General features: G+C 45.8%; 46 protein-coding genes and 1 pseudogene. 11 read left to right on the forward strand and 36 right to left on the reverse strand.

The genetic code is table 11. The features are described 5' to 3' along the window. Positions 1–601: 601 nt before the first annotated feature. The 7 genes from RXX31_RS22650 to dusA form a co-directional block, all read right to left on the reverse strand. A complete protein-coding gene (locus tag RXX31_RS22650; protein ID WP_020334598.1) occupies positions 602–1381 on the reverse strand; it encodes a phosphoadenylyl-sulfate reductase in 780 nt (259 codons plus the stop codon). Continuing rightward, positions 1374–3110: an assimilatory sulfite reductase (NADPH) hemoprotein subunit gene (gene cysI, locus RXX31_RS22655; protein ID WP_317591920.1), complete on the reverse strand. Its 1737-nt coding sequence runs from the start codon at positions 3108–3110 to the stop codon at positions 1374–1376. The genes RXX31_RS22650 and cysI overlap by 8 nt, the downstream gene beginning before the upstream one ends. Continuing rightward, complete coding sequence (locus RXX31_RS22660; protein WP_317591921.1) at positions 3110–4984, reverse strand: assimilatory sulfite reductase (NADPH) flavoprotein subunit; 1875 nt, start codon at positions 4982–4984, stop codon at positions 3110–3112. The genes cysI and RXX31_RS22660 overlap by 1 nt, the downstream gene beginning before the upstream one ends. Before the next feature lie 117 nt (positions 4985–5101). Beyond that, complete coding sequence (locus RXX31_RS22665; RefSeq protein ID WP_014233130.1) at positions 5102–5332, reverse strand: hypothetical protein; 231 nt, start codon at positions 5330–5332, stop codon at positions 5102–5104. Positions 5333–5483: 151 nt separating this feature from the next. Continuing rightward, a complete protein-coding gene (locus tag RXX31_RS22670; protein ID WP_317591922.1) occupies positions 5484–6143 on the reverse strand; it encodes a TIGR04219 family outer membrane beta-barrel protein in 660 nt (219 codons plus the stop codon). A 100-nt stretch (positions 6144–6243) separates the two neighbouring features. Then, positions 6244–6459, reverse strand: coding sequence for an envelope stress response protein PspG (gene pspG / locus RXX31_RS22675; protein ID WP_014233132.1), 216 nt, complete (start codon positions 6457–6459; stop codon positions 6244–6246). A 166-nt stretch (positions 6460–6625) separates the two neighbouring features. Further along, a complete protein-coding gene (gene dusA / locus RXX31_RS22680) occupies positions 6626–7606 on the reverse strand; it encodes a tRNA dihydrouridine(20/20a) synthase DusA (RefSeq protein ID WP_317591923.1) in 981 nt (326 codons plus the stop codon). A gap of 345 nt (positions 7607–7951) precedes the next feature. On the opposite strand from dusA, the gene zur reads away from it, so the two are divergent. Next, the gene (gene zur, locus RXX31_RS22685; RefSeq protein WP_317591924.1) at positions 7952–8410 is read left to right on the forward strand and encodes a zinc uptake transcriptional repressor Zur; all 459 of its coding nucleotides are present in this window, start codon (positions 7952–7954) and stop codon (positions 8408–8410) included. Positions 8411–8425: 15 nt separating this feature from the next. Next, positions 8426–8887, forward strand: coding sequence for a chemotaxis protein CheX (locus RXX31_RS22690; protein WP_317591925.1), 462 nt, complete (start codon positions 8426–8428; stop codon positions 8885–8887). Positions 8888–8978: 91 nt separating this feature from the next. On the opposite strand, the gene pgi is transcribed toward RXX31_RS22690, so the two are convergent. Continuing rightward, complete coding sequence (gene pgi / locus RXX31_RS22695) at positions 8979–10631, reverse strand: glucose-6-phosphate isomerase (protein ID WP_317591926.1); 1653 nt, start codon at positions 10629–10631, stop codon at positions 8979–8981. Positions 10632–10936: 305 nt separating this feature from the next. On the opposite strand from pgi, the gene RXX31_RS22700 reads away from it, so the two are divergent. Then, positions 10937–11356, forward strand: a complete 420-nt coding sequence (locus RXX31_RS22700; RefSeq protein ID WP_317591927.1) for a secondary thiamine-phosphate synthase enzyme YjbQ — start codon at positions 10937–10939, stop codon at positions 11354–11356. Positions 11357–11412: 56 nt separating this feature from the next. Here the strand turns inward: RXX31_RS22700 and alr are convergent, their stop codons facing one another. Next, on the reverse strand, positions 11413–12489 hold the full coding sequence (gene alr, locus RXX31_RS22705; RefSeq protein WP_317591955.1) for an alanine racemase: 1077 nt from the start codon (positions 12487–12489) through the stop codon (positions 11413–11415). A gap of 13 nt (positions 12490–12502) precedes the next feature. Next, complete coding sequence (locus RXX31_RS22710; protein ID WP_317591928.1) at positions 12503–13903, reverse strand: replicative DNA helicase; 1401 nt, start codon at positions 13901–13903, stop codon at positions 12503–12505. A 320-nt stretch (positions 13904–14223) separates the two neighbouring features. Between RXX31_RS22710 and RXX31_RS22715 the strand changes: the two genes are divergently transcribed. Further along, positions 14224–14988 carry a DUF481 domain-containing protein gene (locus RXX31_RS22715; protein ID WP_317591929.1) on the forward strand — a complete coding sequence of 255 codons (765 nt, stop codon included), beginning with the start codon at positions 14224–14226 and terminating at the stop codon, positions 14986–14988. Between the two features lie 87 nt (positions 14989–15075). Here RXX31_RS22715 and rplI read toward each other — a convergent pair whose 3' ends face one another. The 14 genes from rplI to pilM form a co-directional block, all read right to left on the reverse strand. Next, positions 15076–15528, reverse strand: a complete 453-nt coding sequence (gene rplI, locus RXX31_RS22720) for a 50S ribosomal protein L9 (RefSeq protein ID WP_317591930.1) — start codon at positions 15526–15528, stop codon at positions 15076–15078. A gap of 33 nt (positions 15529–15561) precedes the next feature. Beyond that, positions 15562–15789 carry a 30S ribosomal protein S18 gene (gene rpsR / locus RXX31_RS22725; RefSeq protein WP_000090472.1) on the reverse strand — a complete coding sequence of 76 codons (228 nt, stop codon included), beginning with the start codon at positions 15787–15789 and terminating at the stop codon, positions 15562–15564. Between the two features lie 16 nt (positions 15790–15805). Then, on the reverse strand, positions 15806–16108 hold the full coding sequence (gene priB / locus RXX31_RS22730) for a primosomal replication protein N (protein ID WP_014233141.1): 303 nt from the start codon (positions 16106–16108) through the stop codon (positions 15806–15808). A gap of 8 nt (positions 16109–16116) precedes the next feature. Further along, complete coding sequence (gene rpsF, locus RXX31_RS22735) at positions 16117–16506, reverse strand: 30S ribosomal protein S6 (protein WP_041154705.1); 390 nt, start codon at positions 16504–16506, stop codon at positions 16117–16119. 231 nt (positions 16507–16737) lie between these two features. After that, on the reverse strand, positions 16738–17409 hold the full coding sequence (rpe, locus tag RXX31_RS22740) for a ribulose-phosphate 3-epimerase (RefSeq protein ID WP_317591931.1): 672 nt from the start codon (positions 17407–17409) through the stop codon (positions 16738–16740). A 93-nt stretch (positions 17410–17502) separates the two neighbouring features. Next, the gene (locus RXX31_RS22745) at positions 17503–18342 is read right to left on the reverse strand and encodes a Dam family site-specific DNA-(adenine-N6)-methyltransferase (protein ID WP_317591932.1); all 840 of its coding nucleotides are present in this window, start codon (positions 18340–18342) and stop codon (positions 17503–17505) included. A gap of 69 nt (positions 18343–18411) precedes the next feature. Next, positions 18412–19911: an SPOR domain-containing protein gene (locus RXX31_RS22750; protein WP_317591933.1), complete on the reverse strand. Its 1500-nt coding sequence runs from the start codon at positions 19909–19911 to the stop codon at positions 18412–18414. A gap of 52 nt (positions 19912–19963) precedes the next feature. Further along, on the reverse strand, positions 19964–21064 hold the full coding sequence (aroB, locus tag RXX31_RS22755; RefSeq protein WP_317591934.1) for a 3-dehydroquinate synthase: 1101 nt from the start codon (positions 21062–21064) through the stop codon (positions 19964–19966). 32 nt (positions 21065–21096) lie between these two features. Continuing rightward, on the reverse strand, positions 21097–21615 hold the full coding sequence (gene aroK, locus RXX31_RS22760; RefSeq protein ID WP_014233147.1) for a shikimate kinase AroK: 519 nt from the start codon (positions 21613–21615) through the stop codon (positions 21097–21099). A 188-nt stretch (positions 21616–21803) separates the two neighbouring features. Then, positions 21804–23543, reverse strand: a complete 1740-nt coding sequence (locus tag RXX31_RS22765) for a type IV pilus secretin PilQ family protein (RefSeq protein ID WP_317591935.1) — start codon at positions 23541–23543, stop codon at positions 21804–21806. Between the two features lie 31 nt (positions 23544–23574). After that, positions 23575–24090 carry a pilus assembly protein PilP gene (locus RXX31_RS22770; RefSeq protein WP_317591936.1) on the reverse strand — a complete coding sequence of 172 codons (516 nt, stop codon included), beginning with the start codon at positions 24088–24090 and terminating at the stop codon, positions 23575–23577. Then, positions 24080–24673: a type 4a pilus biogenesis protein PilO gene (locus RXX31_RS22775; RefSeq protein ID WP_317591937.1), complete on the reverse strand. Its 594-nt coding sequence runs from the start codon at positions 24671–24673 to the stop codon at positions 24080–24082. Before RXX31_RS22775 ends, RXX31_RS22770 begins: the two co-directional genes overlap by 11 nt. Further along, positions 24666–25241, reverse strand: a complete 576-nt coding sequence (locus RXX31_RS22780; RefSeq protein ID WP_317591938.1) for a PilN domain-containing protein — start codon at positions 25239–25241, stop codon at positions 24666–24668. Before RXX31_RS22780 ends, RXX31_RS22775 begins: the two co-directional genes overlap by 8 nt. Continuing rightward, positions 25225–26241 (reverse strand): type IV pilus assembly protein PilM, encoded by a 1017-nt coding sequence (gene pilM, locus RXX31_RS22785; protein WP_317591939.1) that lies wholly within the window; start codon positions 26239–26241, stop codon positions 25225–25227. Before pilM ends, RXX31_RS22780 begins: the two co-directional genes overlap by 17 nt. 143 nt (positions 26242–26384) lie before the next feature. Between pilM and RXX31_RS22790 the strand changes: the two genes are divergently transcribed. Further along, the gene (locus RXX31_RS22790) at positions 26385–28940 is read left to right on the forward strand and encodes a PBP1A family penicillin-binding protein (protein WP_317591940.1); all 2556 of its coding nucleotides are present in this window, start codon (positions 26385–26387) and stop codon (positions 28938–28940) included. A gap of 70 nt (positions 28941–29010) precedes the next feature. Here the strand turns inward: RXX31_RS22790 and oxyR are convergent, their stop codons facing one another. Beyond that, positions 29011–29919: a DNA-binding transcriptional regulator OxyR gene (gene oxyR / locus RXX31_RS22795; protein WP_317591941.1), complete on the reverse strand. Its 909-nt coding sequence runs from the start codon at positions 29917–29919 to the stop codon at positions 29011–29013. A gap of 158 nt (positions 29920–30077) precedes the next feature. Here oxyR and RXX31_RS22800 point away from each other — a divergent pair, with 158 nt between their 5' ends. Together RXX31_RS22800 and RXX31_RS22805 are read left to right on the forward strand one after the other, a co-directional pair. Continuing rightward, positions 30078–30806, forward strand: coding sequence for a redoxin family protein (locus tag RXX31_RS22800; RefSeq protein ID WP_317591942.1), 729 nt, complete (start codon positions 30078–30080; stop codon positions 30804–30806). 346 nt (positions 30807–31152) lie between these two features. Beyond that, positions 31153–31419: a DUF3624 domain-containing protein gene (locus tag RXX31_RS22805; protein WP_317591943.1), complete on the forward strand. Its 267-nt coding sequence runs from the start codon at positions 31153–31155 to the stop codon at positions 31417–31419. A gap of 184 nt (positions 31420–31603) precedes the next feature. On the opposite strand, the gene argH is transcribed toward RXX31_RS22805, so the two are convergent. The 4 genes from argH to argC all read right to left on the reverse strand — a co-directional run bounded on the left by argH (position 31604) and on the right by argC (position 36846). After that, a complete protein-coding gene (gene argH / locus RXX31_RS22810) occupies positions 31604–33478 on the reverse strand; it encodes an argininosuccinate lyase (RefSeq protein ID WP_317591944.1) in 1875 nt (624 codons plus the stop codon). A gap of 246 nt (positions 33479–33724) precedes the next feature. Beyond that, positions 33725–34939, reverse strand: a complete 1215-nt coding sequence (locus RXX31_RS22815) for an argininosuccinate synthase (protein WP_317591945.1) — start codon at positions 34937–34939, stop codon at positions 33725–33727. Between the two features lie 89 nt (positions 34940–35028). After that, positions 35029–35820: an acetylglutamate kinase gene (gene argB / locus RXX31_RS22820; protein ID WP_317591946.1), complete on the reverse strand. Its 792-nt coding sequence runs from the start codon at positions 35818–35820 to the stop codon at positions 35029–35031. Positions 35821–35841: 21 nt separating this feature from the next. After that, entirely contained in the window at positions 35842–36846 is a 1005-nt protein-coding gene (argC, locus tag RXX31_RS22825) for an N-acetyl-gamma-glutamyl-phosphate reductase (RefSeq protein ID WP_264904111.1), read from the reverse strand. 144 nt (positions 36847–36990) lie between these two features. On the opposite strand from argC, the gene argE reads away from it, so the two are divergent. The 3 genes from argE (at position 36991) to RXX31_RS22840 (ending at position 42019) form a co-directional block, all read left to right on the forward strand. Further along, positions 36991–38127, forward strand: coding sequence for an acetylornithine deacetylase (argE, locus tag RXX31_RS22830; protein ID WP_317591947.1), 1137 nt, complete (start codon positions 36991–36993; stop codon positions 38125–38127). A gap of 277 nt (positions 38128–38404) precedes the next feature. Next, positions 38405–41038: a phosphoenolpyruvate carboxylase gene (gene ppc / locus RXX31_RS22835; protein ID WP_317591948.1), complete on the forward strand. Its 2634-nt coding sequence runs from the start codon at positions 38405–38407 to the stop codon at positions 41036–41038. A gap of 441 nt (positions 41039–41479) precedes the next feature. After that, on the forward strand, positions 41480–42019 hold the full coding sequence (locus RXX31_RS22840) for a PadR family transcriptional regulator (protein ID WP_182011520.1): 540 nt from the start codon (positions 41480–41482) through the stop codon (positions 42017–42019). A 74-nt stretch (positions 42020–42093) separates the two neighbouring features. Here the strand turns inward: RXX31_RS22840 and metF are convergent, their stop codons facing one another. From metF to RXX31_RS22855, 3 genes are all read right to left on the reverse strand, one after another. Beyond that, positions 42094–42990, reverse strand: coding sequence for a methylenetetrahydrofolate reductase (metF, locus tag RXX31_RS22845; RefSeq protein ID WP_317591949.1), 897 nt, complete (start codon positions 42988–42990; stop codon positions 42094–42096). Positions 42991–43256: 266 nt separating this feature from the next. After that, the gene (locus RXX31_RS22850; protein ID WP_317591950.1) at positions 43257–45665 is read right to left on the reverse strand and encodes a bifunctional aspartate kinase/homoserine dehydrogenase II; all 2409 of its coding nucleotides are present in this window, start codon (positions 45663–45665) and stop codon (positions 43257–43259) included. 9 nt (positions 45666–45674) lie between these two features. Next, positions 45675–46838: an O-succinylhomoserine (thiol)-lyase gene (locus RXX31_RS22855; protein ID WP_317591951.1), complete on the reverse strand. Its 1164-nt coding sequence runs from the start codon at positions 46836–46838 to the stop codon at positions 45675–45677. A 224-nt stretch (positions 46839–47062) separates the two neighbouring features. Between RXX31_RS22855 and metJ the strand changes: the two genes are divergently transcribed. Then, positions 47063–47383: a met regulon transcriptional regulator MetJ gene (gene metJ, locus RXX31_RS22860; RefSeq protein ID WP_014233166.1), complete on the forward strand. Its 321-nt coding sequence runs from the start codon at positions 47063–47065 to the stop codon at positions 47381–47383. Between the two features lie 113 nt (positions 47384–47496). On the opposite strand, the gene RXX31_RS22865 is transcribed toward metJ, so the two are convergent. The 4 genes and pseudogenes from RXX31_RS22865 to RXX31_RS22880 form a co-directional block, all read right to left on the reverse strand. Then, entirely contained in the window at positions 47497–48768 is a 1272-nt protein-coding gene (locus tag RXX31_RS22865) for a malic enzyme-like NAD(P)-binding protein (protein WP_317591952.1), read from the reverse strand. Between the two features lie 210 nt (positions 48769–48978). After that, positions 48979–49455: a bacterioferritin gene (gene bfr, locus RXX31_RS22870; protein ID WP_317591953.1), complete on the reverse strand. Its 477-nt coding sequence runs from the start codon at positions 49453–49455 to the stop codon at positions 48979–48981. Positions 49456–49550: 95 nt separating this feature from the next. Next, positions 49551–49736, reverse strand: a complete 186-nt coding sequence (locus RXX31_RS22875) for a bacterioferritin-associated ferredoxin (protein WP_317591954.1) — start codon at positions 49734–49736, stop codon at positions 49551–49553. A gap of 334 nt (positions 49737–50070) precedes the next feature. Continuing rightward, positions 50071–50144 (reverse strand): annotated as a pseudogene (locus RXX31_RS22880) (elongation factor Tu); the annotation flags it as partial.

The following is a 50144-nucleotide window of genomic DNA, read 5'->3' on the forward strand; positions in this document are numbered from 1 at the left end:
AAGTAATGTTTGAATTGACTGTGCTGAATCCGAAGATTCAATGGTCACTTCGTATCATTGAAACCTAATTTGAAACCCCTCTTTATTTAGAGGAAATTTCTAATTGGATTATCATCAACGAGTGCCCACACAGATTGATAGGTTCTTATTTTTAAAGAGCTACTCTTCTTTGCGATTTACATCACTTCGGAAGAGGCGGCCATTCTAGCGAGATAATCTTCAGTGTCAAACACTTTTTTGCTTTTTATTTTACTTTTTCAAAGTAAAGGCAATTAACTATTTCGCTTTTCTTTTTGACCTTGCCAACTTGACTTGAAACCCTTGTGAGCCCTTGCCCTGTCGACGAGGTGGCATTATAGAGATCGCGCTCACGTTGGCAAGCGTTATTTTGCAAAATTTGCAAAAATAATGGTTAAACGATGACTTTTCACTCAAAGCCTTATTTATCCAACTTTACCCCTAACAATCAAACAGGTTATCCACAGAGTTATCCTTAAATGGCTGTTTTTGAGTCCTGCTTTTTACTTATAGAAGTAAAAAAGAGAGCTGCTTTACAGCAGCTCTCTTTTTATAGGAGATGGAGACCGAGCTCTATCTCTTCTTATATACCCGAACCATCTTGTTCAGAGTCATCATCTTCGTGAAGTCCACATTCACGCTTCAAACCAAAGAATCGAGTTTCTTCCTCTGACATTCCAGGTTCCCACTTCTGCGTTGTATGCGTATCACCTACAGAGAGATAACCTTCATCCCAAAGTGGATGGTATTTCAGTCCGTGTTGCTCTAAGTAATAGTGGACATCTTTATTCGTCCAATCGATTACTGGCAAAAACTTAAATACGCCATTCTGAATTGATAGTATCGGCAAACCTGCTCGAGATTTGCTTTGCTCTCTACGAAGGCCAGAAAACCAAGTTCCGACTTTAAGCTCTTTCAATGCACGACGCATTGGTTCAACTTTATTGAGTTTGTTGTACTTCTCGATCCCTTCAACACCCTGCTCCCAAAGTTTTCCATAACGAGCTTCTTGCCAATGAGCACTTTCTACTGCTCGGTAAACTTTTAGGTTGAGGTTCAGTTGCTCGGTTAACTCATCAATAAAGCGATAGGTTTCAGCAAACAAATACCCGGTATCCGTTAAGATAATTGGGATGTCTGGTTTTTCTTGAGTCACAAGATGAAGCATTACTGCGGCTTGGATACCAAAACTAGACGAAACGGCAAACTCTCCGTCTAGGTTTTCCAAAGCCCATTTTACTCGCTCTTGTGCCGAAAGCTGTTCAAGTTCGACATTGATTTGGGCAAGACGGAGGATTTGCTCCGTCTTAGTTAATGTCAGCAACTCTGCCAGCTCCGGTTTGGAAGCTACAGAATCAAGCATGCAAGTCCCTCTTAGATACTTTGACTTCTTGAATGATGCCAGCGCGGATTGCAAAATCACCAAATCCTTCGCCAGTTTCGCGCTCTGTGGCCCAACGACCTACGAGCTGATCAATCTCTTCTAGTATCTGTTTGTCAGTGATGTTTTCTTTATACATCTTCGGAATACGTGTGCCCGCTCGGTTACCGCCCAGGTGAAGGTTGTAACGACCCGGTGCCTTACCGACTAAACCAATTTCAGCCAGCATTGCACGGCCACAACCGTTAGGACAACCGGTGACACGCAGGATGATGTTGTCTTCTTCAGGTAAACCGTGTTTTTCCAGGATACCTTCTACATCAGTCACAAACTGAGGAAGAAAACGTTCTGCTTCTGCCATTGCAAGCGGACAAGTCGGGAATGCCACACACGCCATTGAGTTTTTACGCTGTTCACTGACGCTATCGTCAACTAGGCCATGCTCACGAGCGATCTTCTCGATTAGCTCTTTTTGATCCGCCGGTACGCCCGCAACAATCAGGTTTTGGTTCGCGGTCATGCGGAAATCACCTTTGTGAATTTTCGCGATTTCAGCGACACCCGTTTTTAGTGGCTTACCTGGGTAATCCAATAAACGACCATTCTCGATAAATAGCGCTAAGTGGTGCTTACCATCAATGCCTTCTACCCAACCGATTCGATCACCGCGTTCGGTAAATTCGTATGGGCGGCTTTCTTCAAACTGAACGCCCGCACGTTTTTCCACTTCCGCTTTAAAGACGTCAATACCAACACGATCTAGTGTGTACTTAGTTTTCGCGTTCTTACGGTTTGAACGGTTACCCCAGTCACGCTGAGTTGTTACGACTGCAGCGGCAACATCAAGTGTCTTTTCTAGAGGGACAAAACCAAAGTCGTCGGCACGGCGAGCGTAGGTTGACGTATCGCCATGCGTCATCGCCAGACCACCACCAACAAGTACGTTGAAACCAACCAGCTTGCCGTTATCTGCAATCGCAACGAAGTTCAGGTCGTTTGCGTGTACATCCACATCATTTTGCGGTGGGATCACAACGGTCGTTTTGAACTTACGTGGTAAGTAATTTTTACCCAGAATCGGCTCGTCTTCTTCTGTTGATTCGACTTTCTCACCATCTAACCAGATTTCAGCATACGCACGCGTTTTTGGTAGAAGATGCTCACTGATCTTCTTCGCCCACTCGTATGCTTCTTGGTGTAGCTCAGACTCTACTGGGTTAGTAGTACACAGTACGTTACGGTTAACGTCACCTGCCGTTGCGATTGAGTCGATACCAATGCTGTTCAACGTTTGGTGCATCAACTTGATATTTGGCTTCAGTACACCGTGGAACTGGAACGTTTGACGCGTAGTCAGACGAATACTTCCATATAGAGAGTGCTCTGTTGCAAACTTATCAATCGCTAACCACTGCGTTGGGGTAATGATACCGCCAGGCATACGAGCACGAAGCATCACGTTATGAAGAGGTTCAAGCTTCTGCTTAGTACGCTCGTTACGGATATCGCGATCGTCTTGCTGATACATGCCGTGGAAACGAATTAACTGAAAGTTATCTGCGGTAAAGCCGCCAGTAATACGATCCTGTAGGTCTTGCTCAATGGTGCCACGTAATAAGTTGCTTTCTCTTTTCAGACGCTCGTTATCAGATAGTGGTCCTAGCTCTTCGCCTAATACAACCTGCTTATTATTCTCAGTCGAAAAAGTCATTAGTACACATCCCTCTGATAACGTTTCGCTTTACGTAAGTCATTAATAAATTGTTCTGCTTCATCGCGAGCCAGTTTACCTTCTTGCTCAGCAACAATGACAAGTGCGTCGTGAACATCTTTTGCCATGCGGGTAGCATCACCACATACATAGATGTAAGCGCCTTCTTGAATCCACTGCCAAACTTGCTCAGCGTTTTCTAGAATACGGTGTTGTACATAAACCTTTTCTACTTGGTCACGGCTAAATGCCACATCCAAACGGCTTAGTGCACCTGACTTAAGGTATTTTTGCCATTCAACTTGGTACAAGAAGTCTTGCGTGAACGTACGGTCACCAAAGAACAACCAGTTTTTGCCTTCTGCATCGCGGTTTTCGCGCTCTTGAATAAAGCTACGGAATGGAGCAATACCAGTACCCGGGCCTACCATGATGATTGGTGTATTGTCGTCTTCTGGCAGTTTGAAGTTGTTGTTGTGTTCAATAAACACTTTTACTTCACCACCTTCTTCCAAACGTTGAGCCAAGAAGCTAGAAGCACCGCCGTAACGTTTCTCTTCGTTGTGATCGTACTCGACCAAACCAACCGTCAAGTGTACTTCTTCATCTACTTCAGCTTGGCTTGAAGCGATCGAGTAAAGACGAGGCGTTAGACGACGTAGTAAACCAACCAGTTCATCAGCCGTTAGCTTAGTCTTCTTCTCTGCCAGCACATCAACAATTTGCGTATTTGCCGAGTACTCACGTAGCTTGTCTTTATCATCAACCAGCTTTTGAAGCTTCTTGCTACCAGATAGCTCAGCAAACTTGGTGACAAGTTGAGGGTTAGACGTCGTGATTTCGAACTTGCTGACCAAAGCACTATGAATTGACAGGCTCTCGCCATCGACTTCTACCGTTTCAACGCCAGACAGACCGACTTTGCCAAGAATTGCATTGGCAAGTTCTGAGCTGTTTTCATACCACACACCTAACGCATCACCTGGTTGGTAAGTAAGACCAGAATCTTCCAGATCGATTTCGATGTGGCGAACGTCTTTACCTGAATCTCGGCCAGTGATCTTTTGGCTAGTCAAAAGTGTCGCTGTGTAAGGGTTCTGCTTGTTGTATTGCGAATGAGCAGCTGCAGCCTGTCCTACAGGAAGTTGCACAACTTCAGCTTCGTTACCCGATGAAAGTGTTTCTTTCACTTTCTCCAATGCATTCTTACGCCACTCGGCAGCAGGCGCTTCGTAGTCAACATCACAGTCGATACGATCGATAAAAGGCTTGGCACCCAATTTTGATAGGTACGTATCGAAGTCTTTACCTGTTTGACAGAAGAACTCATAGCTAGAGTCACCAAGAGCGATGACACCATACTGAAGATTAGGCAGTTTAGGTGCTTTCTTGGATTGTAAGAACTCATGCAGTTCAATAGAGTTATCTGGCGCTTCACCTTCACCGTTGGTAGACGCCACGAAGATGACGTGCGTTTCTTTGGCTAGGTTTTTGCCTTTGTAGTCGCTAGCATCAAACAATTCAACTGCAATTCCTTCTGCTTTTGCTTCCTGCTCTAAAGCTTCAGCAACACCTTTAGCGTTACCGGTTTGAGAAGCAAAAATAATACTCAGTTTACCTGCTGGTTTTGCTGATACTGCGGCGGCAGCTTGCGAAATTGGTGTCGCAGCTGCACTTGGTTGATTTTGAGCCAAACCCCAGAAGTAACCACTAACCCACGCAAGTTGCTGTGAAGACAACCCGGAGACAGTGCTTTGGAGTGAACTAAATTGTTGGTCATTCAGCGGGCTAGCGATTGGAGGAACTCCCCCTTGCCCGTTATTATCATCAGACACATTATTATTGTGTGAATACTCATTCTTTTGAAAAGACATTATCACGACATCCCTATTCATTGCGTGACGATAGAGTACCCACTCTCCTTAATAACAAGAAAGAATAGAAGTGAATGTTTTATAACTTTTTGGAAGTAGGAACGGCTTAGTTTTTGCTCAGCGGTCTTCAATACGGACTTGTTGAAACCCTACCGCCATTGCCGATTTTGACGCCGCATCCAAATCTTCATAAAGACATTCTTCACCATGATTGTCTGTCAGAAACACGAATCCACCTCGCGCATGCCTGAACTCGACGACCCAACCACCCTCTTGGATCGACGGTTCAATAATGGCTTCCACAAGCTGGTTTTCACGAAATAGATGTCTTAATTCATTTATTGTCATCGCTATCCCTGCTCCAACGTTTCACATTGATCCTAGATAAGCATGGTCTAACTGGAGAAAATAGGCAGAAAAATTCGATTACATATAACGAAGAGGTATAAAAAAACGCCGCTTATAAGGCGACGCTTTAAAGAGAGTGGTGTTAATCGGCTTAGAAGGTGTATTCAGCGCTCAAGAAAAACCCATCGGCGAAAATAAACTCTTTACCTAAGCTAGAAACAAACTGTTCCGATTCTAAGTCTATCACTCGGTAGCCACCGCGAAATGCCCATTGGCTCTCCTGTAACGGTAGCTTGTATTGGATACCCGCCATAAGGTCTGTACTTTTAATGCCTTTACTGTCACCAAAATTCATTTCGCCAATCACATCAAAGCGGGTGTCTGGTACGGTGATTTCCGCGTAGCCATACCAAGCCCAAATGAGATCATCAAAATCTTCACTACGAGGAGAGGTGCCAGCATCAATGTACTTTGTATCACTTAAGTTACTCACCGTAACCCCAGCGTCAAAGTGTAATAAATCATGCTCTAAAACCTGGTAATACAGGGTCAGATCCAACTTATCAAAGCCCATGTAATCAGCATCAATACTGGTGTATCGCAAGCGAGCGTTTGGAACGTATTTTACGTCATGTTCAATCGCAGCATAGAGTGCGCCAGTTGTACTACTATCTCTTCGGACTTCGTTAACTTTTGTATCTGCTGCCCAGATATCCATACCGACTGTCGTCGTAACCGAGGACTCTGCGAGAACAGGAAACGTGGCTGCCAACGATAGCGTCGTTAAAGCGATGGTCGCTTTTTTTATCATGTAGTAAGTACTCCGAGATAGCTGATATTCAACAATAAGAACATGACAGAAAATATACCATAATCCCATGCACCTCTATCAACTAAATCGCCATAGCCTTCTATTTATAACGAGGTTGTGCCACAACGTTTTTAAAAAACCAAATACCGAGTGCGATGACAATTAGCCAGGGCAATAGTTTTAATACTGCACCAATCATACCCAGTAAGAACATCACAACCAAAGCAATACCTGTTGCCGCGAATACTGTCACCATCGTGATGCCCGTTACTAATAGGGTCGCCGCAAAGACTAAAAGAAAGATCAGCTCCAACATAATGATTTCTCCATACATTTTTCAAGTAATAGAGCAGTTAACATGCCAACTTATAAGAAAACAAACCAAGCCACTGATATTTAATACAAAAATAAAGCCAGAGGTATTTCTACACTCTGGCTTACTCATTCTTTAATTGGTAAATTTAACCAACCGCTGGTGAATTTTACACATTTAGCTCTTTTGGGATCTTCGCAAGTGCATCTTGCAGCACTTCTAAACCCGAACCTGGTTTGTGCGCATTTTCACTGATGTGACGACGCCACTGACGTGCACCTGGCATACTCTGGAATAAACCCAGCATATGACGAGTGATATGACCAAGGTACGCACCTTTTGCGAGTTGCGCCTCGATATAAGGATACATCTCTTCCACAATTTCGCTGCGCTTTTTCACTGGCGCACTTGAGCCAAATAGCTCTTGATCGACCGATGCCAATATATAAGGACTTTGATACGCTTCGCGACCGATCATCACACCATCAAGATGTTGGAGATGCATTTTCGCTTCTTCTAGCGATTTTACCCCACCATTCACGGCGATAGTTAGATGAGAGAAATCTTTCTTCAATTGGTATGCGCGTGGGTAATCTAGCGGTGGGATCTCGCGGTTTTCTTTCGGGCTAAGGCCACTAAGCCAGGCTTTGCGTGCGTGAATGGTAAACTGCTCACAGCCCCCCTTCTCAGCCACGGTAGAAACAAAATCAGTCAGAAATTCGTAAGAATCTTGATCGTCAATACCAATACGCGTTTTTACCGTTACAGGTACATCAACAACGTCTTTCATTGCGGCGACACAGTCTGCCACCAACTGAGGTTCTGCCATTAAACACGCACCAAAACGGCCATTTTGCACACGATCAGATGGGCAACCCACGTTGAGGTTGATCTCATCATAACCACGCTCCTCGGCAAGCTTGGCACACTTCGCCAAATCTTCCGGGTTTGAACCACCCAATTGAAGGGCTAACGGATGCTCTTCTTCGTTATAAGCAAGGAAATCCCCTTTTCCATGAATGATCGCGCCTGTCGTCACCATTTCAGTGTACAGCAGGGTTTCTTTGGTCATTAAGCGATGGAAGTAGCGACAATGACGATCGGTCCAGTCGAGCATTGGTGCTACGGAGAGCCTGCAAGAATGAGTCATGATATAAATACCCGTTTTTATGTTGCCAAGGTCGAGCGCAGCAGTACGCTCAAAAAATAAGTCGGGTATTGTATACCCAGTCACCTCATGGCGCTAGTTTCAGCGAAAAGTTCTTGGCTATAAACCACCGCACACCGGATAGGATGTGTTGCCCAGTGAGCAAAGAAAAAGTAGTCGATGAATACAATTTCTACACAGCGGTGTCATTCTGCGTTGACGATTACCTCACTATGCGATGAGCGATTTGCTTTAATTCATGATTTTCGCAGTGATAGTAGGTAAAATGAAGCATCTCTGTACGAACTTCGTATAGAAACCATTTATAATAGAGCACTTCCAATAGTTATGGTGAAAGGTTTGACCCCAACAATCATTGAACAAGTTGAAAATATCTGCGCCGAGCGCGGAGTAAGATTGACTCCCCAGCGACGACGTGTGTTTGAGCTCATCTGTTCGAATCGCAGTGCATCAAGTGCGTATGAGTTATTGGAGCAACTAAAAGAGAGTGAACCACAGGCTAAACCTCCTACGGTCTACCGAGCTCTGGAGTTTCTTCTCGAGCAAGGCTTTATCCATCGAGTGGAATCGACCAATAGTTTTATAACTTGTTGTTCTTTCGATAAGCAACAGCACTTTTTTCAATTACTAATCTGTGATAAATGTGGGGCTGTTGTTGAACTTGAAGACGAGGACTTGATGGCCTTGTTAGCTAAGAATGCTGAAAAACATGGATTCAAGCTAACCAATCAGGTCATTGAAACACACGGTGAATGCCAGGCCTGTGCCTCCGAAACGAAAGAATAAGTATAGAAGACCAATATGCGCGCAGAATTTGTAAACCCGTTTTTAGCTTCCTTAATGAATGTGCTAAAGACTATGGCTTCTCTGGATCTGAAGCCTCAAAAACCTCGAATCAAAAAAGATGAAATTGCACGAGGGGATGTTTCAGGTTTGATTGGCATGGTTGGTCCACAAACTCGTGGCTCAATGTCGATTACCTTCGATGAAGCGTTAGCACTGGAAATCATGCAAAACATGCTTGGAGAGCGCCCTAACGGACTCAATGAAGAAGTGACCGATATGGTGGGTGAAATCACTAATATGGTGACTGGCGGAGCAAAACGAATTCTGGCTGAGAGTGGGTTTGATTTTGATATGGCAACGCCGGTTGTGGTTTCTGGCCGAGGCCATACTATTCGTCACAAATGTGAAGGCTCGATTATCATCATGCCTTTCTCCTCTCAATGGGGAAATGCCTTTATCGAGATCTGCTTCGAATAACCATCCCGCGGATTGAGGTCTAGTCATCGGCTAGGCTCAAAAGCGACAAAAAAGGTCAGCAATCGCTGACCTTTTCTAATCTAATCGTTCATTACGCTTTGAAAGCTTTGAATGCGTTGATCAGACCATTTGTAGAGCTATCGTGTGTGCTGATTTCAGACTCATCAGCCAGTTCTGGCAGGATTTGGTTTGCTAGCTGTTTACCTAGCTCAACACCCCATTGGTCAAAGCTGAAGATGTTCCAAATAACGCCTTGTACGAAGATCTTATGCTCGTACATTGCGATCAGGTTACCTAGCGTGCGAGGTGTGATTTGCTTAACTAAGATAGAGTTAGTTGGACGGTTACCTTCAAACACTTTAAACGGTGCGATTTCTGCTACTTCTTCTGCATTTTTACCAGATAGTACCAGCTCTTCTTTTACCGTCTCTTCACTCTTACCAAACGCAAGTGCTTCAGTTTGTGCGAAGAAGTTCGACATCAGTTTCTGATGGTGATCGCTTGCTGGGTTGTGGCTGATTGCAGGTGCAATGAAGTCACATGGGATCAGCTTAGTACCTTGGTGGATTAGTTGGTAGAACGCGTGCTGACCGTTAGTACCAGGTTCACCCCAAATGATTGGGCCAGTCTGGTAAGTCACTGCGTTACCGTCACGGTCAACGTACTTACCGTTTGATTCCATGTTACCTTGCTGGAAGTACGCAGCAAAACGGTGCATGTACTGATCGTAAGGCAGGATTGCTTCAGACTCTGCGCCGTGGAAGTTGTTGTACCAAATGCCGATAAGCGCAAGGATCACTGGGATGTTGCTTTCCAGTTCTGTTGAGACAAAGTGCTTGTCCATCTCGTGCGCGCCATCAAGTAGCTCAACGAAGTTGTCGAAGCCAACGGCTAGTGCAATTGAAAGACCGATTGCAGACCATAGTGAGTAACGACCGCCAACCCAGTCCCAGAATTCAAACATGTTGTCTGTGTCGATTCCGAACTCAGAAACTGCAGTCGCGTTAGTAGAAAGTGCCGCGAAGTGCTTAGCAACGTGTGCTTGATCGCCAGCCGTTTCCAGGAACCAATCACGAGCAGAATGCGCGTTCGTCATGGTCTCTTGAGTCGTAAATGTTTTAGAAGCGATTAAGAATAGTGTTGTTTCTGGATCCACTTTCTTCAGTGTCTCTACGATGTGCGTACCATCAACGTTAGACACGAAATGCAGGTTTAGATGGTTTTTGTATGGTGCCAGAGCTTCGGTCACCATGTAAGGACCAAGGTCAGAACCGCCAATACCGATGTTTACGATATCGGTAATCGCTTTACCGGTGTAACCTTTCCATTCACCGCCAATCACACGCTCAGTAAAAGACTTAATTTTTTCCAGAACGGCGTTCACAGCTGGCATTACGTCTTCACCATCAGCCATGACTGGTGTGTTAGTGCGGTTACGCAGTGCAGTGTGAAGAACAGCACGACCTTCTGTTTGGTTAATCGCTTCACCACTGAACATCGCTTCGATTGCAGATTTAAGCTCAGTCTCTTTAGCAAGAGTGAACAGGTGCTTCAGAGTTTCCTCATTGATTAGGTTTTTTGAGTAGTCGACAAGAATGTCTGAGCCGAAACGTGCAGAGTATTTGTCAAAACGATCCGCGTCTTGAGCAAATAGCTCTTTTAGATCCATATCTTGTGCAGATTCGAAGTGCGCTGTTAACGCTTTCCAAGCTTGTGTTTGCGTTGGATTGATATTTTTCAACATGGTCTTTATCCCGATGTTACAGTAGGTTCCATTCCTTACAGTCTAGCGAAAACTGTGGAATCCCCGATTTAGCAAAATAATTTAAATGTAGATGTTTGGGCGTTTTGCCACAAAACAAGTCTTTGTAATTTTTTTTCAGACAACAATTATGACCGAGAGCATTTACCCTCACATTGAGTTAGGTCACGTTAGCTGCCCTGAATTTGAACAATTGATTCATAGGTATAGAATAATATCATCAAGTAATGACAGGCTCTAATTGGATTAGAATAGACGCCAATTTAGAAATGTCCAAAGGAAGGCGTATGTGGACACAAAAAACACTCAATTTAAAAGCAAAAAGTCGTGGTTTTCATCTGGTTACTGATGAAATTGAACAACAATTACCGCAAATCAGCTCAATTTCAGTAGGTTTGTTACACCTATTTATTCAGCATACCTCTGCAAGTCTGACCTTGAATGAGAACGCGGATCCCACTGTTCGTATGGATATGGAAGCACATTTCAATAAGTATGTTCCTGAGCGCGCCTCTTATTATCAGCATACTTATGAGGGAGATGACGACATGCCAGCACACATTAAAGCATCACTACTTGGCAGTAGTGTGACGATTCCAATTCAGAATGGTCGCTTGGCGATGGGAACATGGCAGGGAATTTACTTAGGTGAACACCGAGATTTTGGCGGAAGCCGTCGTATCATCGCTACGATCAATGGTGAATAAAAATAGGGGCTAACGCTTTGGTTAGCCCCTATTCTTGAATTGGTATTATCCGGAGATTAGGTTGAATATTCCATTTCGACACGTGGCGTGAGCTTGGTCACTAACTCATACGCTATGGTGCCAATGTGGTTCGCGACTTCCTCAACGGGTAGTTCTTTCCCCCACAGAATCGCTTCATCACTGACTTTATCGGCCGCATCCGGTCCAAGATCGACGGTCAACATATCCATCGAGACCCGACCGGCGATAGGCACTTTACGTCCATTTACCCACACTGGTGTGCCATTCGGCGCACCTCTTGGATAACCGTCGCCATAACCAACTGCAATCACACCCACTTTGGTGTCTCGCTCGCTCGTCCAGGCACCACCGTAACCAACACTCTCACCTTTTTTCACTTCACGCACCGCGATCAGATGAGACTTAAGCGTCATCGCTGGCTGGTAACCTAAACCTTGTGCCGTTTTATCACCAAATGGAGACACACCATACATGATGATTCCCGGGCGAACCCAATCGAGGTGACTTTGTGGCCACGCCAGTAACCCCGCTGAGGCAGCTAGTGAACGCTCGCCATGACAGCCCAGCGTCAATGAATTAAACAGCTCTATCTGCTGTGATGTGATTTCACTGTCTAACTCGTCAGCACAACCAAAGTGGCTCATGTAACGCAGCGGTTTGGCTACATTAGGGCACGCTTTAAGACGAGAAACCAGTTCATCAAATTGCTCAGGACGTACACCCAGACGATGCATGCCACTGTCAATTTTGAGCCATACCACGACCGGTGTTTCTAGTTCTGATTGCTCTAGTGCAACGACCTGTTCTTCACAATGTACCGCCGTCTGGATGTTGTTCGTCACCAAAACGGGTAAGTCTCCAGGCGAATAAAAACCTTCTAACAACAAGATAGGCTTTACCACGCCACAAGCGCGTAACTGTAACGCCTCTTCAATCCTCGCAACACCAAAAGCATCCGCATCACTGGTGTATTTAGCAACATGACGCAAACCATGGCCATAGCCGTTGGCTTTTACCACTGCCATTACCTTGCTTGTCGGTGCCTGCGCTTTCACACGCTGTAAGTTGTACTGTAACGCTGGCAAATCAATGCATGCTTTTGCGGCTTTCATGTAGCTCATGGCATTACTCATCATCAATATCGAATGCTGGACCTGCATAATTATCAAAGCGCGAGTGTTGGCCTTGGAATGTGAGACGCACAGAACCGATTGGACCGTTACGCTGCTTACCGATAATGATTTCTGCGGTGCCTTTGTATGCGCTATCTGGGTGATAAACCTCATCACGGTAAATGAACATGATCAAGTCAGCATCCTGCTCGATAGAGCCCGATTCACGCAAGTCCGAGTTTACCGGACGTTTATCCGCACGTTGCTCCAAAGAGCGGTTGAGCTGCGATAGTGCCACAACAGGGACATTCAACTCTTTCGCCAGCGCTTTAAGCGAGCGAGAGATCTCCGCGATTTCCAACGTACGGTTATCCGTTAACGAAGGCACTCGCATCAGCTGCAGGTAGTCGACCATGATCATCGACAAACCACCGTGTTCACGGGCAACACGGCGAGCACGAGAACGTACTTCGGTTGGCGTCAGACCTGAGCTGTCATCGATGTACATATTTTTCTTCTGCATCAGGATACCCATAGTAGAAGAAATACGCGCCCAATCCTCGTCATCCAGCTGGCCAGTACGAATTTTAGTTTGGTCAACACGTGAAAGGGATGCCAGCATACGCATCATCAACTGTTCAGCAGGCATCTCTAACGAGAAAATCAGCACAGGTTTATCTTGCTGCATCGCAGCGTTTTCACATAAGTTCATCGCAAAGGTGGTTTTACCCATCGATGGACGCGCGGCAACGATCACCAAGTCGGAGCCCTGAAGACCCGCTGTTTTCTTGTTGAGATCGCTAAAGCCGGTATCAACACCTGTCACACCATCTTGTGGCGTTTTATATAACAGCTCGATACGCTCGAGCGTTTTTTCCAGGATGTTGTCTACGTTTTGCGGGCCTTCGTTTTCACTGGTGCGAGATTCTGCAATGGCGAAAACTTTACTCTCTGCCATATCGATCAGATCTTCTGAGCTACGACCTTGTGGATCATAACCTGCGTCAGCGATATCGTTAGCAACACCAATCAAACCACGTACAATCGCGCGCTCTGCAACGATATCGGCATACGCGTTTATGTTCGCTGCACTCGGTGTGTTTTTCGCCAAATCGGCTAAGTATGCGAAACCACCCACATCATCTAGTTGCTCGTGACGTTCGAGATACTCGGACAAGGTAATAAGGTCGAGTGGTTTGCCATCTTCAAGAATGGTTTTCACGCCTTCAAAAATAAGGCGGTGTGGACGGCTATAGAAATCACTGCTGACAACGCGCTCGGCAACGGTGTCCCAACGTTCATTGTCCAGTAAGAGACCACCAATCACTGATTGCTCTGCTTCTAGTGAGTGAGGTGGCACTTTGATTGCGTCGACCTGACTGTCTGAAGGTTTGCGATTTCTGTTTTCCGCCATGATTTTGCTCGATAACTACTAGTGACCCAAGATTATAACCTTAACCCAACACAGATGCTTCCTTGAAGCGAAAATTACTTGTTAAGAATCAGAATGGGTCCTGCGAACAACCTTCTTTATGACCACGCCGGAAAAATAATGAGCGTAATAAGATAAGCGCCTACTTTTTCGGATATTTTAGCCACTATCACGCTGTCATTTGGGCCATCGCCCACATTTAGTTAGCCTAACCAGCTCTAATAAAATTTAACCTACCATTGACCGAAGCGAGCATCTGTATCAGTATCATGCCCCTCCTTTTCATTACGTTCGAGGTTTATGTGTCCCGATACTGGTTACTAAGCATTAGCATACTGTGCATGGGAGCATCGTACGCTGATGAATCAGTACAACCAGAGCAAAATATTGATTTGCCAGATCCGCTGCAAACAGAAGTAGAATTTGGTTATCAAGCTCACACAGGTAACACGGACTCTCGTTCCCTGAATGCTCGTTTGAGTGCTGAATACATATCTGGTCGACATCGTTCTTACGGGGAGTGGAAATACTACAACCTGTACAAAGATGGCGAAGAAGATAAACGCTCTTCCACTTATTCAGTGCAGAGCGACTACAAATTAGGCCCGAAAACCTATTTGTACGGCAGCTTTAAAGGCGTGGATTCGCGCTATAGCGCTTATTTTAAAGATTATACTCTTTCAGGTGGTCTGGGTTACCAGTTCGCCTATACGGACGATCTCGTATTAGAAGTCGAGGTCGGTCCTGGTTATCGTTACCAAGAGCCTAATCTGGATGAAATCGATGACGATGATATTGTCTTTCCGGACATCGTCCGTGAAGGGATCTTTCGTGGTAATCTGAATACGACATGGCATGCGTTGGACAACCTAAGTTTCGCAGCTGACCTGACATTAGTGACCGGTAGCAGCAATACCAGCTTGGATAGCGAGCTCAGTGCCACCAATGCGATCACTGAAGACATTGCGTTAAAGCTCACTCACTCTCGTCAATATCACGACAGAGTTCCAGAAGGGTTAAGCAAAGCGGACAGTATTTTCTCAGTCAATTTGCTTTTCGTTTTTTAAGCCCTCTCTATCTTCAATGAGTCATTACCAGACATAAAAAAAGCACCTCAAAAGAGGTGCTTTTTATTATTTCGTCTTGATACTGAATTAGTCAGCAGCAACAACTTGTAGGTTCACAGTTGCGAAAACTTCAGATTGAAGTTGAACGCTGATTTCGAACTCACCAGTGTTACGTAGAGCACCTTCAGGAAGGCGAACTTCGCTCTTAACAACTTCAACGCCAGCCGCTGTGATAGCGTCAGCGATGTCACGAGTACCGATAGAACCGAATAGTTTGCCTTCGTCACCAGCTTTAGAAGCGATAACAACTGCTTCTAGAGCGTTAATTTTCTCAGCGCGAGCTTCAGCAGCAGCTAGTTGCTCAGCAACTTTAGCTTCTAGTTCAGCACGACGTGCTTCGAACATTTCAACGTTGCCTTTAGTCGCCATAACTGCTTTACCCTGAGGGATAAGGAAGTTACGAGCGTAACCAGATTTAACGTTAACTGTATCGCCAAGACCGCCTAGGTTACCGATTTTATCAAGTAGAATAACTTGCATTGCTTAATCCTCTTTCTTAATAAACGGAACCGATTACTGATGCTTGTCAGTGTACGGTAGTAGAGCTAGGTAGCGTGAACGCTTGATAGCACGTGCTAGTTGACGCTGGTACTTAGCGCTTGTACCAGTGATACGGCTAGGTACGATTTTACCAGCTTCAGTGATGTAGTTTTTAAGAGTTGCTACGTCTTTGTAATCAATCTCTTGTACGCCTTCTGCAGTGAAACGGCAGAATTTACGACGACGGAAGAAACGAGCCATGGGCTATCTCCTGATCTTAAATTTGAGTAATGTTGTCGGCATGTAACACTAATTTTCCCACCCCATTTCGGCCGGTTTGATAAGCGACAAAGCCACTTACCTTAATGTTACTACCCTGTACTAAATTCTGAGTTATTGCTTGTGACCCAAGCCCGCTGACCACAACCGGCATACGACAATAAACTTGTCTCGGTAAATCAGCTTCGATAACAGTAGAGCGATGCTCTAGCCAAAACCGACAGTGTTCAATCCCACCAGGGCTTTTACTACGAATGGGCGGTTTGGCAATAGTGCCGCTCAGCTCCATTCGATTGGTCATAACAAATCTTACTCAGCAGCTTCTGACTTAGCTTCAGGCTTAGCTTCAGAACGCTCTTCACGACGTGGAGCACGCTCTTCTTTTTGCTTAAGCATGATAGATTGCTCAGTGATCGCTGCTTTAGTACGCATGATCATGTTACGTAGAACTGCATCGTTGAAACGGAAAGCAGTTTCTAGCTCATCAATTACAGCTTGGTCAGCTTCAACGTTCATTAGAACGTAGTGAGCTTTGTGAAGCTTGTTGATTGGGTAAGCCAGTTGACGACGACCCCAGTCTTCTAGACGGTGGATAGTACCGCCAGCTTCAGTGATAGAACCAGTGTAACGCTCGATCATGCCAGCAACTTGCTCGCTTTGATCTGGGTGCACCATGAATACGATTTCGTAATGACGCATTGGTTGCTCCTTACGGATTATTCAGCTTCCACAATTGGCTCAGTCGTCCAGAGGAAGCAAGGAACTAAAGATAATTGACTGAGTTTTAAGGAGCACGAATAGTACAGAAAGGGCGCAAAATAGGCAAGTGATTATTTGCTCAGCGCGGTGGATATTTTCTTTTCGCTAAAACCAGAAACAACAAAGGCTGTCACTTGATGGACAGCCTTGCAAATCATCAGCTTAAATCGCTTATTTTACCTGAGATAGCTCTTCACGCATTTGGTCGATCACAGCTTTGTAATCTGGCTGACCAAAAATCGCCGACCCTGCGACAAACATGTCTGCGCCCGCTTCAGCAATTTCACGGATATTGTCCACTTTAACACCACCATCGATTTCCAGGCGGATGTCACGACCAGACTCATCAATCATCTTACGTACCGCACGAAGTTTATCCATCGTATGAGGAATGAAAGACTGACCACCAAAGCCTGGGTTTACTGACATCAGCAGAATCATATCCACTTTATCCATAATGAACTCAAGGCTTGCTAAAGGCGTGGCCGGGTTTAATACCACGCCCGCTTTACAGCCGTGCTCTTTGATGAGCTGTAGCGTGCGATCCACATGATCAGATGCTTCCACGTGGAAGGTAATCATCGATGCACCAGCTTTAGCGAAGTCAGGAATAATGCGGTCAACAGGTTTCACCATTAGGTGAACGTCGATTGGTGCAGTGATACCGTAATCACGCAACGCTTTACACACAGGAGCACCAAAAGTCAGGTTTGGCACATAGTGGTTATCCATAACATCGAAATGCACCACATCCGCACCCGCTGCGAGTACTTTTTCAACATCTTCACCTAGACGGGCAAAATCAGCCGATAAAATGGATGGAGCAATAAGAAAATCTTTCATACCTGACCTCAGAAGTGACGAGCAAACCAATTTGCGCGCAATTCTACCGAAGCCAGTGGGGAGATCCACTATTTAGAGAAAATAGTGTGAGAACTATGAAGCCGCGCTACCTGAATCAGGAGCTTTAAAAAGAGCCAGTAACTCATCCACTTTGTTACGGCCACCACCATTACGACTGATCGTCCGTTTTACTTTTACCACACTCAAATCGGCACCGTGGTACAAGCGGCGTGTTAATGTTGTATCGTGGTTTGAAATCAACACTGGAATACCGCGCTCAGTCGCCGTTTTTTCTGCAGCATCAGCCAGTGCCGCCTGATCATCCAACGTAAAACCATTCCCTGCATAAGAGGTGAAGTTTGCGGTATTGGATAGTGGCGCATACGGCGGATCACAGTAAACTACGCTGCCTTTACGTGCGCGGCGAAATGTCTCAGGGTAGCCTTCACAAACAAACGTGGCTTTCTTGGCTTTTTCCGCAAAGAATTCCAATTCAGCTTCAGGGAAATATGGCTTTTTATATGACCCAAAAGGAACGTTGAAGCCGCCTTTTTTGTTGTAGCGACACAGCCCGTTAAAGCCAAAACGATTCATGTATAAGAAAGCAAGCGAGCGATACATCACGTCGTCAGTCTTGTTGAACTCAGCGCGAATACTCAGATAAGCTTCTTTGCGGTTATTTTCGGCCACGAACCAGCGCTTCGCTTCAGAAATATACTCTTCAGGGCGCGCTTTAATCAGGTTATACAGATTGATCAAATCCGGGTTGATGTCAGCCAGTAGGTACTGGTCGTAATCTGTATTCAAAAAGACAGAACCAGCACCAACAAAAGGTTCAACTAGCTTTCGAGCCGGTGGCAAATGACGTTGGATGTCTTCAACCAGTCCGTACTTTCCTCCAGCCCACTTTAGAAAGGCTCGTTGCTTTTTCATCTACTGCTCTATCTATCGACCCAAAATTAAGGTTGCGGAATGTAACATATTTTTCAGCGAAGCTCAGGTTTATTTCACACGTTCGATTTCGCGCTGTACCTGGCCTAACGATTTTGCCCATGGGCTGAGTGACTTAAGTGATTCTGGTAGTGCTTCAACCGCATCTCGAGCCTGCTGAATGGTCTGATAATCTCGGTAAGTAATGATAAACCATTCGGTTTCATTACGGACCGTTGGATAAATGCGCACTTTGTTATTCAGCTGATATTCATCCAGGAATACCTGTACATCTTCCATAGAGGTCATTGCAGCAAGTTGAATGGTATAGCCGCGAGGTGACAACGCTTTTAACTCTTCGCGAGCAAATGAAAACTTAACAACGGGCTTAGTCTCTGTGGCTTGTGATTCCGTGCTTTTATCGGCAGGGGCGTCTTCCGGTTTAACGACGTTAATTAAAGAACTGCTCGTTTCACCTTGAGCTGAAGTTGAAGACTCTTCATCCGCGACGTCACCGCTATTGCTATCCGCTTGTTCTGTATTTTTACCTTCGAGCAGTGCATCGACAACATCAGACTCAATCACCACACGTTGATGCTTGTCATCAATACCGACACTAGCCACCTCTTCGGTCACAGCTGGGGGTAACGAGTCAGAATCATCACTGGCATTAAAAGAGTCGAGACTTGAAGAGTCATCCGTTACGGAGGTCAATCTACCGCTCTCAGTCTCAGATAAGGTTGGAATCGCCGTTTGTTCAATATTCCCAGTCAATTGCTGTGCTCTATCATCAGGGCTCGGTTGACTGAACATCCACCAATAACCACCAGCCACAAGCAGTAGCAGCACTAAAATTACCAGTGTAACCTTGAGTGGGCTTGCGACAATTGAGCGGATAATAATCCTTTTTTCCACTTTCATCTCTCCTAATGCCATGATGTCACCCGGGATCGGAGCCACTCTCTTAAATGCCTCACGAACACGCTTTTCTGATTGCTCATCCACATACCGTGCCACTAAAAACTCGAAAAAGCGACGAGCTTCTACTTCAGACAGCATATCGATATCTAACTCTACAGGCTTTATCTCCAGCCCGTAGCTGATACGCGACAGTACACTCTCGAGTCGGCCAGCGGGCGTGAACAATAAGACATTGATTGTCCAGTGCGGTTTTTCCTGAGCCTGCAACACGAGCGTCCATAACTCTGAAATCAGGGTAGCACTCAACAATTGTGCATCATCAACCACAATAACGATATCACAAGGCTCATCCCCCAATACCCTTTCCAGGGTATCGCTCAACGGCTCCTGTTGGTTGAACAACGCGTCAGAAAGTAGTTGACTCAATATGAGAATGCGATGCTGAAGATCATCTTGATTTCTATGACAAAGTAACAAACATTGGTTTTTGTTACTGGCACCCACTTCAAGATATCGCTGTGCCAGCCAAGATTTGCCAAAACCAGCATCACCATTTATCACAATCAGGTTGGAACCAAAGTTGGTTAATAACCGCAATCGTTCTAAAAACTCAGTTTGAGAATCTAATTCCAGACCGTGAGCAGCACTCATTGAATAACCTTACATCCACAAAAGAATGACGCCCAAAGGCGCCATTACAAGGTTAAATATTCCGACCAAATTCGATAGCTTGCTTAAGCACTTCTTGTGTCGTGTCAGCGATCACCTCGGCAGTACCAATCCCGGTTGGTAAGACTAACCTTAGTTGACCTGAAAGGACTTTCTTATCGCGCATCATATGTTTGATAAAGTCATCAAAGCTCATGCTGTCCGGGGTATGCACTGGCAGTTTCGCTCGACGTAAAATCGCGACGATACTTTCAAACTGCTCTTCAGAAATTAGACCACGCAATAGGGATGTTTTGGCAGCCATTACTGTGCCAGATGATACGGCTTCACCATGTAACCAGTTGCCATAACCAAGTTCAGCTTCAATTGCATGACCAAAGGTGTGGCCTAAATTTAATAACGCACGAATGCCGGACTCTTTTTCATCTTGAGCCACCACTTCCGCTTTAATCTGGCAACAACGAGCAATAGCGTAAGTCAGCGCTTCTTCGTCCAGGGCATACAGACGATCTAGGTTTTCTTCCAGCCACCCAAAGAATTCAGCGTCATAAATAATGCCGTACTTAATGACTTCGGCTATGCCCGCTGCAAATTCACGCTCAGGCAGAGTCGACAAACAATTCGTGTCGATGATGACCGCTTTGGGTTGGTAAAACGCACCAATCATGTTCTTACCCAGAGGGTGATTGACCGCCGTTTTTCCGCCGACCGAAGAGTCCACTTGAGACAACAAAGTCGTTGGGATCTGAATAAAATCAACGCCACGCTGATAGCACGCAGAAGCAAAACCAACCAAATCACCGATAACACCGCCACCAAGTGCGATGATAACGACATCACGAGCATAACTTCCCTCTAGTAGAAAGTTCATTACCTGATTAAACACATCCAGGTTTTTGTATTGCTCGCCATCCGGCAACTCTAGCAACGATGCACTGCACCCGAGTTGTTCGAGTTGATTAAGAATTTTATCTGCATACAAAGGGGCTACCGTGACATTACTGATCACGACCACTTTTTGATTTGCATGTTTGTTTGAAAGTACTTGAGAAAGGTACGCCGGGTCCTCAAATAACCCGGCGCCTATAGAGATTGGGTAGCTACGCTCAGCTAGATTGACCGTAATCCGTTCCATCGGTGTGCTCCAATTTTAAAAAAGATAAATACTTATCTCTCTTCTAGCATTTTTACGATCTGGTTGGCTACCACTTTTGCACTCTGATCGTCAGTGCGAACAGTGTAATCCGCTACTTCTTCGTATAGAGGGTTACGTTCTTTAGCTAATTGCTCCAATACTTCTCGAGGACTATCCGTTTGAAGTAGTGGACGCTTCTTGTCACGGTTAGTACGTGCAAGTTGCTTTTCAATCGTCGTTTCTAAATAGACAACAACACCACGTGCCGAAAGGCGGTTACGGTTTTCTTTGCTCTTTACAGAGCCACCACCCGTTGCCAGCACGATACCTTGCTCTTGAGTCAGGTCTTCAAGCACCGATTCTTCACGCTTACGGAAGCCTTCTTCACCTTCTACATCAAAAACCCAAGAGATGTCTGCACCAGTGCGTTCTTCGATCACTGTATCGGAGTCTACAAACTCCATATGCAGCTGCTGTGCAAGATGTCTACCAATTGTACTTTTGCCGGCACCCATAGGCCCAACAAGGAAAATATTACGTTTCTCAGCCATGTTTAGCAGTAATTTACAACATTGATTCAATAAGATCGCCACAAGAAAACACAGCTAAGCCGCTGTTCTACAAGGCTTGTGGCACCAATTCCTCACAGATAATTCGTGATAAGACCCGAAATTATCCAAGCATGGTGCCACTAATGCAACTTTATTTTTTATCTAATCGTCTTTTTGCTCATTTATGGCTACTGGATAACAACCTTAGGTGTAACGAAAATCAGTAGTTCACTTTTGCCAACTTTTTCATAACTTCGGCGAAAAAGTGCGCCTAAAAATGGCAGGTCACCGAGTAGTGGTACTTTGTCCACTGAGTTGGTAATGCTGTGTTGGAAAATACCGCCAAGAACCACAGTCTCACCATTATTGACTAAGATTTGAGTCCCGATTCTCTGAGTATCTATCGTGACGGCTTCGCCCGTCCCTGCTTTTACCACTTGCCCTGGCCTATCCTGAGTGACACTGAGATCCAGCACTAAACGGTTGTCTGGTGTAATTTGTGGCGTGACTTTTAAACTTAACACCGCTTTTTTGAAAGTAATCGTTGTCGCACCACTGGATGATGATTCGAGATACGGGATTTCTGTCCCCTGTTCTATGTAGGCGGGCTTTTTGTTAGTCGTAATCAAACGAGGACTCGAAATTATCTCAGCTTTCGACTCCTGCTGCAGCGCAGACAGTTCCAAATCGAGCAAAGTGTCAGAGCCTAATTTTGCTACCTGAAACGCAATACTGGTCGCGCTCGGATTAGTCGCAGCCAGGTTGACGTTAAGAAAATCATCAATTCCAACACTACCATCCCCACCCTCTTCACCATCACCTTGATAAAGTCCGATGGTTGCCAGGTTATTTTCAATCGAACCACCAAGGGTATTATTGCCGTTGATGGAAGAGAATCCCCATCGAATGCCGAGTTCATCCATATTCCCTTCACTGACGGTAACAATCCTCGCTTCGATCTGAACCTGCTTAACCGGAATGTCGAGCGACTCGATAATATCTCGTATCACCGAGATATTCTCCGGCAGCTCTCTGACCAATAGTGAGTTAGTGCGCTCATCAATCGTCATGCTGCCTCGCTCAGAGAGCATGCTGATATTGCCCTCACCATTAATCATCTCAGCAATATCAGATGCTTTGGCAAAATTCACTTTGATGATGTCAGACGACAGTTCGCCCATTTCCTCTTCCAGTTGCTGCTTCTCTAATTGCTGCTTCTCTCTGAGGTCAAGCTCATCCGTTGGGGCAACAAGAATGACATTGCCATCGACACGCTTATCTAAACCTTTTACCTGCAGAATAATGTCCAGAACCTGCTGCCAAGGCACACCATCAAGGCGCAGTGTTAAGTTGCCTTCGACGGAGTCTGATACCACGAGGTTAAACTGGTTATAGTCGGCAATAAGCTGTAAAACATTCCGTACCGGGATATCCTGGAAGTTAATCGATATTAATTTGCCTTCTTTCTCTAAAATGCTCTTATCTGGCGTTTTTTCATCAGATTTGAGTTTACTCACCGTGACTTCCAAATAGCGCCCTGCCAAATGATAATCATGGGTGTAATCATTACTGATGTGCGTGACCAAACGAGTCGTCGAGGTCTCACGAAAGACTTCCACACTATCCACGACCGTTGAAAAGTCTTTGACGTCAAGGAGGTATAACTGCTCATCTTTCACTGACGTATTAAGCAGGTCGATGCTCAGCCCTTCCTGAACCCGCTGAATGTCGACAATCGCAGCAGGCGAAGAGAGTTCCACGACAATGATCGCGTCTTTGTTCTTATTCGTACGAAAATCGATGTTCTTTAACGCGTTAGGCTCCCCACCATCAGCCAGTGCAAAAGGGGCAAATAGTAAAACTAACCCAAAGGATAGGAGCCCGAAGAGTATCCTTGGTGTACGTGTAAGTCCTTGTCTCATCATCATTACTCAATATCAAAAATAAATGCAGGTATATCTATCTCAAAGCCAGCTTCACCTTGCGTTTCTGCCAGCACCCCAAACCATCAGGAAGTGTTTCGTCGATCAGTAAATAGGAATGAGTAACTTGGGTGACCTTACCGTTATTACGTCCAAGATACTGACCGGGAGCGACTTTGTAGACCGTCCCATTTGGTGCCTGTACGAGACCGGAAACCGTGTTGCCCATCCCCATCACGCCTTTCAGACGCAACTGACTTAACGGGAATTTTTCTAATTTGCTAGAGCGCGTTCTGGCGGGTGGTTGCCAACAGTCTTTTCTCACAATAGGTTGAGTTGCTATCGTCGCCTCTTGGGGTAATTCGAAAGGCGCTCGCAGCACTTGCGGTTTATATATAACCGCAACGTATTGATCCGCGGGCTTGAGTTTCTCAACATCACGCTTTGCCTGAGTTTCTACATCACGAATGTAGTCCGTTAACGATTCGTCGCTTGCCTGACACCCCACCAGCAACGCTCCCAACAGAGCAGCCAGTAAAGATTTATTTCTCATCTTTCTTCTCCTCTGGCTTGAACTGATAGGTATTCGCTCTTACTCGAAAGTGCAGCGTTTTGCTCTCCTGACTAACGCGCTGCCAAGTCACATCTTTAAAGGTAATGATGCGCGGCAAGGTTGCAATCGCTTGTGAGAAACGCCCAATGTCATGGAAATCACCGGTTAACTCGATGTTAAGTGGCAGTCGATATAAGAAGTGATCAGATTGTTTTTCTCCCCAGTCAATGCGGGTGAAAGTCAGTTTATTGTCTATCCCAAGCTCATTAACGGACGCCAGCATGGTGGCTAACTCTTTCTGGGCGGGCAGTTGCTGCAACAACAACTCGTAACGCGTGGTCAACTCATCCAACTGTGATTGGAGCTGAGGTAGTGCGGCCACCTTATTCGCTTTAATACGTAACGCAATTTTGAGCGTTTCTTCCTGTTGAATGAGGTCGTTTAACCGCTCTTCCTCAGGCACTAAGTAAAGCCAATAGCCGAAACCTTGAAGCAACAGGATCAACAAACTAATGACTAGCAACTGAGGGATTAAAGGCCACTCAGCAATCTCATCCATTTCCAGATCTTGCCAATTAACCATGCTGACCTCCCTCCACCGGCTCTACCACCTTAAACATGAAAGACACTTTAAAGGTCTGGAACTCTTTGCCGAAACGTGTTTTACCATGAACGATAGAATGCATTTCAACGTCCAAGAGTTTTGCTGATCGCTCCATGTTATCGAGCATGGTTGCCAGGCGAGGTGTGCTATCTGAAATACCCGCGATTTCTATTTCCAGATCATTCATTTTGATCTTGTCGACATACACACCTTCAGGAATAACAGCTGGCATCAGATTCATCAATTCTGTGGTTTTGTTGCGGCCGTTTTGCAAGCCTTCGACCACCTTGAGACGCGCTAATATTTTGCTATGTTCTTGCTCTGCAATTTTCATCGCATCAATACGTTGATCGAGCTCCGCAATATAGTGAGCAAGGTAATCGAGGCGATCTTGCTGCAGGCTTTGCTGGTATTCATAAAACTTACCTACCCCCCATTGGATACCAACAGCAAAAAACAGCCCTAAAATGATCATGCCGACAAAACGACGGCGATGCTCTTGCCTCTGGTTTTCCCGCCAGGGCAATAGGTTAATCCGATGTAGCACGACCACCTCCCAACCAGTGAATACCTCGTACAGCCAACCCAGCAGCAGTGGCAAAGTGTTGCCAGTCCGCCGCTCGACGCTTACGTTTGGCAACGTTCATTTCAAATAACCCCAACGGATTAAGTAATTCGCACTCGAGCACTAGTTGATGCGAAAGCTCCTCAGCCAACATAGGCGTCTCTGCACCATCACCGGATAACCAAATACCTTTGATGTTTTGTGATCCATTCATGGACGTATAAAGCTGTATCTGGCGTTTTACGCGATCGACCACCTGATGGTTGAATTGGTTCGTTTTGGCTTGCTCGTCTTCGGACAGGGAGATTTTCTGAGTAGAATGCAGAATAGAAGCGGTTCCACAGGCAAATTCTTTATGGAACAGCTCGTCTTGCTCGGTGAACATTGTCAATGAACTCGACTGAGAGCCTACATCAAGCAGAACGTAGTTACTTTTGTTTGGGAAGTGTTCTGCCGCCAGTTTCCATATCTGCCCGAGGCTTTGTGAATGAACATCAACCAGAACAGGTTTAAAACCAGACTTGTGTATTGCCTCAACTCGACTTTCAACGACATCTTTACGCGTCGCAAAAACTTGGTAGCTATCGGGCCCTCGTGGGTCTTCTTTGGAACTCAGGCGGACAAAGTCCAAGCTCAACTCTTCAACAGGAAAAGGAGATTGATGAGAAAATGCCTGCACGACTGCGAACTCGATTTCGTTATCTTCAAGGTCTTGTTCGACATGCAGTTTTTTGCTGATAACCGCATTATCAGGCACTGAAATTGCCACTCTACCTGCACCAAATGGCAGGTCTTTTTTCACCTGTTTAAGGGTATTTACAATTTCTTGATGATTTATGGTGTTATTTTCAGCGACAATACCATCCTTAAGTAATATTTCTTTGTAACCCAATAAGGCGAATTGATTGCCATTGGGTTTAAGTACGACGGCTTTGAGGCTGTTATGGCCTATGTCTATGCCTGTAACGATTCGCTTATCCATCTTCTACTCTCGCTCCGAAATTTCTTCGCGCAAAGGTTGTTATTCACACCCAAATAAGAGTTAATATCTCTATGTGCTAAATTTTTGACCTAAGAGTACAAGGGTTTGCCGTTACACAGCCTCAACCAATCAGGGATTCTCCGGTGAAGTTCATAAAGCGTTTATTTTTCTTAACATTGATTTGCATAATTCTTGGAGTCACCACTATTTTTGGCTTCTATCAGTATGTGAAGCCTGAATTACCAGATGTTGCAACTCTAAAAGACGTTGAATTACAAACACCTATGCAGGTGTTCAGTCAAGACGGGAAGCTGATCGCACAGTTCGGTGAAAAGCGTCGCATTCCTGTCACTTATGACGAAATTCCTCAAGATTTGATTCATGCGCTAATCGCAACAGAAGACAGTCGCTTTTACGAGCACCCAGGTATCGATCCGATCGGTATTACGCGTGCAGCAGTCGTAGTGGCAATTTCTGGTTCGGCTAAGCAAGGGGCAAGTACCATTACGCAGCAGCTGGCACGTAATTTCTTCTTATCAAATGAGAAGAAAATCATGCGTAAAATTAAAGAGATTTTCATCGCCATCCACATTGAACAGCTGCTAAGTAAACAAGAGATCATGGAGCTTTACGTCAATAAGATCTTCCTTGGTTACCGATCATATGGTTTTGGTGCCGCTGCACAGGTCTACTTTGGCAAAAGCCTCAATGAATTAACACTCAGCGAGATCGCAACGTTAGCTGGTATGCCAAAAGCGCCATCAACTATGAACCCGATTTACTCATTGGAGCGTGCAACCAATCGCCGTAATGTCGTGTTAATGCGTATGCTGGATGAGAATTACATTACTCAGGAGCAATACGATGAGGCGCGAAATGAGGCTATCGTTGCGCGCTACCACAGCGCAGAGATCGAACTATCAGCACCTTATGTTGCCGAGCTAGCTCGTGCTTGGGCTGTAAAAGAGTTCGGTGAAGAGCAAGCTTATACGTCAGGTATGAATATCTACATGACGGTGGATTCCAAGCTTCAGGATGCCGCAAATAAAGCCGCCGTGAACAACTTGCTCGCCTACGATGAACGCCATGGTTATCGTGGTGCAGAAAAGACGCTTTGGAAAAACGGCGAAAGTGCTTGGGACACTGAGCAAATTGAACAACACCTCAAGAAGCAGCCAACCTATGGTGATCTTTCCCCTGCTGTCGTGATCAAAGTAGAAGCGAAAACGGCACAGGTGTGGGTGAAGAACCATCAAGTAAAAACGATCCCTTGGTCAGGAATGAACTGGGCCCGTAAATACCTGACTGACAAGCGTCAGGGTTCAGCACCAAAGTCGGCACAAGACATCCTCGCAGCAGGCCAACAAGTTTGGGTTCGTGAGGTCAGCTCTGCAGATGAAGAGCACAACTGGAAGCTGAGTCAGGTGCCTAATGCCAACACCGCGTTCGTCGCGATGGATCCTGAAAACGGCGCTATCTTGTCGATGGTAGGCGGCTTTAACTTTATCCATAGCAAGTTTAACCGAGCGACCATGTCCGTACGTCAGGTTGGTTCGAGTATCAAACCTTTTATTTATTCTGCCGCCATCGATAAAGGTCTGACTCTGGCGACACTTGTGAATGATGCACCAATCAACAAATGGGATGCTGGTTCAGGTTCAGCATGGCGACCAAAAAATTCACCACCAACTTACGGTGGTCCAACTCGCCTACGTATCGGCCTGGCTCAGTCAAAGAACGTAATGGCTGTGCGTACTTTACGTGAAGTGGGGCTGGATGAGACTCGTCAATACCTAACGCGTTTTGGTTTTGATATTAACGATGTGCCTCGCTCAGAAACCATTGCTCTTGGTGCAGGCAGTTTAACACCGATGAAAGTCGCACAAGGCTATTCCGTATTTGCCAATGGCGGTTACTACGTTGAACCGTTCTATGTTGACCGAATTGAAGACGCGTTTGGCGAAGTGCTGTTTAAAGCAAACCCTAAAACCGTTTGTAAACAGAACTGTCCACAAGTCGTCGAATCATACACCGAGAATCGCTTTGCGAATGAGTTTGGTGAACAAGATGTCGAAATTGAAGGGCTAGCCACAGACAACGCGCTAGAAAGTGATGAGCCACAATATGCTCCACAAGTGATTTCACAAGAAAATGCATTCCTGATGCGTGAAATGATGTACAGCAACATTTGGGGTGGCGGTGACTGGCGTGAAGGCACAGGCTGGAACGGCACAGGTTGGCGTGCGCAATCATTGAAGCGCCGTGACATTGGCGGTAAGACGGGTACAACCAATGACTCGAAAGACGCCTGGTATAATGGTTACGGACCGGGTGTTGTGGCAGTCGCGTGGGTTGGCTTTGATGACCACTCAAGAGCGCTTGGTCGTGCTACGGTGAACAGTAATCTTGGTCAGGGTCAGGTTTCCGGTGCAGAAGCGGGCGGCAAAACGGCTGAGCCTGCTTGGATCGACTTTATGCGTGTTGCGCTTGAAAACACACCGGAGCAGAGTAAGCAGGTTCCAGACAACATTGTACAAGTACGAATTGATCGTAACAGCGGTATGCTGACCGACAATGTCGATGGCAGCTCTATGATGGAATACTTCGAGAAAGGCACAGAGCCAACCGAATACTCAGGTAGCTTCTTGGAAGACAGTATTTACTCCAGCGGAGGCGGGACAACCGAAGAGCTGTTCTAAGTAAGAACTGTAAAATAAAGCAGGGGAGCCAATGGCTCCCCTGTCTGTTTCTCGCGGCAACTTATCGCGATTAAGCCGCAATCGATGATGGATAGCTCGCCAGAATATCTTTGATCTTCGCTGCCAATGCTTCAAAACGTGCACGGAGTGGTGAGCCAGGGCGATACACCAACACTATCTTACGCGTGGGCGTAGGATTTACCGCCGGAATGTAACTAACGCCATCTTTTTGCTTCTCATGTGGTAGTGATAGCTGAGGTAGCAAGGTGATCCCCCCACCAGCGGCCACCATATTGCGTAACGTCTCTAAGCTCGTGGCTTTAAACCGTTCATCATCTTTTGCACCAGCAGCAAAACAGAAGCCTAAAGCCTGATCTCTCAAGCAGTGGCCATCACCAAGCGCCAATACTGTCTTGCCCTTTAGTGACATCATGTCGATTTGCTCTAACGATGCCCATTCATGATCACATGGTACAGCAACGCTTAACGGTTCGTTATACACTTCAATCTCTTTGAAGGGTTCTGTTTCTGCCACTGACGCCAACACCAGACAATCCAACTTACCTTCTTCCAGTTGATGCACCAGCTGATGGGTTTGAGCTTCATGGAGGAACAACTCCAACTCTGGAAATTCGACTTTTAGCTCGGGAAGGATTTTAGGCAACAAGTAAGGGCCGACAGTAGGTATAAAACCAATATGCAACGGCCCGGTCATCGTGCCATTTTGGCCACTCGCCATGTCCTTAAACGTTTTCACTTCACTTAAAATCCGCTTTGCTTGATCCACCAGCTGCAAGCCGGAGTCGGTAAACAGTACACGGCGGCTACTGCGCTCCAGAAGCGCGGTTCCAAGCTCGTCTTCTAACTTACGAATTTGCCCGCTAAGGGTCGGCTGGCTGACAAAACATGCTTCTGCCGCTTTACGGAAGTGCTTATGTTCCGCAAGCGCGACGAGGTACTCAAAGTCCCTAATATTCATAACACACGATTCGCTTCTATTGAGTGATAGTTAACACCTATCAAAACCATAACACTAAACGATTAGAGCTATCAAAAGATTTTTATAATAATAGGCCTAAACAAACAGAACAGATATGAGCCAGACGCTCACTACTTAAAAGAATCATAAGGAAGAAAATGTTTATCTCTAAAGAAGGTCAAAACGTTCCTCAAGTCACGTTACCAACTCGTCAGAACGGCGATTGGATCAATCTCACCACTGATGATCTTTTCAGAAACAAAACGGTTATCGTCTTCAGCTTGCCGGGCGCCTTTACTCCGACATGCTCTTCAAGCCATTTACCTCGTTACAATGAGCTGTTTCCAGTATTTAAAGAACACGGCGTGGATGAAATTTTATGTGTGTCTGTGAATGATACATTTGTTATGAATGCTTGGAAGCAAGAGCAAGAAGCGGAAAACATTACCTTCATCCCAGACGGCAATGGTGAGTTTACCGATGGAATGGGGATGCTGGTTGATAAAAGTGAGCTTGGCTTTGGCAAGCGCTCTTGGCGTTACAGCATGTTGGTAAAAAATGGCGTGGTTGAAAAAATGTTTATTGAACCAAATGAGCCAGGCGACCCGTTTAAAGTCTCTGATGCGGATACGATGCTCAACTACGTAGCACCTGACTACAAAACTCAGGAGTCCATCACGGTCTTCACCAAGCCGGGTTGTCCATTCTGTGTGAAAGCGAAGCAAAACCTGATTGATAAAGGGCTTCAGTATGAAGAAGTGATCCTGGGTAAAGATGCGACGACGGTAAGCCTACGCGCCATTTCTGGTCGCACAACCGTTCCTCAGGTTTTCATTGGCGGCAAACTGATCGGCGGCAGTGAAGAGCTAGAAACCTACTTAGGTTAAAGGACATCAGACCTTCTTACTCCTAAAAACAAAGCCTCGTTATCCACGAGGCTTTTTAAGTTACGCGGCCATCATGGCATAACGACCTACTAAAATAATAGCAGTCAGTCCAAGCGTAAAGAATCCACCAGCAGCACCGAATGCCATCTTGAATTCTGTCGACATTATCATTTTCCTATTTTGAGGCTGATGCCAAACCATACGCCAATTACGTGCCACAAAGCTTGAGCAAATCTAATTTTGCATTTTTACAGCGATAACCTCAGCAACTAAGCTTAAGCACGAAAACCAAAGTGATACGCTTTGAGTAACCTGAGTTCAGATGACGCACAAGTGGAGATGTCCGATGAATCGTCACCGCTGCCAAGACCATTGGTTTTTACAAAAGATCGGCCACTGCCAGCGCTGTATGGATCAGTTGACCGTACTTTCTGTCCTTTGTTGGATTATCTGGTGGTTTGCATGTAAAGACGATCCACAAAGCATTGAGTCAATCGCATTGATCTTTGCAGGGTTTGCTTTTAATACCTTATTGTTCTTGCACTTATGGATGCGCTTTGTCATCTTCCCGTGGCAACGTCGACGAGACAAACAAAACAAAAACGACAGATAGAAAAAAGCCCCAAAATCAATGTCGATTCTGGGGCTCTCTTAGATTCTTCTAAGAAAAAGCAGTGGTACTTTAATAGACCCGGCTTCCTCTTAAAGGTTCCATCTTTTTTCGATTTTTTTAGCAAATACTTATGTAACGATATCGCGACTCAGATAGGTTATTGAATGCTAAAGCGATCGATCATCTATGCGACGTAACTTTTTTGGATCAACTGTTCGACTAGATTGATCTCCAGAGCAACTTCATCACAAGCATGCTGACGAGGGCACTGGTCACAATCTTTCAACACTTTCTCTGGTAATAGAGATTTCGACGTTGGCACAAAGTTCTGCTTCATAAAGAATTCAGGCGTTCTGGTTAACACAAAGACTTTTTTGATTGCCATTTGGCGGGCTTTTTCCACCAGATAGTTCACAATCGCACTGCCCTGTCCCTGACCTTGCCAGCCTGCTTCAATGCCCAGAGAACGAACCTCTGCTAACCCTGAGTCATAAACGTACAAAGAAGCGCAACCCGTAACTTCACCATGATGCTCTGCGACCGCAAATGAGCCAATATCGCGCACTAACTCGTTACGAGAACGTGGCAAGTTTTCACCCAGGTTAGCCCAGTAAGCTACCATACCTTCTAGCGTCTCGATGTCTGTCAAACGCGCTGGGCGCACTTTAACCGCCGCATTATCACGCTGAATTAAACGTTTATCCGCTTGATCAACCGCGTACGCCACTTGCTGCGGTGAGACACCACCAAGCGCACAACGTTTTTCAAGACAAGATTCGATGGTAAGAATCTCATACACATCATCTTCAATAACGTCTGAAAATACTTTCAGCTCTTGTAGAGACAGCTCTTCAAGCGCGCAGCCTTTATCAATCGCACCGACCACGGCAACACCAACAATATGGTGCGCTTCACGGAATGGAATGCCTTTGGCAACGAGGTAATCAGCCAGCTCAGTCGCATTAGCGTAGCCTTGCTTCGCCGCTTCCAGCGTTCTTTCACCTTTAACTTTGATACCATCAAAACACAACGCTGCCATTTCCATACAGTCGTTCCAGGTATCCAACGCATCAAACAAACCTTCTTTGTCTTCCTGCATATCTTTGTTGTAAGCCAGAGGCAACGCTTTAACGGTCATCATCATTGCAGATAACGCGCCGTACACACGGCCCGTCTTACCACGGATTAATTCTAGTGCGTCTGGGTTTTTCTTCTGTGGCATCAATGAAGAGCCAGAAGTTACCGTATCGGCTAACTCGATGAAGTTAGACTCACCTGAGTTGTAGAAAATCATATCTTCAGCCAGACGAGAAAGGTGCAGCATAGAGATAGAAGCGACAGACATCAGTTCCATCACATGGTCACGGTCTGATACCGAATCCAGAGAGTTACGCGTTGCACGGTGGAAACCAAGATTGTGCGCCAGCTGCTCACGATTGATTGGATATGCAGTGCCCGCTAATGCACCAGAACCCAGTGGACAGGTGTCTAGACGTTGTAGTGCATCGCTTAAACGAGAGTGATCACGCTCAAACATTTCAACGTACGCTAAACACCAGTGTGCGAATGTCACAGGCTGTGCACGCTGAAGGTGCGTATAACCAGGTAATACCGTATCTTGGTGTTGTTTAGCAACGTGGACCATTTGCGATTGCAGACGATCTAAAGCAATCAGTAATTGCTGGCCCTGCTGACGACACCATAGCTTAAGGTCGGTAGCAACCTGATCGTTACGTGAACGCCCAGTGTGCAGCTTTTTACCTAAGTCACCCACTTTACCGATCAATTGTTGCTCAACCCAAGAGTGGATGTCTTCTGCATCAGAGCCGAGGATCTGATGCGGGTCTTCCATGACTTCAAGCTTCAGTTCGTTTAAAGCGAGTTCAAGCTTCTGTTGTTCTTCTGCCGATAACACATCAACAGACAACAGTGCCTTAGACCATGCAATTGAGCCTACGATGTCTTGCTCAGCCAATCGGTAGTCGAAACGCAACGAATCGTTGAAGTCTTTGAATCTGGTATCTGCCGCTTGGGTAAATCTTCCGCCCCATAATGCCATTGCGTATCTCCTGGTGACTATTGCTTACTCTAATATGCTCAAATTAGTGACGACTAAATTGATGGTCATTCGCTCACTTTTTCTTATAGGCCAACGTTACGGCAATTTGGAGAAAAAATAAAGTATAAATTCAATATTTTTACATATGTATTCACTATAATTGAGTTTCATACACATAAAAACTCGTTAAAAACAAAAAGACCTGCCAATTAATGGCAGGTCTTTTCTATCAGAGATGAAATAAGCTTATTTCTTCTGGCTGTTCAGAGCGCGAATACGGCTTGATAGTGAGTAAAGACGGATGAAACCACCAGCATGGCTTTGGTCGTAAACCTCATCTTCACCAAAGGTTGCGAACTCTTCTGAGTACAGGCTGTTATCAGAACGTTTTTGTGTAACCGTTGCCTGACCTTTGTACAGCTTAACAACCACTTCGCCATTCACATCTTGAGCAAGCTCTTCTGAAGCGGCAAGGATTGACTTACATAGCGGTGTAAACCAACGGCCATCGTATACAAGGTGAGACGCTTTAAGACCTAGCTCTTCACGGAATTCGAATGATGATTTGTCTAGCACTAGTTGCTCAACAGCACGCAGTGCTTCCATCATGATGGTGCCTCCCGGAGTTTCGTAACAGCCACGAGACTTCATACCAACCAGACGGTTCTCTACGATATCGATACGACCAACACCGTGTTTCGCACCTTTTTCGTTTAGGTAAACCAGTGCGTTGTATGGAGACATCGCTTCGCCGTCTACTGCAACCACTGCGCCTTTCTCAACTTTTAGCGTCACGTATTCAGCTTCGTTTGGTGCTTGCTCAGGATCTACCGTCCATACCCAGCAATCTTCATTTGGTGCATTCCAAGTATCTTCTAGTACGCCACCTTCCGTTGAGATGTGCCACGCGTTTGCATCACGTGAGTAAATCTTAGTCAGAGACGCTGAACATGGAATGTTACGCTCAGCCAGGTAATCCAGACATTGCTCACGGCTCACTAGGTCCCATTCACGCCAAGGTGCGATAACATGTAGATCCGGTGCTAGTGCTGCGAAAGCGCCTTCGAAACGAACCTGGTCGTTACCTTTACCAGTACAACCGTGACACAGTGCATCAGCACCGACTTTACGAGCAACTTCAACCTGCGCTTTTGCGATGATTGGACGAGCCATTGAAGTACCTAGCAGGTATTTACCTTCGTAGTAAGCGCCTGTTTTTAGCGTTGGGTAAACGTACTCTGCAACCATTTCTTCTTTTAGGTCAGCGATGTAACACTCAGATGCACCTGATGCTTTCGCTTTTTCTTCAATGCCTTCTAGCTCTTCTGCGCCCTGACCTACATCAGCGACAAACGCAACAACTTCACAGTTGTAGTTCTCTTTTAGCCACGGGATGATTACTGAAGTATCTAGACCGCCAGAGTATGCGACTACTACTTTGTTTACGTTCACTTTGCTCATTTTTTTCTCCAAATTTAACTGGCTCTGCTCTCGGCGGTCAGTGCCAACTACTTCCTAATGTTTAATTCTTTAAATTCTTTACTGCGTCATTATTGAGGCAGAAACTGGGTACCGATGCTTTGACCAGCAAATAGCTGCTCCAGCTTTTCAGGGTAGCGCCAGGTTGCGACTTCGATAGGACGACCAAGATCATTGGCAGCCTCCAAAGCAGCTTTAACTTTGACGATCATGCCGTCAGTGATCACACTGCCTTCGATCAATGCGTCGGCTTCTTTCTCGGACAAACTTTTGATCAAGTGGCCTTTGCCATCCAAAACACCGCTCACGTCAGATAGCAGAACCAACTCCGCATCCAGTGCACCAGCAACAGCGACTGCCGCTTGATCCGCATTAACGTTCATCAACTGGCCTTCTTTAGTCAGACCAATTGAACTAATGATTGGCAGCGCGCCTGTATTTAAGATCGCTTGGACAAGTGTTGAGTCACCCGGAGTCGCTTTACCTACCGCGCCCAATTCTGGATCGAGTTCTTCAACCTGACATAAACCGCCATCCGCTAAGCTCAGGCCCACAGCATTCAGACCATCTGCAATTGCCTGCCCTTGTAGCAGCTTGTTTGCTGTACCGGCTAGTGCCCCTGCGATGACTGGGATTTGATCGTATGGTGTCACTCGTAAGCCATGTTTCTTTACGGTTTCGAGCTGCAATTTCGTCATCAGCTCATCGACCAGGTAACCACCGCCATGAACGATGGCGATTTGTCGTTGCGCCGAACTTTGGTAGGCCGCGATGGCACCAAAAAGTTGGCTCAAGGTCTTCTTGCAAGATAAAGCTGCACCGCCTAGCTTAATGACTAATGGCGCTTGATTGGTTTGCGTCATTGCTTTTCCCTCTATCAACGACTACAGCAACGCTGTCAGTTCTGGGTAACCGTAATGAATATTTAAACATTGCATCGCTTGACTCGATGCACCTTTGAGTAGGTTGTCGATGGCAGACATCACGATGACGTGTTCGCCCTGTACCTTCCAGCCGATATCGCAGAAAGGCGTATTTTCAACATCCTGAATACGTGGAATACCATCGCCCTTGAGACGCACAGCAGGCTTGCCTTGATAGGCTTGTTCGAACGCCTGAGTCACTTGTTCTGCAGTCACACCTGCTGACAGCTTCATTGTGATCGTGGCAAGAATACCGCGCTTGAAGTTGCCGAGGTGAGGAGTGAAAATCACATCACAGCCCAAGTGTTGAGCGATTTCAGGTTGGTGACGATGGCTAAATACTCCATATGGTTGCAAGCTCACTTCGCAGAAGCTGTTCGTCATTGAAGCTTTTCTGCCCGCACCTGATACACCGCTCGTCGCATTAATCACTGGCCACTGTTGAGTATCGACTAAACCACCTTCAAGAAGGGGCTTGATTGCCAATTGCGATGCTGTTGGGTAGCAGCCTGCTACCGCAACTAAAGGCGTGTTTTTAATTGCTTCAAAGTTCCACTCCGCTAAGCCGTACACCGCTTGTTCTAGCCAGTTGTTAAATTGATGCTTGAAACCATAGAAAGTGTCGTAAAAGCCTTCACTCTGAACACGGAAGGCACCCGATAAATCGAATACCTGACATCCGGCTTCAAGGAAAATTGGCGCGAGATCATGGCTGACTTCATGTGCTGTAGCCAAAAACACTACATCTGATTCTTCAGCCACTTGTTTTGGATCGGTTAACGGATTCACTGGCATATCGATAACGCCGGCTAACTTGCCGTGCAGCTGGGCAATACTTTTTCCTGCATCTACACTGTTGGCGGAAACGTATAAACCTGATAGCGTGAGTTCTGGGTGTTTGTTAACCATTAAAGCTAACTCTGCGCCGGTGTAACCGCTGGCTCCGATAATCGTCGTTTTTAGCATTCTATAACATCCGTAAACTTAAAGGCTCAAGTGACTATTCATATTTAAATTTTGCTATATTTTGATTTTTTATTCATTAAATATGATTTAATATGTGTTTTACAGTTTTGTGCTCTGTCTGTCAATAGGAGATTTGAAGAATCCATGCAATTACCAACGTTTCTAGAGGTCTATGAAGGACTCATCAGCACCTCTTCAATCAGCTCCACCGACCCAAAATGGGACCAAGGCAATGCGAAAGTCATTGAGAAGCTCGCCTCCTGGTTCAAAGATCTTGGGTTTAGTGTTGAGGTGGTCGAAGTCGAACCAGGCAAACACAATATGATCGCACGTATGGGCGAAGGCGAAGGTGGCCTTCTCTTAGCTGGTCACAGTGATACCGTTCCATTTGATGAAGGGCGCTGGAACTTCGACCCGCATAAACTGACTGAAAAAGACAATCGCTTTTACGGTCTCGGTACGGCAGACATGAAGGGCTTCTTTGCTTTCATTTATGAGGCCGTTAAAAAAGTCGACTGGAGTAAACAGAAGAAGCCGCTTTATGTGCTCGCGACCTGTGATGAAGAAACCACAATGTTGGGGGCTAGGCACTTTACTGCTAATGCGCCTTTCAAACCGGAGTACTGCATTATTGGCGAACCAACCAGCCTGGTTCCAATTCGCGGCCACAAAGGCCACGTTGCTAACGCCATTCGTGTTACAGGTAAGTCAGGCCACTCTTCTGATCCAGCACTGGGTGTCAATGCTATTGAGATCATGCATGAAGTCATGTTTGCCATGATGCAGTTACGCGATAAGTTAATAAAAGAGTACCACCACCCTGGATTTGCAATACCAAGCCCAACATTAAACCTTGGCCATATTCACGGTGGCGACAGCGCAAACCGCATTTGTGGCTGTTGTGAACTGCATTACGACGTTCGCCCATTACCTGGCATCAGCTTAGATGGGCTCGAGAACATGTTGCGCGGTGCTTTAAAAGAAGTGGAAGCCAAATGGCCGGGACGTATTGAGATTGTACCACTGCATGAGTCCATTCCGGGTTACGAATGCCCGCATGACCATCCATTCATCGGTGGCGTAGAAGAATTATGCGAGACTAGTGCTCAGACAGTAAACTACTGTACAGAAGCGCCATTTCTACAAGAGTTGTGTCCAACGTTGGTTCTCGGACCAGGGTCTATCGATCAAGCCCATCAGCCGGACGAGTTTCTGGCTTTTGATTTCATTGACCCGACCATTGATGTGCTGTCTAAAGCAATGGTCAAATACTGTTGTTAGTAAAATAAAATGATGCTTGACCTGTGCAGCTCCGATGAGCAGTACAGGTTGCTCTTTTCCTTAACACTTAACTCACTATTAACACTTACTTAACTTGTTATTTTGTAATTAATTTTCATTTATTGTGCCATGGGCACTGCAACTTTGCTCTAAATCAGGAGAGAAGCGGAATAATTACAAACATAGTCGGCTTTATTTGACTATAACTGGTGCTTTTCGCTAGATTGGTGTCTTAATAAGAACAATGGATGTAGTTTTTTTACGAGGCAGGACGACAATGAACGAGAAATACGCCGCACTCAAAAGCAATGTGCGCATGTTAGGCCACTTACTGGGTAACACCATTCACGATGCCCATGGCGAAGAAATCTTCGAGAAAGTGGAAACCATTCGTAAATTATCCAAGTCAGCCCAAGCAGGAAATCAAGCAGACAAAGAAAGCTTGATCGAAGAAATTAAACACCTTCCTGATGAGCAACTGACACCAGTAACCCGTGCGTTTAACCAATTTCTAAACCTCACGAATATTGCTGAGCAGTACCACACGATTTCACGTCACTGTGAAGAGCACATCTGCGAACCAGACGCGATCAACTCGCTATTTTCTAAGCTGGTACAAAACGATGTGAGCAAGCTTGATACCGCTCAAGCTGTACGTGACCTGAATATTGAACTGGTACTGACAGCTCACCCAACTGAAATCACTCGCCGCACCATGATTAATAAGCTGGTGAAGATCAACGAGTGTTTATCAAAACTAGAATTAAGCGATCTTTCATCGAAAGAACGCAAGAAAACTGAACGTCGCCTGGAGCAGCTGATTGCCCAGGGCTGGCACTCAGACGTGATCCGCCAACAACGCCCAACGCCACTTGATGAAGCGAAATGGGGCTTTGCGGTCGTTGAAAACTCTCTGTGGGAAGCTGTCCCTGAGTTTTTACGCGAGATGAACGATCGTCTGGAATCTTATCTTGGCGAAGGTTTACCAATCGACGCGCGTCCAGTACATTTTTCTTCTTGGATGGGTGGTGACCGTGACGGTAACCCATTTGTTACTCATAACATCACGCGTGAGGTTCTGCTTCTGTCCCGTTGGAAAGCGGCGGATCTTTACCTAAATGACATCAACGAATTGATCAGCGAGCTGTCGATGACAGTAAGTAATGATCAAGTTCGTGAACTGGCTGGAGATGATCAACACGAACCATACCGTGCGATCCTCAAGCAGCTTCGCTCTCTGCTCAACGAAACCAAAGATATCCTAGATGCGAAGATTAACGGTCAAAAGCTAGCCGTCAAAGCACCACTACAAAAAGTAGAACAGCTTTGGGATCCATTGTACGCGTGTTACCAGTCACTACATGAGTGTGGCATGGGTGTCATTGCTGACGGCTCACTGCTGGATACTCTGCGCCGAGTGAAAGCGTTTGGTGTTCACTTGGTTCGTCTCGACATTCGTCAAGAAAGTACTCGTCACGCAGACGCGCTTTCTGAGTTGACCCGCCATCTGGGCATTGGTGACTACCAGCAGTGGAGCGAGCAAGACAAAATTGCTTTCCTGACCAATGAGCTGGCGTCCAAGCGTCCTCTTCTACCACGTGACTGGGAACCATCAGAACCTGTTCAAGAGGTTTTGGACACCTGTAAGATCATTGCTGCACAATCTCGTGAAGCGTTCGGTGCTTATGTTATCTCAATGGCCCGTACCGCATCAGACGTTCTTGCGGTTCACCTGCTGCTACAAGAATCTGGCTGCCCTTACCGCATGGACGTTTGTCCTCTGTTCGAAACGCTGGAAGACTTGAACAACGCAGAATCGGTCATCAAACAGTTGATGGACATCGATCTGTACCGTGGCTTTATCCAAAACCACCAAATGGTCATGATCGGCTACTCTGACTCAGCAAAAGATGCTGGTGTTATGTCTGCTGGCTGGGCGCAATACCATGCGATGGAATCTTTAGTTAAAGTCACGGAAGAGGAAGGCGTTGAACTGACATTGTTCCACGGCCGTGGTGGTACAGTCGGTCGTGGCGGTGCACCTGCACATGCTGCTCTACTGTCTCAGCCACCAAAGAGCCTTAAAGGTGGCCTTCGTGTGACCGAGCAGGGTGAGATGATTCGCTTTAAGCTAGGTCTTCCTGACGTTGCGGTAAACAGCTTCAACCTATACGCCAGTGCCATTCTGGAAGCGAACCTACTACCGCCACCAGAGCCAAAACAAGAGTGGCGCGATCTGATGGAAGTGCTCTCTGAAGTGAGCTGTGAAGCTTATCGTAGCGTTGTACGCGGCGAGCCTGACTTTGTACCTTACTTCCGCCAGGCGACACCAGAGCTGGAGTTAGGCAAACTACCACTAGGCTCACGTCCTGCTAAGCGTAACCCTAAAGGCGGCGTAGAGAGTTTACGTGCCATTCCATGGATCTTCTCATGGAGCCAAAACCGCTTGGTGCTACCAGCATGGCTGGGGGCAGGCGAAGCGATTCAGTACTCAGTAGACAAAGGTCATCAAGCGTTACTGGAAGAGATGTGTCGTGAGTGGCCATTCTTCTCAACACGCCTTGGCATGCTAGAAATGGTGTACTCGAAATGTAACATCGATATCTCTCGCTACTATGACCTGCGCTTGGTTGATGAATCACTTCGTCCACTTGGTGAAAGGTTACGAGCTCAACTACAGAAAGACATCAAAGCGGTTCTGAATGTAGAGAATAACGAGAACCTGATGCAACATGACCCGTGGGGACTGGAGTCCATCCGCCTACGTAACATCTACGTTGAGCCATTGAACATGCTTCAAGCAGAGTTGCTGTATCGTACGCGTCAAAATGAGGAAGCTTCAGCAGAGCTTGAAGAAGCCCTGATGGTGACGATTGCGGGTATCGCAGCAGGTATGCGTAACACAGGCTAAAATAACCTGTTGAAAGTAACAGAATATGATATAAAAGGCTGAGCAATTGCTCAGCCTTTCTTATATCCATCAAATTGAACAGCAATTAACCAGATAAATCCCCCAAACAACCCCCAAAAAGAACCAGGAATTCAGAATAAATGACTACTCAAATACATTACTGAGTATTATATTAGTTTTTTGGGGTTATTCTTTCCTAGTATTCCACTTCATGCTTATTATTTATATACTACTCGCCTTGCTGTGAGCGCATAAATCCAATCATATCAGCTCCAGCCTCGATGGGAATCTCCCATCTCTCTAGGTGATAAACGGCTTTAAGGTGACAGGACCAACAATTGTTGGTGCTACTTATACATAAAAAACTCAAGCGTCATGAAGAGCGCAGCTGAAAGTATAAGTAGCTTGTTTACAAGTTTATTGACCATTTGGATTGAAGACATGTCATTACCACACGTAATCTTAACTGTGCTTAGCACCCGCGATGCAACCGGTTACGATATCACAAAAGAATTCTCAGCTAGCATTGGTTACTTCTGGAAAGCAAGCCACCAGCAAGTTTACCGTGAGCTCAATAAAATGGCTGAGAAAGAGCTGGTTACTTGCGTATTAGAGCCTCAAGAAGGAAAGCCGGATCGTAAAGTTTACTCCATCACTGACGCAGGACGTAGCGCACTAGGTGAATGGTTTGACCAACCAACGGCACACCCAACCGTTCGTGACGAGTTCTCAGCGAAACTGATGGCTTGTGCAGTTCAACCTGCTGCACCTTTCCGTGAGCAACTGTCTGAACTGGTTGAAGAGTCACGCAAACTGGTTTCTCACTACAAAGAAATTGAAGCGGCATACTACGCGACGCCGTCTACCCTGGACAAACAAGCACGTCTGGAGCGCCTGACACTACGCCGCAATCTGCTGTTGCGCGAAACGTGGATCACTTGGGCAGAGGAAGTGCTAACTGAACTTGAAGTTATCGGCTAATCCACAATAAACCGCCCATGACTTAACAATAAAAAGGCTTGCCGATGGCAAGCCTTTCTTTTATTTATCAACAACTAAACTGCAGTCTGAGGGCGTACACCCAAGGTGTGGCACAACGCGTAAGTCATCTCAGCTCGGTTTAGTGTGTAAAAGTGGAAGTCTTTCACACCTTCTCGGCTCAATACACGCACCATATCAATTGCCTGACTTGCTCCTACTAACTGGCGTGTCACTGGATCATCATCCAGACCTTCAAACTGTCGGCTCATCCAGCCAGGGACTTTTACGTTATTCTGCGCAGCAAAGCGAGACGCCTGTTTAAAGTTAGATACTGGCAAAATACCCGGTACGATTTCTACATCGATACCAGCGGCGACACAGCGGTCACGAAAACGCAGGTAAGACTCGACATCAAAGAAGAACTGAGTGATTGCACGATTTGCACCAGCATCGACTTTACGCTTAAGGTTCAGCAGATCAGCCTGTGCGCTTTTTGCTTCAGGGTGTACTTCAGGGAAAGCCGCGACTGAGATATCGAAATCGTGACGAGATTTCAACAGCTCAACAAGATCAGAAGCGTACATCTCAGGTGCGCCGCCACCTGGTGGAATATCACCACGCAGTGCAACGATATTTTCGATACCGTTGTTCCAGTAGTCATCAGCAATATTAATCAGCTCTTCGCGAGTCGCATCGATACAAGTCAAGTGCGGAGCTGCGACTAAACCAGTTTCTGATTTGATTTCTTTAATGATGGAATGAGTTCTGTCACGCTCACCAGAGTTCGCCCCGTAAGTCACCGAGACAAACTTAGGTTTAAGTGCTTTTAGACGGTGCACAGAGTTCCATAGCGTTTCTTCCATTTTTTCGTTGCTTGGCGGAAAAAACTCAAACGAAACATTAATATTGTCTGATAACTCAGCGATATTCTGGTTTAAGGCATCGATATGGCCTGCGTGCGTGTAACCCATCTTACTCTCCCTGTGGCAACCCGCCACGAAATCAAATTATCAAATCGACGTTTAGACGTCTATATGTCTACAGAATGTATTGAATACGATTTAATGTCAACCTTGTAATTATGAATTTTTTTCATGTTAATAATGAGGATAGTTCAAGTTCAATACTGACTAATGTTTATCCAGGATAAACATATGGCCAACAACGATTCTGCATTTAAGTATGGCACCAAGAAGGGAATAAAAAACCCCGGATGGCGTCCGAGGTTTTTACGAGTTTAAAATAGTCCAGCCAGACGGTTGAGGTCGGACTGAATTGCCCCTGCTGTCACTTCGCGTCCAGCGCCAGGGCCACGGATAACCAGCGGATTATCTTTGTACCACTTGCTTTCAATCGCAAAGATATTGTCACACGGCAGTAAGTTTGCCAGCGCATGTTCACGGGACAAAGCTTCGATACCGACCGTCGCTTTGCCATCTTTTTCTAAACGAGCAACGTAACGCAGTACCTGATCGTTCTTCTGCGCTTTGGTTAAACGCTCTTGCAGAGTCTCGCTCAACAGCGCGGCATTATCAAAGAACTCATCTAAGCTCAGCGTACGCAGTTCTTCAGGCACTAACGACTCCACCTTTACGCTTCCCGGTTCGATATCCAGACCAGACTCACGCGCCAGAATAACCAGCTTACGCATCACATCGGAGCCATCTAAGTCAGAACGAGGGTCAGGCTCAGTGAGTCCTTGCTGCCAGGCTAAATCGACCAACTCACTGAATGGAACAGAGCCATCAAACTGCTGGAATAACCATGAAAGCGTTCCGGAGAAAATACCAGATATCGCCACAATCTCATCGCCACTCTCGCGAAGATCACGCACCGTATGGTTGATTGGTAACCCTGCCCCTACTGTTGCATTGTACAGCCAGTGGCGTCCAATCTTAGCAAATGCATCCTGAACCTGATGGTAGTACTGACTATCAGCCGAGCCCGCTACCTTGTTCGCAGAGATAAGGTGGATCCCCTGCTGAGCGATATCAACGTAGCATTTGGCAAGGTCCTGGCTGGCGGTGACATCAAGGACAACGGCTTCATCGTAGTTCTGTAAGGCACCAAGACGCGGTAACCATGAGCCATCGTTTTCAATACTTTCATCATTGAAGCGTGCCGAAACACCAGACGCATCAATACCCTGACTATCAAACCAATACATTTGACTATCAACCACAGCGACTAAGTCAAAGCTCATGCCATGGAGTTTCTCGAGTTCACCTTTTTGAGAAGCGAATAAGTTTAACCAGCTCGAACCAATATTGCCTTTACCGCACAATGCGACAGCAACTCGCTTCTGCGCCTGAAACAACTGGCTGTGAACTGTCTGTACCAACTCTTCGGTATTGGTGCGACGCAATACTGCCACCAGACTTAACCCAGACTCCGTCTCAGCGATAAATTCCACCGGAGAATGTTTTAGCTTTTGCTGAAAACCAAAACAGTGGTTGGCATTAGTTGTCACACCTGCACCGACAGCCGCAATCAGAGAGTAACCCTCAGTGAGGTTAATCTCCGCATCCAGGTCAGATTCCTGCAGATACTTGAGTGCACCACCAGCAATTTCTGCTGTGTATGCCAGTCGTAATACCTGCTGTTCAGGCTGAGCTTCAAACGCTAGCGGCTCCAACTGAGCACGTTTGAGCGATTCGAGTACATCGCTCTGTGTTTTTTCAAAGTCATGTCCGTGAGCAAACGAAAGCTGAACCAATAGCACGTCGTCCAGCGATGTGATGATTTTCGCCCCACGGCCAGACGCCAGAACACGCTCAATACGCGTCGAACCAGACTCAGGAAGGTAACTGCACTTAAGGCTCAAATCCATGGTGCTTTGCGCCACAGGCTGCAGTGTGCGGCTGTGCAACACAGGAGCAGCTAAACGAGCTAGCTCACTGGCTTCATCCAGTCGTAATAATGGTAACAAGCATGCATCGGAGACCAAACGAGGGTCAGCACTATAAACACCAGCCACGTCACTCCAAATCGTCGTTGTACTGACTTCAGCAAGTGCACCAATCACCGTTGCCGAATAGTCTGAGCCATTACGACCGAGCAGAACGGTTTCACCATTATCATTTTGCGCCATGAAGCCGGTAATGATCACACGTTTATGACTATGCTGTGCCAGTGCTTCTTTGATAAGCGGGTATGAACGAGCACGATCAACTTCTGGTTGAGTGCCAGCTTCTGCACGTAAAAACGCTCGTGCATCTTGCGCCACGGCAGGTAAATCCTGCTGACTTAATAATGCCGCAAGTAAGCGTGATGACCACACTTCACCATGGCCTAATACTGCCGCCTTTTGCGCTTCAGTGAGCGGAGAGGTCAGCTCCGCCAATGTGCTGAATTCATCTTGTAAAGAAGCAAGCAGCTGCTCTTGAGCTTCCCCCTCTAACAATACTTCAACAAGATTGCTTTGAAACTGTCTTAAGCTTTGTAGTGCTTCGTGAGCGATTCGACCATCTTTCTCTAAGCCTTCAAGAAACTCAATCAGACGGTTGGTTGTTTTACCCGCGGCTGATACCACCACCAAATCATTTTCTGCAGAGTACTCTTTGAGAATACCCGCTACACGTAAATAGCACTCTGGGTCTGCCAGGCTGCTACCACCAAACTTGTGTAGCTGACGTTGTACAGTCATTATGATCTCCTATTGCTGTGCAGATTTGGTGAAAGCTTGTTCTAAGTCAGCAATGAGATCTTGCGCATCTTCCAGACCGACTGAAAGGCGTAGTAGCTGCTGTGATACGCCAGCTTCAGCCAATGCTTCCTCACCCATAGCACGGTGCGTCATGGATGCCGGGTGGCAAATCAGGCTTTCTACTCCACCGAGAGACTCAGCGAGTGAAAACAATTTCAGTTCCTTGACGAAGGCTTTGAGTTGCTCAAATGAACCCGCGAACTCAAAACTCAGCATGGACCCAAAGCCCGATTGCTGCTTTTTAGCAATCTCGTGGCCAGGGTGATGTGGCAGACTTGGATGATAAATTTTCGCCACCAACGACTGCTTCTGTAGGTAAGCCAGCACCTGCTGTGAACTTTCTTCATGCACTCGCATACGTGCCCCCAAAGTACGAAGACCTCTCAAAGTCATGTAGCTATCAAATGGTGTACCTGTCGCACCAATACAATTGCCCCACCAGGCTAACTCTTCTGCATGTTCTTCCGTTTTAGCGATAATCACGCCACCAATCACGTCCGAGTGACCATTGATGTATTTGGTTGTCGAGTGAATAACAAAGTCAGCCCCCAACTCTAGAGGTTTCTGGTATACCGGTGTCAAAAACGTATTGTCTACTGCGACTAAAGCACCGGCTTGCTTTGCTTTTTCACAGACCACAGCAATATCGACAACGCGAACCAGAGGGTTAGACGGTGTTTCTAGCAGAACCAGTTTTGGCTTTTGTGCTAATGCCTCATCCAGCGCTTTCTCGTCAGTTTGATCGACAAACAGCACCTTGAAGTCGCCTTTATTCGCACGAGTATTAAACAGGCGGTAAGTGCCACCATAACAGTCGTTTGGAGCAACAATAACATCATCAGGACCAATAAAAGCCGATACCCATAAGTTCAGTGCAGACGTACCACAGTTAGTGATCACGGCTCCTTTGCCAGATTCCAGCTCAGACAATGCACTTTCTAATAATCCACGATTTGGATTACCTGAGCGCGTGTAGTCGTACTTAGGCACTTCCCCAAATGCAGGAAAGCCGTAGTTTGTCGAAAGGTAGATTGGTGGAACGACAGCATGGTATTGAGTGTCAGATTCAATACCGGTACGTACGGCAATAGTTGCAGGCTTACGGGTGCTCATGGGTGTATCCTTTCACAGGTGATGACTTCTAAATGGGAATGCGCTATATCTAAATGGTGAGATTCAATGAATTGCACACTCCTTACTGTTCCTGTCACTTTACTCGTCAAAAATTAAGACGTCAACACTTCTAGACGTCCATATGTCTTTGCTTATGGCAGTAAATGCAGCTAAAATCAGCTCCTATATTATTTTTTAACCTATTACATAGATGAAGGTACGCAATGGCTGACTGGAATGGCGAATACATTAGCCCTTATGCTGAGCATGGAAAGAAAAGCGAACAAGTAAAAAAAATCACTGTCTCTATCCCGCTGAAAGTTTTAAAAGTGCTAACTGATGAACGTACTCGTCGTCAGATCAACAACTTACGCCACGCAACCAATAGCGAACTCCTATGTGAGGCATTTCTACATGCGTATACGGGTCAACCGCTTCCAACGGATGAAGACCTTCGTAAAGATCGCCCAGACGATATTCCGACGGAAGCGAAAGCTCTGATGACGGAAATGGGCATCGAATTCGAGTCGTTTGACGAAGAGTAACCTAAAGCGTGTCGAATACACCAAATGGTTATTCAATCTTGAAAGCTAAGAAATAACATAAAAAATGGGACGCTATCGCGTCCCATTTTTTGTACATCATTCAATGCTGAGCTTTACTCTGCCATATAGTTTTCTGGCATTTCAATACGGGCAACACCCGAGTCAACTGCCGCTTGAGCAACGGCTTTTGCAACGCGAGGCAGTAAGCGAGCATCCATTGGCTTTGGAATAATGTAATCTGAGCCGAACTCAAGCTTATCGACACCCGCCGCTGCCAATACTGCTTCTGGTACTGGCTCTTTCGCCAACTGACGAATAGCATCAACCGCTGCAAGTTTCATCTCATCGTTAATTTCGCTTGCACGTACATCAAGCGCACCACGGAAGATGAATGGGAAACAAAGTACATTGTTTACCTGGTTCGGATAATCACTACGCCCTGTACCCATGATTAAATCATTACGAACTTCGTGCGCGAGCTCTGGCTTAATTTCAGGATCTGGGTTTGAACATGCGAAAACAATTGGCTTATCCGCCATCAGTTTTAATGCTTCAGGTGGAAGCAGATTTGGACCTGATACGCCAAGGAACAGATCAGCACCTTCAATCACATCTTCTAAAGTACGCTTATCGGTGTTATTTGCGAATAGCTCTTTGTACTCGTTAAGATCATCACGGCGAGTATGAATCACGCCTTTACGATCCAACATGTAAATCTTTTCACGCATCGCACCACATTTTATCAGTAGTTCCATACACGCTACTGCAGCCGCACCGGCACCAAGACAAACAATCGTAGAATCTTCAAGCTTCTTACCTTGCAGCTCAATGGCGTTCAGCATGCCTGCTGCCGTTACGATTGCTGTACCATGTTGATCATCATGGAAGACAGGAACGTCACAACGTTCGATAAGACGCTTTTCAATTTCAAAACAGTCTGGAGCCTTAATATCTTCCAGGTTAATACCACCGAAGGTATCAGCAATGCTTGCTACGGTATTAACGAACTCGTCGATCGTGCGGTGTTTTACTTCGATATCAATAGAATCAAGTCCAGCGAAACGCTTAAACAGTAGCGCTTTACCTTCCATTACAGGTTTAGAAGCAAGCGGACCTAAGTTACCCAAGCCAAGAATCGCGGTACCGTTAGAAATAACGGCAACCATGTTACCTTTCGCGGTGTACTTATAGATATTGTCAGGATTTTGTGCGATTTCACGTACAGGCTCAGCGACACCAGGGCTGTAGGCTAAAGCAAGATCACCAGCGGTTTCGGCAGGTGTGGTTAGCTCGACGGCAATCTTCCCTGGGGTTGGGTATGCATGATAGTCAAGAGCTCGTTGGCGTTGTTCTTCTTCTGGAGTTACTGCTTTGTCTTCAGACATGAGGGCGTTTCTCTTTTTATTTTTAGGTAAGGGGGGAATAAATTCTAATGGATAGTGGTCGATCTTCATAGGTAAGATTGCGAGCAATATCCTTAAAAAAAACGATATTAAAAGAGATTAGACCAGATAGTCAGGAAAAGCACCTAACTTTTAAGTCAGGTGCACTAGTGTAAACGTCAGATTTTTAACATAACGATGGGATAGCCGAGATTAATCCTCATCGACATACTGTGCTTGCAGATAATTTTCGATGCCAGACATCTCAATTAAGCCAAGCTGAGTCTCAAGCCAGTCGACGTGCTCTTCTTCATCTTCGAGAATATCCTGAAACAAATCGCGCGAAACATAATCTCGGATATCTTCTGCGTAAGCGATCGCATCTTTTAGATCGGGAATAGCGGCCATTTCCAGTTTAAGATCGCATTCGAGCATCTCTTTGGTATCTTCACCGATCATTAACTTGCCGAGATCTTGCAGATTAGGCAGACCTTCTAAGAATAAAATGCGTTCGATGAGATGATCGGCATGTTTCATTTCATCAATCGACTCGTGATACTCCTTATCGGCTAGGTGTTTTAACCCCCAATCTTTGTACATACGGGCATGAAGGAAGTATTGATTAATAGCGACGAGCTCGTTACCGAGCACTTTGTTGAGATGTTGGATAATGATTGGATCGCCTTTCATTGACTAGCCCCTCCTCTTTTTAGGCTTCATATAAATGTAGAAGCAAATGAGAAGGTGTCAAAAGGCTCAGCGATTTCACCGAAGCATAACAGTGATTAGCTGGCTTGTTTTATTTCTATGTAGTGTTCAGCTAAAATTTCTTTGGCTTGTCTGATGCACTTACCGCATTGGCTTCCCAGCGCTGTACATCGCTTTATCCCCCTGATATCCGTTATGCCTTCATCCACAGCCAACTTCTTAATTTTCTTGTCAGAAACACCATGACAAAGACATACAAACATACTCAAAACCCGTAAACAGTAACTATCGAGAAAATAATATAAACAAGAATGGTTCTTGTTACCAGTCGTATTGAGCGGTCACTTCAGAACATTTGGTTATATGAATCGATGAGGAACTGGACAGGATCAAGCACTTAGAGCTAAGTAAAAAAATAGGGATGGACAGAGTAAGGTAACACTCTGTTTTAAGATAAGAAAAAGTACGATCAGTTTTTATCTGCTTATAACTAAATAGAGTGGCAGATATGAAAAAGGGAAGCCAAAGCCTCCCTTTTTCTGCTGCGTTTTCTTCAAAATGAAGAAACGTGCGAGATTTCGTTTAATTCGTTAAGAATTAGTCGAAGATCTTAGCAACAACACCAGCACCTACTGTACGGCCACCTTCACGGATCGCGAAACGTAGACCTT

The organism is Vibrio sp. EA2, assembly GCF_033042495.1.
Taxonomy (GTDB): Bacteria; Pseudomonadota; Gammaproteobacteria; order Enterobacterales; family Vibrionaceae; genus Vibrio.

Coding starts and splice junctions, on each gene's coding strand:
- RXX31_RS22650 (WP_020334598.1), bottom strand. CDS start 1,381: ATGCTTGATTCTGTAGCTTCCAAACCGGAGCTGGCAGAGTTGCTGACA.
- cysI (WP_317591920.1), bottom strand. CDS start 3,110: ATGACTTTTTCGACTGAGAATAATAAGCAGGTTGTATTAGGCGAAGAG.
- RXX31_RS22660 (WP_317591921.1), bottom strand. CDS start 4,984: ATGTCTTTTCAAAAGAATGAGTATTCACACAATAATAATGTGTCTGAT.
- RXX31_RS22665 (WP_014233130.1), bottom strand. CDS start 5,332: ATGACAATAAATGAATTAAGACATCTATTTCGTGAAAACCAGCTTGTG.
- RXX31_RS22670 (WP_317591922.1), bottom strand. CDS start 6,143: ATGATAAAAAAAGCGACCATCGCTTTAACGACGCTATCGTTGGCAGCC.
- pspG (WP_014233132.1), bottom strand. CDS start 6,459: ATGTTGGAGCTGATCTTTCTTTTAGTCTTTGCGGCGACCCTATTAGTA.
- dusA (WP_317591923.1), bottom strand. CDS start 7,606: ATGACTCATTCTTGCAGGCTCTCCGTAGCACCAATGCTCGACTGGACC.
- zur (WP_317591924.1), top strand. CDS start 7,952: ATGGTGAAAGGTTTGACCCCAACAATCATTGAACAAGTTGAAAATATC.
- RXX31_RS22690 (WP_317591925.1), top strand. CDS start 8,426: ATGCGCGCAGAATTTGTAAACCCGTTTTTAGCTTCCTTAATGAATGTG.
- pgi (WP_317591926.1), bottom strand. CDS start 10,631: ATGTTGAAAAATATCAATCCAACGCAAACACAAGCTTGGAAAGCGTTA.
- RXX31_RS22700 (WP_317591927.1), top strand. CDS start 10,937: ATGTGGACACAAAAAACACTCAATTTAAAAGCAAAAAGTCGTGGTTTT.
- alr (WP_317591955.1), bottom strand. CDS start 12,489: ATGAAAGCCGCAAAAGCATGCATTGATTTGCCAGCGTTACAGTACAAC.
- RXX31_RS22710 (WP_317591928.1), bottom strand. CDS start 13,903: ATGGCGGAAAACAGAAATCGCAAACCTTCAGACAGTCAGGTCGACGCA.
- rplI (WP_317591930.1), bottom strand. CDS start 15,528: ATGCAAGTTATTCTACTTGATAAAATCGGTAACCTAGGCGGTCTTGGC.
- rpsR (WP_000090472.1), bottom strand. CDS start 15,789: ATGGCTCGTTTCTTCCGTCGTCGTAAATTCTGCCGTTTCACTGCAGAA.
- priB (WP_014233141.1), bottom strand. CDS start 16,108: ATGACCAATCGAATGGAGCTGAGCGGCACTATTGCCAAACCGCCCATT.
- rpsF (WP_041154705.1), bottom strand. CDS start 16,506: ATGCGTCATTACGAAATCGTATTCATGGTGCACCCAGATCAAAGCGAG.
- rpe (WP_317591931.1), bottom strand. CDS start 17,409: ATGAAAGATTTTCTTATTGCTCCATCCATTTTATCGGCTGATTTTGCC.
- RXX31_RS22745 (WP_317591932.1), bottom strand. CDS start 18,342: ATGAAAAAGCAACGAGCCTTTCTAAAGTGGGCTGGAGGAAAGTACGGA.
- RXX31_RS22750 (WP_317591933.1), bottom strand. CDS start 19,911: ATGAGTGCTGCTCACGGTCTGGAATTAGATTCTCAAACTGAGTTTTTA.
- aroB (WP_317591934.1), bottom strand. CDS start 21,064: ATGGAACGGATTACGGTCAATCTAGCTGAGCGTAGCTACCCAATCTCT.
- aroK (WP_014233147.1), bottom strand. CDS start 21,615: ATGGCTGAGAAACGTAATATTTTCCTTGTTGGGCCTATGGGTGCCGGC.
- RXX31_RS22765 (WP_317591935.1), bottom strand. CDS start 23,543: ATGATGATGAGACAAGGACTTACACGTACACCAAGGATACTCTTCGGG.
- RXX31_RS22770 (WP_317591936.1), bottom strand. CDS start 24,090: ATGAGAAATAAATCTTTACTGGCTGCTCTGTTGGGAGCGTTGCTGGTG.
- RXX31_RS22775 (WP_317591937.1), bottom strand. CDS start 24,673: ATGGTTAATTGGCAAGATCTGGAAATGGATGAGATTGCTGAGTGGCCT.
- pilM (WP_317591939.1), bottom strand. CDS start 26,241: ATGGATAAGCGAATCGTTACAGGCATAGACATAGGCCATAACAGCCTC.
- oxyR (WP_317591941.1), bottom strand. CDS start 29,919: ATGAATATTAGGGACTTTGAGTACCTCGTCGCGCTTGCGGAACATAAG.
- RXX31_RS22800 (WP_317591942.1), top strand. CDS start 30,078: ATGTTTATCTCTAAAGAAGGTCAAAACGTTCCTCAAGTCACGTTACCA.
- RXX31_RS22805 (WP_317591943.1), top strand. CDS start 31,153: ATGAATCGTCACCGCTGCCAAGACCATTGGTTTTTACAAAAGATCGGC.
- argH (WP_317591944.1), bottom strand. CDS start 33,478: ATGGCATTATGGGGCGGAAGATTTACCCAAGCGGCAGATACCAGATTC.
- RXX31_RS22815 (WP_317591945.1), bottom strand. CDS start 34,939: ATGAGCAAAGTGAACGTAAACAAAGTAGTAGTCGCATACTCTGGCGGT.
- argB (WP_317591946.1), bottom strand. CDS start 35,820: ATGACGCAAACCAATCAAGCGCCATTAGTCATTAAGCTAGGCGGTGCA.
- argC (WP_264904111.1), bottom strand. CDS start 36,846: ATGCTAAAAACGACGATTATCGGAGCCAGCGGTTACACCGGCGCAGAG.
- argE (WP_317591947.1), top strand. CDS start 36,991: ATGCAATTACCAACGTTTCTAGAGGTCTATGAAGGACTCATCAGCACC.
- ppc (WP_317591948.1), top strand. CDS start 38,405: ATGAACGAGAAATACGCCGCACTCAAAAGCAATGTGCGCATGTTAGGC.
- RXX31_RS22840 (WP_182011520.1), top strand. CDS start 41,480: ATGTCATTACCACACGTAATCTTAACTGTGCTTAGCACCCGCGATGCA.
- metF (WP_317591949.1), bottom strand. CDS start 42,990: ATGGGTTACACGCACGCAGGCCATATCGATGCCTTAAACCAGAATATC.
- RXX31_RS22850 (WP_317591950.1), bottom strand. CDS start 45,665: ATGACTGTACAACGTCAGCTACACAAGTTTGGTGGTAGCAGCCTGGCA.
- RXX31_RS22855 (WP_317591951.1), bottom strand. CDS start 46,838: ATGAGCACCCGTAAGCCTGCAACTATTGCCGTACGTACCGGTATTGAA.
- metJ (WP_014233166.1), top strand. CDS start 47,063: ATGGCTGACTGGAATGGCGAATACATTAGCCCTTATGCTGAGCATGGA.
- RXX31_RS22865 (WP_317591952.1), bottom strand. CDS start 48,768: ATGTCTGAAGACAAAGCAGTAACTCCAGAAGAAGAACAACGCCAACGA.
- bfr (WP_317591953.1), bottom strand. CDS start 49,455: ATGAAAGGCGATCCAATCATTATCCAACATCTCAACAAAGTGCTCGGT.
- RXX31_RS22875 (WP_317591954.1), bottom strand. CDS start 49,736: ATGTTTGTATGTCTTTGTCATGGTGTTTCTGACAAGAAAATTAAGAAG.